The following is a 57,671-nucleotide window of genomic DNA, read 5'->3' as shown; positions in this document are numbered from 1 at the left end:
AAAACCACAACGCCTAAAATCAATATTTTTTTCATGTCTAGTATTTTTAATTTTGAAAGTTAATTTCAGCGTCTGGCAACGGTACTACATACTGCGCAGCTCCCATTGTTAAGTTTCCGCTTGTGGCTGAACCATTTGGAATTGTAACACTATTTTGTCTTTTGTAATAAAAAAACAATTGTCCTTCGCCTATAAATTCTTTCTTATATTCTTTTGTAACTTCAGTTGTTACGTTTACTGCAGCTCCTAAATTGGTTAAACCTCTATTAAAACGAAGGGTATTTAAAAAAGTAATTCCATCGGCTGGAACCGGAGCTGTTTCAGCTGCAATAAGATACATTTCTGAAAGTTTGAACATTGGAATCTGCAAACGGAAAAGACTTTTCTTTTCATCTACATCCTCATATTTAAAAAACGTTTTTTGAGTTTTTCCTCCCACAACAGGAACTTTCCAGCTTGGCAGACTTCTATAGTCATTATCATTGGATTCAAAAACAGCTGTTAATCTGCTTAATACTGGAGCATAGATTTGGCTGTCTTTTAAATTTGAATCGAACAAATCTCTTTGTTTTGTGTATAATGTGTAATCACTTAAAGCAAAGAAATTTTCAGAAGAAAAAGTTCGATCCGGATTAGCAGCATTTGTAGCTTCCAGAAATGGAGTCCATGGAAAAAATGTATTTGATTTAGTAAAATTAATCACTTCATTTGCCACTGCAGAAGCACCTGCTTTATCTCCAGAATATAATAACACACGGGCTTTTAAACACTTCACAGCCAGATAATTCATTCTATTTCCTCTATTCATTGAGTAATATGGATTTGCATCAAAATCTGATGTTGCTTTAAATCTCCCTGTGGTCAAAACCGGATCTTTATGTAATAATGCTAAAGCTGCATCTAAATCTGCTAATATTTTTGTCATTACTTCTTGTGCAGGAATCAAAGGCTGGTTGGTTGTAATTGCTTTATCGTAATATGGTATTGCTAATACAGAAGGACTTACTTTGTAAATTGGTCCGTATAAACGCAGCATATCAAAATGAAGCATAGCACGAATTCCTAAAGCTTCTCCTTTTAAAAGATCCGCTTTATCCTGCGACACAATACCTGGGTGTTCTTCTATGCTTTCTATAAATTTGTTTGTATATAAAATAGTTTTAAACGCTTCTTGCCAAATACTAGAGAACAAAGCTTTAGGGCTGCTTTCTGTATAAGCATAAGAGGCTATTTTATTTTTATTATGCGAACTTGGCATATTGTACTGCTGCCCTAAAATTTCAACAGCATCCATAGTAAGCTGTTGTCCGTAAAGATTATTATTTGCAAGACTCAAATAAAGTCCGTTATGCACATTCTGCATTCCGGCTTCATTTTCATAAATTTGAGATTCTAAAATTTTATCCTGAGGCACTACATCCAAAAAGTCACTACAGCTTACAGCCGAAAAAGCAATCAGGATGGTTAATGCTATTTTATTTAAATACTGATTCATAATTATGGTATTAAAATGATACATTTAGACTTAAAGAAAAAATTCTTGAAAAAGGATATTCGATACCTCGCTCTGCTTTTATAGTAGAAACTCTAAAAAAGTCATTTGCATAAGCATTGAATCCTAAACCAGCTAATCCGTTCTTACTAAGCCAAGTTCTACTGGTTACACGATATCCTAAGCGAAGAGATTCTCCTGAGATATAATCATCTTTTTGAATAAAACGAGAAGAGATTGGAGTTTCATTCTTTAAACCAATAGCTTTAAATTGCGCTATTTGTCCTGGAGTAGTCCATCTGTCTGTAAAAGCTCTGGCATCTTGATTGTCGAATATATTATCACTGTTAATATTTTCAACTTTATCATATAAAGCGGTATTGAATCGCTCTGCACCAAAACTGTAACGGATGAATACGCCTAAACTGAAATTTTTGTAGTTAACACTTGTAGATACTACTCCTGTTGCAATTTCTCTGGAATTTCCCATTACAACCTCATCTTTTTTATCTAAAATAAAAGTTGCCTCCCCGTTTTTCTTTAAGAATACTTCTTTTCCTGTAGCTGGATCAATTCCTAATGACGGAACTGCCCAAAGATCATTTGAACTTGCTCCATCGTAAAACCTTGTTAAACTGCTTGTTTTTTGAGCAGCTTCATTTAACGAAGCAAGAGCATTATTAAAACCTCCTAATTCGTTTTCATTTGTTGTAGCTGTTAATCCTACTCCCCAATAAATATTTTCTTTTAAATTATTTATAATGTTATAATTTGCTTTAAGTTCTAAACCGCGAGTTGTAATATGCCCAACATTTAAAGGATAGGCACTAACTCCTGTAGAAGCTACAAGGTCTATAGCAACAATTTGTGGTGTAGTCTTGCGTTGGTAAGCATTAAATGTAAATGTTAACCTGTTTCTGTACATTGCCAAATCTATTCCTAAAGACAAATCTTTTGTTTTTTGCGCTTCTAAATCGGTATTTGCTAATTGAGAAACATTTAGCCCCGCTCCAAAAATATTGGTATTAGGATCATATAAATAAATATCATGAGAAGCATATCCTACAAGATTCTGATTTCCGGTTTGTCCGTAGTTAGCACGAAGTTTTAAGACATTTACAATATCTTCATTCATCTTAAACTCGTTGTTGATATTCCATCCAAAACCAATACCATAATAAGGAGAATACTTTTTATTGGTTCCAAAATTGGTTGCTCCTGAGATAGTTTGTGTTAAATCAACCAAATATTTTCTATCGTAAGCATAGTTTAACTGATTGGTAAGGTCAATGCTTCGAACCATTTCATTGTAAGTATTTGGCTTGGAATCTTTCTTAAACCCAAAAGCAAAAGTTGGATTACCGGCAACTCCTAAAGGGAATCCTGTTAACGTAGAACCATAAAAACCATTTTTTGTTTCTAAAGCAGAAGCTCTTAAAGTATAATTAACGGAGTGAACATTATTAAAAACATTTGAATAGGTACCTCCTATATTTGCATTCCATTTATTAGTCAAGTAATCTATTCTCTTGTAACTTCCTTTTTCAGTTGGAATCTTATCTATAAATTGAGTGTTATCCGGTGAGATAAATTCTGTTGTTGTTTCGTCTAATCTTGAAACTGATAATGCTGCTGTCGTTCTGATATGCGGCGTAATATCATAATTGATAGCAAAGTTGTTTGTAAAATTAAACTCTGTCCCTTTATCATAACTATTTAAAAGCATATTATACATAGGGTTTTCTTCCTGATTTACATAGTAATTCACAAGAGGATTTCCTACTGGTATATTAGTTCCATCTAAATAACGTGTTGGAACTCCATTTTCATTATATTTTTCATAATATGGACTTGCTTTTGCCCAAGTAGCAAAAGAGCCATAAGGAGATTTTTGATTATTACCGCCAGATACAAAGAAGTTGTTATTGAAACTTATTTTTTTCTTTCTATAAGTTAAATTAGCATTATACCCCCAGGTATTATGCTCAGTACCTTTCATGGTTCCGCTAACAGTTTTATAATTTCCGGCAAGATTAAATCTAAATTCTTCAGATCCTCCACCTACACTTAAACTGTGTCCAGAAGTTATTCCCATCTGGATTGGTTCATTAAGCCAATAGGTATCTACACCGCGACGTACTGCAGCTAAACGCTTGTTATAAACATTCTGCCAGGCAATAGGCACATCATATGAACCATATCTAGTTGGAATATAAGCGCTAGAAAGTCTTTCGAATTCTAGTTTTTGCTCAGCATTCATTAAATTATAAACACTTAAATCAGCCAGCTCATAAGATGAATTGTACACGTAAGAAACCTGCAATTTACCAGCAATTGGTTTAATAGTTTCAATAACTACAACTCCATTTGCAGAGCGAGAACCGTATAATGCAGTAGAAGCGGCATCTTTAAGAAGAGTAATAGTAGCAATTCTGTTAATATCTAAATCGACAACCTGTTGCAATGTCGTTGGAAAACCATCCAGAATAAACAACGGCTGATTTGGGTCTTCTTTAAATTGATCATTTACCTGATTTACAGATAAACTTGTTTGCCCTCTCACCTCAATAACCGGCAAAACATTCGGATTAGATCCCGCAATATTATTATTTAATACAATAAAAGACGGGTCTAAAGTTTTTAGAGCCTGAACCACATTTTGTGTCGAAACCTGTCTTAACTCTTCTCCTCTATAAATAGAAACTGCTCCCGTAATAAGTTCTTTTTTTCGTACGGTAACACCAGTGTTTACTACAACACCATCAAGTGCTTTAGTTTCCTGCACCAGTACAACGTTGATTACTTTTCTTTTTTGTACCTGAATAACATTTGATCTGTGACCAATATAACTAAACAGAATTTGTCCGTCCTCAGGAGCTGTAACTGTATATTTTCCGTCAAAATCGGTTTGTGTTCCAGATCCTGCTTTTGCTCCTTTTACCTGAATGTTAACTCCAGAAAGCGGTTCATTTTTCTCGTTGGTAACAACACCTTTTATTTCAATTAGTTTTGACTGAAAGGCAAGTTCATGTTCTTTTGGTACTTTTCTAACTATAATGGTATTTCCATTTGAAAAACTAAAATCAAAATCTTTACTGGAAAAGGTGTTTTCTAAAAGGTCATTCACACGGATTTTTCCTTTTTTAAGATGTACTTTAGGCAATTTTTTAAATAAATCTTCCTGATAAATAAAAGTATAATCTGTCTGCTTTTTAATGATTTCAAAAACTTCATCTACAGACACTGTTTTATCAGCGGCAATTACAACTTTTGTGTTTTGTGAAAATAGATTTACGGGGGAAAAACCAAAAATTGTAGTACAAAATAAGAATACAAAAGTTCTCATAATGTTAATAATTAGCCCTTTTCTAAGATAGAAATAGGCACTGGTTAATTTAAATTTCATAAATTTACATGTTAATTGGTTGGTTGGTTATTAAAACTGATCAATGGATTGATACATAGAAAGGGATAAAGTGCTGTACGGTGAGAGGTCTGAACTTTAATCCCTTTTCTTTTTACTTGATAATAATCTTATCGTCTTTTTTCTCATAGGCATTAATAAAATTAATATTCTTAATCGTCGTTAATATGTCTTCTAGTTTTTGATTTTTATTCAAAACACCGTTAAATTTCACATTTCCAAGTGCAGGATCTGCAAATACAATATCTACATCGTACCATCGCGACAGTACTTTTGCAATCTCCTTAAGCGGCATTCCTTTAAAAACAAACAAGCCTTTTCTCCAGGAAATTTCATTATACACATCGACCTGAGCAATAGCAATATGATCGTTGTTGTTACTAATTGTTGATTGCTCGTTTGGCGTTAAAATTTCTTTATTGTTTGAATTGCTTACGGCAACCATACCTTTTACTAATGTGGTATAAATTGCGGTTTCGTCTTTGTAGGCTTTAATATTAAACTCGGTACCAATAACCTCAACATTTTGCATTTGGGTTTTTACTTTAAATTTGGAACCTTTGTGTTTTGTACTTGGTGAGACTTCAAAATAGGCTTCTCCATAAACCAGTTCTACTTGTCTGGTTTCTCCATCAACAAAAGCAACCGGATATCTTAATTGTGATTCTGAGTTTAACCAAACTTTTGTGCTGTCTGCCAGCTGTACAAAAAACTGTCCTCCTCTCGGAATCGTTAAAAAGTTATTTTTAATTCCTACAGGTCTATTTTCTTTTGAATTGTAAACCAGTTTTTCTCCGTTACTTGAAGCATTTCCTTTATTGTAAGCTTTACCTTTTTCTAATGTAATTACTGAACCGTCTTCTAACGTCAAAGTTGCTTTATCACTTCCTATCAAAATTTCTTTGTGAGCTACAACAGGAGTTTCAATTTTAAGCGGATTGGTTTTATTGACAATTATCGAAATGGAAATCAGCAATAACAATGACGCTGCCATGGCAATAAACTTAAATCGGGTTGTAGTATAAAATGGTTTAAGCGGAATTGTTTTTGTTTCGTTCGACTGAATTGCTTCTTGAAGACGCATTCTCATTTTGTGCTCCAATTCATCTTTAGAACCCAAAGAATCATCCCATTCTTTTGAAGTCTGGAAACTTTCGTAAAAACGCAGTAATTGTTTATTCTCCTCCCGATTAGTATCACCAGAAAGATATCTGTTTAATAACGTTAAGAATTCTTCTTTTTTCATTTTTTTTACTATTAATGCGGGAGTATATTAAGTAAGTATCTAAAAAGATATTTACCCCCTAGTCCAAATCGTATTTTTTTTTATTTTTTTTATCTTTTTAAGAAAAGTCTCGTTGTAAATAAGAAAATTCAACGGTTTAAACTTATAATTGGTAATCATTTCAGCTTTCTCCTAAAGATTTTTAGAAAGCCACAAAATCATTGCAACACTCAGAGTACTGCCCATTGACAAACGAATGGTATGAAGTGCTTTTGTTATATGATTTTCGACAGTTTTTGTAGAAATATTGAGGCGCTCAGCAATTTCTTTATGACTTAGCTGTTCTTCTCTGCTTAATTTATAAACCAATTGGCATTTTTCAGGAAGATTCTCAACTATAGAATTAATGTGATATACCAATTCGTCATGCATCAATTGGGTTTCTGGCGTGGTATATTGAAAACGCTTTTCTAAATCATCAAAAAGTTCGACATGAATTTTGTCTTTATTCCTTCTTATATGATTAAAAACCTGATATCGGGCACAGGCATACATATATCCTTTTAACGAAATATGAATTTCAAGTTTCTCACGATTGTGCCAGATATTCATAAATATATCTTGAATAATATCCTCGCACAATTCTCTATCCTTTAACACATTATAAGAAGACATAAACAAAGACTGCCAAAATTTATTGTACAGTTCAGTCAACGCAGTTTCATCCCCATTACGTAAGCGGTCTATTAAAATGACATCTTGATTTAGGTCTGGTTTTGACAATTGTTTATTAGTTTGAATAGGTAAGTTTCAGCAAACATAATAAAATATTTGAATATTTTTAATTTGTTATGAACCAAGAACTTTTGTTATGTTTTTAACATTTATTTTTGATTTAAACCAATTTTACATCTCTTCTAAAATAACTTAAAAATGCATGCCTCAAAATATAAATTTGTCAATCCTTTTGAAATAAAAAAAAGAATTTATTAAAAATTTTAGCAAAACATTAACAGATTTACCCTTAAAATAAAAATGTTAAATCTAATTTTCATGCAGCTAATTTCTTTAAAACTATAAAAACAAATTTGTTGTCATTTCTATTTTGTTTACAAAGCAAGAAAGTACAAAATACAGGATTAAAAAATAAATAGTACCTTATCCTACTTTTTCAAAACTGTATCTTCCCGCTATGACAACAGATATTTTAGAATTACACGATTGTATTGTTTTAATCGAGCACTCGAATACCACAAAAACAATAATTCAAAAATGCGAAATTGACGGCGATGCTATAGGTTTTGCCTTTTATGGATCTGGCAATGTCGAGTTGGAAATTAAACACAATAATCAGACAAAATATTTGGTAAACACAACAGGTTTGGCAATTTGCTTTTTTGGAAATCAAAAAGTAGAATTCTCTCATAAAATAGAACCTAATAAACCGCTGCAGTCTATTAGTATTTTTACTAAACTCAAAAATTTAAATTCCCTTCCGCAGGCAGAAAAAGAAATTTTCGAAAATCATTTACCACAGTTATTAAACCCTAAAGAACATTTTGTAAAAGGCCCATCGTTTTATATGACGCTCGAAATGCAATTGGCAGTACAAAAAATATTTAATACTTCGTATACTGGAAATACACGTTTGTTGTTTCTAAAAAGCCAGGTAAATGAACTTTTAGCTCATTTCTATGCGCTTTTAGCTTCTGAGAAAAAATCGGAATTGTCTGAAGTGGATAAAAACAAACTTTTTCAGGCTAAAGAAATAGTCACCACCCATTATTCAACACCGCCGTCAATTACTCAATTGTCACAAATGGTGGGACTCAATAGTAATAAATTGAAAAAGAATTTTAAAGAGCTTTTTGGAATTCCAGTTTTTAAATATGTTCAGGAAGAGCGATTAAATAAAGCGTATGAATTACTCCGAGAAAGCGAAAAAACTGTTCAAGAATCAGCATGGGAAGTAGGTTATGAAAGTTTAAGTTCGTTTTCGAATGCCTTTCAGAAAAAATTCGGAATGCGCCCAAATGATGTAAAACACCAATTCTTTTCAAACAAATCATAATTCTTTTACAACAAATGATTTGTTCTTAATCTAAGCAGCTTTGTATCAGTATTCATTTAAAAAGATATTGATATGAAAAAGAAAATTTTAGTTCTAGGTTCCAACGGAAAAACAGGACGCAGAGTTGCCGCAAGATTAGAAAATAATCCTGAAGTCGAAATTCGTTTAGGATCGCGAAACGAAAAAATTCCATTTGATTGGGAAAACTCACAAACATGGGAAAATGTCGTAAAAGATATTCACACCATTTATATTACTTTTCAACCCGATTTGGCTGTACCCTTTGCCGCAGAAGCGATCGAAAATTTTACCAAACTTGCCACAAAAAACGGTGTACAAAAAATAGTTTTACTTTCTGGAAGAGGCGAAAAAGAAGCTCAGGTTTGCGAAGAAATTGTAAAGAAAAATGCCCAATATTGGACGATTATCCGTGCAAGCTGGTTTAATCAAAATTTTAGCGAAAGCTTTTTCTTAGATCCAATTCTTTATGGAATTGTTGCTTTACCAAGAGCCGAAGCACTCGAACCTTTTACAGATGCCGATGATATTGCCGATGTAGTAACAACTGCGCTTTTGGATGACAGCCATAACGGAAAAACTTATGAACTAACTGGTCCAAGATTACTGACTTTTAAACAGGCTGTAAATGAAATTGCGGAAGCCAGCGGCAGAAATATAACCTTTCAAAGTTTATCGCTGGAAGAATATACGCAGATGTTACGAGAATATCAGGTTCCTGAAGATCATATTTGGCTCGTAAATTATCTCTTTGAGCAAGTGTTAGACGGAAGAAATTCTAATATCACTCAAGATATTGAAAATGTACTTGGCCGAAAAGCAAAAGACTTCAGCACTTATGCAAAAGAAACTGCCAAGACAGAAATCTGGAATCCAAAAGACTAAACTCATGCGTTTTTTTAGAGCCATTTTTTCGGGAATTTTAGTTTGGATCGCAGTAAGTCTTTCCTTTTATGTATTAGAAAAAGTTTATTTTCTAGAACAGTCTTTTTTATGGCAGTCGATACTTACCATAGTTTTTATTGTCTTTTTTGCCATTGGAGCTGCAAAGTTTTATTATCGGAAAGAATATAAAATGAGTGGTTTACAATTAGGAATTATAATGTCTGTCACAGCATTAATTCTAGATGTTTTTATAACAGTACCATACGTTGAAATTCCAAACGGCAGGAGTTACGAAAGCTTTTTTACAAGTCCTGTTTTGTGGATCTTAGCTTTTACAAATGCTTTTACAGTTTATATTTGGAAAAAAAGACAAGACCTAAAAAAAACTCCTGTTTAGTGGTAGACAGGAGTTTTCAGAATTAAATATAAATAGTAGTTTGTGGAAAATACTAACCTCTGGTAAGCCATCCTTTTTTACGAGCGGTAATTATTGAATATGGAGCGATCCAAAATAATCCGAAGGTATAAAAAACGCTGTATGAATAAGCCCAAAATGATTCTGCCAAAGAATATCTTTTTGCATAGAATAACATTGAAAAGCTAGACACAATCAATATTCCTAAAAGCGTTGCGCTGATAAACAATAAAGGATGCGTTGCTATAAAATAAAACATAAAGATCAAAAACGGATAAGTCATAATGATTCGCAATGATTGATCGGTACATAATAATCTGGCTCCAAATTTAGATTCTTTTCTAAAATCTTTAAAAACATATTTCAACATCATAATATTTTCACGAACATTACTTCTGCCCCATCTTATGAACATTTTATATAAACCGGTATAATCTTCTGGAACATTTGTAAGGACAATAGCATTTCGTTGAAACAATACATGCTTTCCTTGTTTTAAAATCATGTTTGTCATAGCACGGTCTTCGCCAATATCCGACGGTTGTCCCATAAAAGTTTGCTCAATCCATTCTGGCAGACATTCAAAAACTGCCGTACTGCGATATGCAGCCAAAGCTCCCGGTGTGCAAAGAACAGAACCCAGCATACTTTCGGCAGAACGCATAAACTCAAAACTCATTACAAAACTCACATTCAGCATTTTAGGCAAGATTGCTTTTTTATTATTCAAAACCTGAACATTCCCGGCAACTGCACCACATTTTTCATTGGTAACAAACGGACTTACTAAATTTCTTAAAGTATCTTTTTTAACGATAGAATCACTGTCGACAGTCACAAAAATCTCCCCTGTTCCTAAATTAAAACCACGGTAAAGTGCATGACGTTTTCCTTGATTTTTAGGCTGTTGAAAAATGGCTACACGATCACCTAATTTTACTTTTGCTTGTTGAATCCAATACCAAGTATCATCTTTGCTTCCATCGTCAATTGCCAAAAGCTGCAATTTATGCTCAGGAAAATCACTATTAGCTAAACTCATCAAAGTATCGTAAACCAATTTACCTTCGTTGTATGCAGGTACAATTACCGTACAAGTTGGCAATAACTCATCAGATACTGATTCTACTGGTTTGTATTTCAAGTACAGAAATAAATTATAAAGAAATATACCGCCTTTAAAGACAAATAGAAATACGGTGATTCCTAAAAATATAAGTCCGCCAGTCGAATTTATTCTTTCAAAATGAAGCTGATCAAAATCAGGTTGAAACTGAAATACGAAAAAAGCTCCAGTAAGCATTAATAAAAAAGTCCCCACAAGAACCATAAATCCAAAAGGACTTGCAGGACGTTCTATATGTTTTTTTGTTTTAGTATTGTTGCTTTTAAAAATTGAAGTGCTTATTTGTGCGTCTTTGCTTATATCGCTGCCAGCATAAAATTGCTTTGAAATAATTGATTCACTTTCCATGTCTTATTTGTTGTATTAATTCTGTTTATTGGCTTTTATTAAAATGATATTGATTTTGTGCATTTACTTAAATAAGCGCTAAAATTTATTTTTTATAAAAGATTGACATGTACCCAATTTACAAGCCGCGTGCCATAATGGCTTTTAGCTGAATTTTAAGATGTTACAAATTAGGATACAAAAATGAAGTGTGTATTTTTTTTACACATGTAAACACTTTACACAGTAATTGTGTACTGAAAGTACCGAAAATAAAGGGATTTTTTAATTATGAAGAGGTGTAATCTAAATGCTAAAACGAAAATTTTATTACAAAATTGCCTAGACTATTTAGTAAAAAAAAATAAAGCATCGTTATAAAAATAAAAACGGAAATATCTTAAAAGTCATTTCCGTTTTTATTCAAATTCAAAATAAATGATGTTATCTAGTATAAACCGTTATTTCACCAGTAGTTTTATCCTTCAATTTTAGTTCCTTATTAGTAAGGTTCATAATGTCGCTGGTTGTACTTAAATTACCAATAGTAATTGTTAAATCATTATGAGATCGTACATAAGTTCCGCTAGTTTCTGTTAAGCTGCATTCAGTACCTTCATAATCACCTATAACTGCTGTATTACTTAATCTAAGTTCTAAATAATCTCTAGTACATCCTGCTGCATTTTCTGGAGCATCAATTAATACTTCCTCTCCACCAACAATTTTTCCCGTTTTGCTTAAGTTATATTTTCCTTGTACCGGAATTATTGTTTCTCCTTCATTATCATCACTGCTGCAAGAGACAGCGAACATTCCAAAACTTAAGGCTAATGCGAATATTATTTTTCTATTTTTCATGTCGACTTTTCGTTTAAAGTTATAGTGACTAAATTAAAAGTATATACTTACAAAAAGTTTCACGATTATAAGAATGATTTGCATAAATCGCATTTTAGTTATGTTTTCAAAAACAAAAAAACAGACTGCAAAAAAAGAGTTAAATCTAATTTAATCATTTAATAATAATCACTTTACAATAAATTCACATTAATTTTATTAATTTGATTAAAACTAAATATCATGAAATTCTTTAATCTAAATTTTCTAGTTTCATTCAAAGAATGGCTTTTTTTAAGAGCGATGCAGTCCTCTTTCCTTCATTAATAAATAGACTTTAAATAAAGGAAAATCCGATTGAATGAATAAAGTTGAAAACTCATTTCTAAACAAAAACCAATTTGGTGAAGATTTCTTGTGGGGTGTTTCTACCGCCGCTTTCCAAATTGAAGGCGCACACGATGCTGATGGTAAAGGTTCTTCTATTTGGGACGTTTTTACTTCTCAAAAAGGAAAAATAAAAAACGATCATCATGCCATAACCGCTTGCGATTTCTATAATTCGTACCAAACAGATATTGATTTAATTCGCGAGTTAAACATTCCTAATTTTAGGTTTTCTATTTCGTGGCCCAGAATCATGCCCACTGGTGTTCATCCTGTAAATCAAGCTGGAATCGATTATTATAATAAAATTATAGATTCGCTGCTTGCATCTGGAATCGAACCTTGGATTACGCTTTATCACTGGGATTTACCACATTCTTTAGAAGTAAAAGGAGGCTGGACGAACCGAGAATCTGTTACTTGGTTTTCTGATTATGCGGCTGTTTGCGCTCATTATTTTGGAGATCGGGTAAAAAACTGGATGGTTATCAACGAACCCTCAGTGTTTACTGGAGCTGGATATTTTTTAGGTATTCACGCACCAGGAAAAAAAGGAATTTCCAATTACCTAAAAGCAATGCATCACGTAACACTCGCAACTGCTAAAGGTGCAAAAGTATTGCGAAATGCAATTCCTGACGCAAATATTGGAACTACTTTCTCCTGCACTCATATCGAACCTGCTACACAAAATGCTAAAGATATTGAAGCCGCGAAACGTGTAGATACTTTACTGAACAGAACTTTCATAGAGCCAATTTTAGGACTTGGTTATCCGCAGAAAGATCTTCCCGTGCTTAAAAAACTCAATAATTATATTCTGGAAGATGATTTAAACAATCTCGATTTTCATTTTGATTTTATTGGTCTTCAATGTTACACGCGCGAAGTTGTAAAATCCTCTTTATTGATTCCTTACATTGGCGCCGAATTAGTAAGCGCAGATAAACGAAATGTCATTTCAACCGAAATGGGTTGGGAAGTTTATCCGCCTGCATTGTATCATGTTCTAAAAAAGTTTAATGAATACAAAGGCATCAAAAAAATAATTATTACCGAAAATGGCGCTGCTTTTGCCGATACGGTCACTAACGGAAAAATTTTTGATATTAAACGAACGCATTATATTCAAGATCATTTAGAACAAATCTTAAAAGCAAAAGAAGAAGGCTTAAACGTCGAAGGCTACTTTGTCTGGAGTTTAACAGATAACTTCGAATGGGCTGAAGGTTACAATGCCCGCTTTGGATTAATTCATGTGGATTTTAATACTCAAAAACGAACCATTAAAAACTCAGGTTTATGGTTTAGAGATTTTTTGTCGTAAACCTACATAAATAGTTTAACCGCAAAGATCGCAAGTTTTTACATTCATCATTTTTAGAAAACACAAAGTTCGCAAAGCTTTACAATAATCCTTGCTTTGTGAACTTTGCGTAAAAAATAGCTCTCATTAACTCAATGTCATTACGTTCAGCGTTTTTTTGAGTACCAGCTATTATAGATTCTTTTATTCGTTTTGAAAGCTCCAGCGGAGCGAAATATTTATAGCTCAATTTATTTCCATGCACAAAAAGCTCCAGAGGAGCGACATATTCGTAAAAAACAATAAAGTCATATAAATCAATTTAATCTAAAATTTATATTGTCTTTTTAAGATTCCAACATGAAGCTTACCATCTGTTTTTAAGTGCGATACTACTCGAATATACTGTTCTTCGGGATATTTTATATCATAACTAAAAGTTGTATCTTTTGCTTTAATCTGAAGCAGATGTTTTCCTTCATCTGATATTGGCAGTTCTACTGTTTCGTAACCCGGAATTCCGCTTGCCGCTTTTAAGTTAATTTCCTGAATTTTCTCTTTATCCAAAAGTATTTCCAGCTTTACATTATCAAGTTTACTATTCGTAGGTTGTTCGAACGAAACAACATATTTTTTACAACCAAACATGCATAACACAATTAATACTATTAGAATTTTTTTCATAAAAGATGTTTTTAAATTGAGAGAGACTAGAAATTAAAATCTCTATTATTATTTTATAAATATAAATAATTTTATGACAATCGATCCGCTATAAAAACGAGTTTTACTTCTTTGAAAAAGAAAATTGCTAAAAGGGAAAAATCCAGAAAATTTATCGCTGAAAAAGCAAAAAAAATCACTTATTTTACTGGTTTTTATTAGGTTTACTGATTATTTTTTCTTATCTTTATAGTATAAATAACAGATCATATATGCCAAAAAACAAACCATTTACACGCCTTATTTGCCCTTTAAAAAATTATATTTTTACGCATTTTACTCTTCAAAATGCTTTTCGATTTCCTTTAGAAAATATGCTGCCTAATCTTTCTTCTGAACAAAGTTCAAACTTGCAGAAAATAGCTGAGCGATTGCTCCCTTTTCAATCTTAATTTTTTTTCTCGGATATATTTTCTGATTCATTTTTCTAGAAAATATAAACGTACAATTTAGAAAAGATTTCCCTTTTGGGAATGTTCTTTCGACGCCTCATTTTTATTATTCACCAAAATATTTTTTTATATGCCATTATTTTTGACTTCTACAAGTAAACACTTATCCTCATTTTTAATTTTTGTTTCAACTCTATATTATTTCTGCATTTTTTAATCGTTCGAAACCAACTTTTATCGGACTTTTTGCATCTATACTATTATAGATTTATTTGAACTTAAATACCATTTAATAATTTAAACTAGACTTTGTATACTTTTTTTCTGGGAATTCTCGGGAATCTCAGGAATACGCGGGAATTCTGGGAATCCCTTGCCAGTAAAGGCTTCAAAGCGCCTTTACTTTGCATCAAGAAATTAGTTCAAGTTTTGTCTGCAGACTAAAACAATATTAAAAACTAGTTCTAATTACAGCGTGAAAAACTGTAAGACCAAGTTTATTCGGGAAGTATAAACAACGTCTTACTGTTCTCCACACTTTACTTCCCAAAACCTATATGGTATTGCCTTAAAAAATTCTGGATCAACTCCAGACGGCCATACCTATGTCTAATTTCTAAAAATAAATCAAAATGAAAAAATTTATACTATTTATCGCTTTTGCGTTATTGTTCACTATATTTTCTTGTACTCCAGATGAGTACGAAACACAGCCAACTAAAAAAACAGAAAAAAAAGATGGCTTTGCTGCAGGACCCGGTGAAGATCTTCCTCCTGATGAGGCTGATGGTCCTGGTGATGGAGGAACAGGGACAACACCACCAAAACCTTAATAAAAATATATTTTTAGTATCTAATAAATTACTATTTTCGGGGAAAGTAAACTTATATGTTGCGGTCCCCGTTTTTTTATTTTATTATACTTCTTTTTCTTTTTTCCTGTCAGGAAAAAAAACCTCTTAATACTAATGTTGAAACTATAGAAAAAGAGGCTCTTAGCTTACGAAATAAAGCAATTGAAAATTACGGAAAACAAAACTTCAATACCTCCTTTTACGAGTTTAACAAATCCAAGCAACTTTATGAAACTTTAAAAGACAGTGCCAATATCGGGTATATACTCATTCAAATAGCAGGTATTCAACAGGTCAATGGAGATTATTATGGTAGCAAGGAAACCGTAACCGAGGCAATACCCTATCTAAAAAAACACCCGAAATATTTTGCTGACATAAATAACATATTAGGTATTGCCGACAAAGAACTTTCTCTTTATGGTGATGCCATTTTTTACTATAAAGAAGCAGTTATTAAATGTACAAATTCTATTGGAAAGCAAATGTCTTTAAATAATATTGCGGTTGTTTATACCCATCAAAAAAAATATGACAAAGCAATCAATCTTCTAGAATCTATTTTAAGAAAAAAACTATTAAAAGAGAAAGATCTAGTTACTAAAGAAGCCTTAATTATAGACAACCTTGGTTATGCCTACTTTAAAAAAGGCATGAATGAAAAAGGATTGCATTTAATGAGTCAAGCTCTACAAATAAGAGATGAAGCCAAGGATACTTACGGAAGTATTGAAAGTTATCTGCACCTTGCCGATTATTATGCTCAAAAAGACACTCAAAAATCAAATGAAAATGCTCTTGCTGCTTATAACGCCGCGACAAAACTAAATAGTGTCGATGAAAGATTAGAAGCGCTTCAAATTCTAATTTCTAATAATCACAGTACTCAAAACAGCAAATATGTACAAAAGTATTTTACATTAAATGACAGCATTATTAAAGTCCGGAATAACTTTAAAAACAAGTTTGCAAAAATTAAATACGATGCTAAAAAGGAAAAAGATGAAAATGCAACACTTCGTTTAGAAAAAGCAGAAAACCAATTAGCACTGCAAAAAGCCAACTATCTGAGAATTGGATTTGTAATTCTTTTTATTTTTCTAGTCCTATTAATAGCCATCTTAATACGCTATTATAAAAATAAAAATAAAGCGATAGAATTTAAGACTTCGTATAACACTGAAACTCGAATTGCTAAAAAAATCCACGATGAATTAGCAAACGATGTATTTCATGTGATTGCTTTTGCGGAATCTCAACCTTTATCTGCCGAAAGCACCAAAGAAAACCTGCTTCAAAAATTAGACGATATTTACGGACGTGTAAGAGGAATTTCTAAAGAAAATAACAAAATTGATACTGGAATAAATTTTACCAAAAGCATAAAAGAAATGCTTTCGATGTATAATACCAGCGCAACAAATATCATTGCTACTAACTTAGAAAATATAAACTGGGAAAGTATTGATGATGTAAAAAAGATCGCCATCAGCCGAGTTTTACAGGAATTAATGGTGAATATGAAAAAACACAGCAACGCAAGTCTGGTTGTAATAAAATTTGAAAATGATCCAAAATCAATTCTAATAAATTATACTGACAACGGTAAAGGCTGCGAAAAAACAAAGATTTCTAAAAACGGTCTCCAAAACGTAGAAAGCCGTATACTAGCCGTTAAAGGAACTATTAATTTTGAAACGGAACCTGACAAAGGGTTTAAAGTCAAAATATCGATACCTAAATAAAAACAGTTTTATAAAAAGCCTTTCAGAATTTCTTCCGAAAGGCTTTTATCTTCAAAAAACAACTATTATAACCTTTTAAGCTTATAATGTTTCGTTTAAAACCGCAACCGCTTCTTTCCAGTTGTTCACTCTTAAGTGATGCGTTTGGTTTATATTGTGAAATGCCGTAAACATAATAGGTTTACCCATGCAGTAATCTAAATTTTTGCTATGATCATCAATCAAATAATCTGTATTGATGATTCGTTTGCTGCCGCACAAAACAATGTTTTCCCATTTAATAAAAGGAAAATGTTCGCCAAGCCAAGCTACTTTTTCAGCAAGTGAAATTGGGAATTCGGTCGCTGCCGAAACTATAAAAATTTCAAAATTCTCCTGCAGCTTCTGCAAACTTTCAACAGCATCCGGCATTACAGGCAGACTTCTAAAAAAGTTACCTTTATTTAAAATTCCGTGTAAAAGCTCTCTTCCTTTAAAAGCTTCTTCTTCACTTAATCCCTGAATTCCTTCTTTCGAAAGGTTCATTCCGTATTCTTTATTAAATTGTTCAATCATTTGTGATTCTATATCGGCAAGTACGCCATCCATGTCAACGGCAATAGTTTTCTTTTTCATAGTTTTAATTTTGCGGTAAAATTATGCAAAAATTGCAAAACTTTGCAATTTTTAACTTATTTTTGCAATATAAATTTGCAGGAGATGAAAAAAGAAGAACGTCAAAAAGTAATTTTAGAATACTTATCAAAAGAGCATCGAGTTACTTTACAGGAACTTAGCGAGTATTTAAATGTATCCGAAGACACAATTAGACGAGACGTAAAAGAGCTTTCTGATCAAGGTTTATTAAAAGCAGTTCGAGGCGGTGCAGTTGCGCCGTCACCAATTCCGCTTCACTTTAGAAATAGAGAAAAACACGATCTTGAGAATAAAAAAATTATTGCAGAAAAAGCCCTTCCTTTATTAAAAGACGGACAGGTTGTATTTATAGATGGAGGAACAACTTCGTTGGCTTTAGTGGCTAGTTTTCCTTATGATTTAAAGTTAACAGTTATAACAAATAGTTTTCCTGTTGCGGCTTTGATAGAAGATTTACCCAACATTGATTTGATTTTTGCTGGAGGAAAAATGTGCAAAACTTCTTTTGCAACTTCGAGTATTGAAACTATTGATTTCTTTAGGAATTTTAGAGCAGACGTCTTCATTTTAGGAATCTGCAGTATTCATCATGAACGAGGTATTACAGGAATTTTATACGATGATTCTATGCTGAAAAAAAATATGATTCAGAATTCCAACTTTGTTATCGCCTTGAGTTCTATTGAAAAAGTAGGAACTGCAGAATCGTATTTTGTGTGTCCAATTAAAGATATTAATGTTTTAGTAACCAATGTTTCACCAGAAGAAGAATCTTTGAAAGCATACAAAAATGCAGGAGTTACAATTGTTTAAAACAAAAAAGCCTTTCAGAATTTTACTTCCGAAAGGCTTTTCTCTTTTTATGACCATAACGAAACTTCAAACTGCATGCTGCCACACAAAATGATTCGTGCGGTAGCGGGGCAAGCGTCCCGCTTGTATACATCATAATTAATTAAATTCTGTTACATAAACTTTGCGTTCATGAGCGAGATACTCGCGCTAAGAGCAGATATTATTGAGCAATTTAATTTTAAAACGTTTTACGCTTCCAATCTTTCGTTGGCTCCATACCAAGAGAACCACTATCTGCTGACCAATGTAAATATTGGTTTCGTAATGTTCTTAAATCTTTTTGCTCTTGCAGTTCCCGTTGATAGGCTTCAAATCTGCTATCTCCATCTTTTACTCCTTTATACTTTTCATGAATATTTCCATACCATTTAAAAGTATAAGGTTGTGCATTTTCAAAAACATATTTATGTAAGCGCTTTTTTACTCGAACTAGTAATGGATTACTTGAAATATTATACTTATCAATAACCAATTTCGTATTATCAAAAGGAACATTCTGCTCTATTGCAGCTTCTGCCATAAAATGTAACGGAATATAACTGTATGAGTTTTTTAAATTTCTAGTGCCTTTAAGTTCGTGTTTAGGACCAAAAAAAGAAATTTCTAATTGGTCTTTTAAATACCAAGCACTATCTACTAGTTTATCTGAAAGTTTCTCTAATTTTTCTTTAAAATTTTTCTCAATCGCTTTTACTACTTCGATACCATCATTATAACTTCCTCCAACATCTGAGTGTACACCAGGGAATTCTCTTGTTTTTCCAACGTTAGTTGTAGTAAGTGAAAAATTATTTCGATGTTCATCTGCAGCAGTAAAATGCATGACTGCTTCTGCTTTACCTAAGTTATTTAATGGTAATTGTGTAGTATCATTATCAAAATTTGGTTTTCCATCAATCAAAGTTGAGAAAGAAGATACCGTATCAAAAAGGCCTAGAAAACGAACTTTTATCAGATCTACCTTAATACCTTTTTGTGCCAAATAATACCCCATAGCACCTCCTTTATTTTTTCGATTAGCAGATAATGGATACGCTTTTTGGCTAATTTCATCTAAAAAAACTCTAGCGGCAGCTGCACCACGACTGAAACCAAAAACATCTAAATAAAGAATATCTACTTCTGAAATACTATTCCTTTTTAAATTATTGACTATTTCTTTACAACCTTCTTCTACTTTATCTAATATTCCAGTACCACTAAAAACAAATCCCGTACCTAAACCAGCCCCTAATACAGAATCAGCTTTTTCGGTTTCCGTACCAATACCGTCAATATATGTGGTTAAATTCAAAGGATAAGCATCACTCAACCTTGCCACATTTGACCAAGCATTATAATAACTACTGCTTTCTTTGTCTCTTCCATTTTTTCGATAAGCATCTGCAGAAATCGTTTCTTTTGGAGTCAATTTTTCGCCTCTTGCCCTTTTATCATAATATTCTTTAGCTTTGGTGTTATTTTTATTATTGTTTGTACCGTCAAAAAAAACACCAATGATTACTTCATTAGTTTTCAATTCTTTTTTAGGTGGTGTGTAATCTCCAAATACTATACTCATCTTAATTTAGTTTACCAGAATCTTGACAATTTTGATTTAAATTATATTTTTTCCCTTCTTGTTCTACATAAAAATCAACTACCCATTTATCGTCCTCTTGTTTTGTAGGATCGATTTTTATTACCATTTCTGCAGATTTATTTTTATCAAGATGCTCTTTATACAACATTCGAATCTCGTTTTTATCAAAATCTACAGGAATTTCATCCTGCCCCATAGGTTTAAGATATTTTGCCCAATATTCTTTATCGTTAGTAAAAGCAATTCTAGAAACAAATCGCCGTTCTTTTTTGCCGCTAGTAATTGACCAGTAAATTTGAAAAGCATAAGGAATAGCTCTATATTTCATATCTATTGGTTTATCATAAGGATCTTCTTTTTCTCCATTACACATTTTAACATACATTGAAGTAATCTTACAACCTTCTGGCAAGATTACTTTTGGTTTCCAAAGGTATTTTTCCCTATAGGCTTCATAAGCTTCTGATTGCGGACAACCGTATTGCTTGATTTGTTCCCGAACGTCTTCAGATATAACAAAATTGTTTTCCAATCTATGTTGACTATAACCTTTTCGAAACATATACATTTCGCTTTCGATAATAAGTTTAGGATCTACAACCGTTTCATGAGCCTGAAATCGTGCTACTTCCACCTGACTACCAGCCCCCGCTACCCATACTACAACCATTCCTTTTGGTCCGAGACCAATATTTATATAATCATAAGGCTCCTTTACATTTTCTAAACCTGGTCTGGCTGGAAATCCTTCATCAAAAAGCTCTTTTATTTTTTCTGTAGGGAGTTTCCAGTCGCCTTTGTAGAATTTATTGTCTACATAGGACAACCATGTCATATCAAGCCTGTCCGGCACAGGTGCTTTTATATAATCAATGCTTCCCAAGCCTCCCCAACCAGAATTACTAAATCCTCCCATTTGACTAAAGAAATAGCCTCCTGCCGCTCCTGTATAAACTTCTACGGGATATTCTCTTGGTGCACAAATATCTGCTGCCCACTCATATTTTTTTTCTATATATGAACTCATTGTTATTGTTACTACAGTTATTACTAGTATTATGATAAAACATAATAAAATGTTATATTTTTTGATATTATTTTTTCTCACCACTGATTGTTGTTTTATCATTATTTTTCTTCTCCGTGAGCTATAATTTTTTTTCCACTAGCTAAATTTAAATTTCCTTTTGTCGCTTCAAAATTTAATTTATTGGCATTTTTTTCAAGTTTTCCTCCAACAATTAATTGATAAGCATCGGTAACTTTTATTTGAATATTCTTTGCTTGTTTTGTAATCGCCATAAATTTTCAATTAAAAAAGATTAGAGTTTTCAGTACTATTAATTAAAACTTGTTTCCCGCTTTGTATTGTCATATTTTCTTTATGACTGTAAAGACTGGCTTCAGCTGCGATTTCGTTAGAAATATCAGAAGTTCGTTGAAAGTCCTTTTCAGCAATTTCTGTTCGATTATCTGATTTTTCCATAATATTCCCGTTTGCACTTACATACATATCATTTTGGGCTTCTTGAGAAATATTACTTCCTGCGTCAATCTCAATATTTTCTTTGGCATCTGCTTTTATATCTCTTCCCGCTTTCATAATAATATCTTCCCCTGCTTCAAGTTCTATATTTTTTGGAGCTTTAAACCTAATGTTTCCGTCGCCATGAATCACGGCAATTGTTTCGCCTTTTTGGCTTTCTATTGTTATGTCGCCCGTAGCATCATCAGTAATAATTCTGTTTCCGCTTCGACTATGCATTACTGCCTTTATATCATTATTAGGCGTACTGTAACCGCTTTTTTCTTTTCTGCTGGTCATGGTTCCTGTTACAATTGGCAGTTCGGCATTGCCACCTTGAAAATCTACAAAAACAGTATCGCCTATTTCGGGTATAATGTGAGAACCTCTGGCATCGCCTCCATAATATTGCACTAATGGTATATAGGGAGTTGTTTCGCCTTTTGCTTGCTGCCATGGCATTTGTACTTTTATCCCGCTGAGTCCTTCTGGATCTGCGTTTGCCGTTACCACTGCGGTCTGGCTTTTGCACTTTGCAATTAAATCAGGATTTGTTTTGGGTGAGAATGTAGAGCCTGCAAGATTTACGGCTGTAAAATGGTTATGATATCCACCCCCGTCATCACAAATATGCGTTAGTTTGGTCACTCGGTAACTGCTTTCGAGTTGTTTGTCTAAACCTTGTATCGACACATCGTTTCCTATTGTAATGCCGGGAACTTCACTAGATGCTTTTACCTGCATCAAACCGCTCATTACAAATCGCATTTTATTTTTCGTATATTTTTCTACAGAACTTCTTCCGTTTGCTCCTGCCGAATTTTGATTGAGCTGCAAGACCGTCTCTTTGGTAAAAACCTGATTGGATTTGTTGACGAAGTTTTGATGAAATCCTTCAGCTTCTTTTCTGTAAACAAGCGTATTATCTGTGTAATATTCTCCAGCTCTGTTGTCATTTTCTATTGTTTTAAACTGTGTGGGCAGCACTTTCATCTCATAACTAAAATCATGCAGGTTAATTCCATAAATTAATTTAGGCTGTAATCGTCCGCCTGCATCGCCAAAAGTTATTTTTCGTCCGTTACTGTAAAACCATTCTCCGTTTTGCATAGCCAGACGATTCAGAAAATCAAAATCGCTTTCGTTATACTGCACAGTATAAGCCAGATTGTTTTCATATAAAGGAATAACTTCCATATCTATATCGTAACCTGTTTTTACTTTATTGACAATATCTGCCATTGACATATTGGTAAACGAATTACACTCTTTTGCGCCATCTAAAAGTATCGTTGTACTGTTTCCTTTTATCAACATGATTTTTTCCATGTCTTTGTTTCTGGATTTTTGTATTCTTACATTGGTTACAACTCCATAAAACTGCATGATATAATGGTTAGGATTTGTATCAATCATAAGATCATCCAGACCAGTAAGCGGCTTTATTTCTATGCTTATCTTTTCGCCATATAATCGCTGCGAAGCCGGCATGACACTTTTAAATTCTTCTACCAGCAGATCCTGTCTTACTGCGATCGAAAAGCTGTGATGATCGTGTATTTTTTGAATAATTTTTAATTTACTGAAATTGGTAATGGTGGTTTCACCAATTTTTATAGTCGTTACTGTTTGAAGAGCCATGTTGATTGTGTTTTAAGAATTTTTCCAATTGTTTTCAAATAAGGTATTCCCAACTTTTATTTCATTGGATGTAATTAAAATTTCTGTGGTCATAGGAACGGTTCCTTCGCTTCTAAAACGCTTCTGGAAAGAAATACAATAGGCTTTTTTAAAACTTACATTTTTCATGGTGCTCATAGCATCACGACGATAAAAAATAACTTTACCATCTTTAGTGCTGGTGTGTGAAACCATCAAATCTGAAAATAAATCGGTGTGTGTGCTCTCGACAACAATTCTAACTTGACCGCCTTTTACTTTGTTGGCTGGTTTGCCATTATTATCTACACTTTGATTGAAAGTGACATCAAATTCTAAAACATTAAACACTTCATTGTTTAATTCTAATTTGGCTAAAAAACTCATATTTATAGGTGTTGATTATTTTACAGGTTTTGTAGATTTACCTTAATCAAATATGAGAAGTGGTATTTAAGTAAATAAAATATTACGTATTTATAAAGTAAATATATTAAATAGTTTAAAATAAATAAGAAAAATATTAAATTTAATAATAAGAAGAAATTTAAAAGGCATAAAAAAAAACCGAAAACTAATAATAGCTCCCGAGGTTTAGGCTCACTTTTTCAGACCTGAGAATTGTAAACAGAAGACATTATTCGTACAAAATAAATTATTTAAAATAAAAAAGCCTTTCAGAACGTCACTTCCGAAAGGCTTTTTCTCTACAAATTAACAGGCAATATTATTTCCATCCGCCGCCCAAGTCTCTGTAAACATGAACTGCAGCATTTAATTGTTCTTTTTTAGTATCTACCAATTCTAGTTTAGCTTCTAATGCATCACGCTGTGTCATCAAAACTTCGAAATAATCTACTCTTGCCGACTTAAACAAATCGTTTGAAACGTCTATTGAAGTATTTAAAGCGTCTACTTGTTTTGATTTAAGATCGTAACCTTTTTGAAGATTCTGAATTTTAGACAATTGATTTGAAACTTCTAAGTAAGCATTTAAGACCGTTCTATCATAATTGTATAACGCTTGAAGCTGTCTTGCATTTGCACTCGCAAATTCGGCTTTAATTGCATTTCTATTAATCAAAGGCGCAACAAGATCACCTGCCAATGAATATAAAAGCGATTCTGGCATGGTAAACAAATAAGAAGGCTTAAACGCATTTACTCCAATTGCCGCAGTAATATCCAAAGAAGGATAAAACTCAGCACGAGCTACTTTTACATCTAATTTTGAGGCAACTAATTCTAATTCTGCTTGCTTCACATCTGGACGATTTGCTAACAATTGCGATGGAATTCCAGAACTTACAGCACCCGGCAATAAACTTAAGAAATTAGTATTGCTTGTTCTTTTAATTTCTTGTGGATATCTACCCAGTAAAAAGTTGATTTTGTTTTCAGATTCTTTTATTTGCTGTAAAATATCAAACTCCATACTTTGTGAAGTTAAAACCTCAGCTTCAAATTTCTTAACTCCTAACTCAGTTGCTCTTGCCGCCTGTTTTTGAATTTTTACAATTTCTAAAGCATTTGTCTGCAATTTGATCGTTTGTTTTACAATATCCAACTGATTGTCTAAGGCCATTAATTCATAATAAGAATCGGCAACTTCAGCGATGAGGTTTGTAATTACAAAGTTTTTACCTTCAACGGTAGCTAGATATCTGTTTAAAGCTGCTTTTTTAGAATTACGTAGTTTTTTCCAAATATCTACTTCCCAGTTGGCATACGCCGAAATGGTAAAATCTCCAAGCGGATCCGGCATTTCTTTTCCTGGTTTAATTTCTGTCGAAGCATCACCGGCACCTTGACTGGTATATCTACCGACTTTTTCTACTCCAGCTCCAGCGCGAACACCAACTGTTGGCAATAAAAGTCCTTTCTTTACTCGAATATCATTCTTTGCGATTTCGATTTCCTGTAAAGTAATATTTAACTCTTGATTGTTCTTTAGTGCAACATCAATTAAATCTACAAGATTCTGATCTTTAAAGTAATCTTTCCAAGCTAAAGCCGCTGTATTATTATTTGCATCTTGAGTTGAAGCTGTTGTTCCAAATAACTCAGGAACTGGCGTGCTTGTAGTTATTGCTGCCTCAGGCGCAGGGGCTTTACACCCTGCAACCGTAAGACAAATACTTAATGCAATACCGTATTGATATGATTTGAATTTATACATGATTGTTATCAATTTCTTCTGTTAATGGATTTTCTTCTTCATGTTTTACCAATTTGTGTTTCTCGGCAATTTTGGCAAAAATGAAATACAAGCCCGGAATTACAAATACACCGCAAATGGTTCCTATAAGCATACCACCAGCGGCGGCAGTACCAATTGTTCTGTTACCAATTCTACCTGGACCTGTTGCTAATGTAAGCGGCAATAATCCCGCAATAAATGCAAATGAGGTCATCAAAATTGGGCGGAACCTTGCTTTTGCACCTTCCATTGCAGCATCTAAAACTGATTTACCTGCTGCGTGTCTTTGTATAGCAAACTCTACAATCAATACAGCATTTTTACCTAATAAACCAATAAGCATTACCATGGCAACTTGCGCATAAATATTATTCTCTAATCCTGTTAGTTTTAATAAAAGGAATGCTCCAAAAATACCTGCAGGCAATGAGAAAATCACTGATAACGGCAGAATAAAACTCTCATATTGGGCTGCTAAAACTAAATAAACGAATCCTAAACAAATTAAGAATACCCAAATAGCTTGATTTCCTTGAGCAACCTCATCAGCAGAGATACCTGCCCAGTCAATATCATATCCTCTTGGCAGTTTTTCGGCCGCTATTTTTTGAATTACTTTAATCGCTGTACCAGAACTATAACCTGCAGCCGGAGAACCACTAATCTGAGTTGAGGTATACATATTATGACGTGTAATTTCCGAAAGTCCATACACTTTTTCTAATTTCATAAAAGCAGAAAATGGCACCATTTCATCACGATTATTTTTTACGTACAATTTTAAGATATCATCTGGCTGTGCACGATATTCTGGCGAAGCCTGAACAATAACTTTATAGTTAATACCAAATTTGATAAAACTGATTTCATAGTTACTTCCCACAAGTGTTGACAAGGTATTCATGGCGTTTTCGATAGAAACACCTTTTTGCTGCGCCAAGTCATTATCGACTTTCATCATGTATTGAGGAAAACTAGAACTGTAAAAACTAAAGACGTTAGATAATTCTGGCTGCTTATTCAATTCAGCAACAAAATCATTGTTTACCTGTTCCATTTTTTTGTAATCTACAGAACCTGTTTTATCTAACAAACGAAGCTCAAATCCTCCGGCAGCACCATATCCTGGTACAGCAGGCGGTTGGAAAAATTCGATATTAGCTCCCGCAATATCTTTACATTTTTCCTCCATGTCATGCATAATTTCAACAACAGATTCTTTTCTGTCACTCCAGTCTTTCAAGTTAACCAAACACGTTCCTGAATTGGCTCCTGTACCTTCAGACAAAATCTCATAACCTGCTAATGACGAAACTGATTTTACGCCGTCGATATCTTCGGCAATTTTTTGAACTCTCTCTGCAATATTATTAGTTCTTTCTAAAGAGGAACCAGGCGGTGTCTGAATTACGGCATAAAACATTCCCTGATCTTCATTAGGAATAAATCCTGAAGGAACGGTGCTGCTTATAATCCATGTTCCGGCACAGAAAACAAGAAGTGCAACTATAGTAACCACTCTTCTGTTGACAATTTTACCTAATAGCTTTTGATATTTGCCTTGTGCTAAATTGAATTTTTCGTTGAAAGCATCAATAAATCTATTTGCTGGTGTTTTCTTTTTAGGCTGTCCGTGATTATTTTTTAACATCATTGCACAAAGCGCTGGCGTCAATGTCAAAGCCACAATACCCGAAAGAATAATCGCAGTTGCCATAGTTACAGAGAATTGTCTGTAAAATATTCCAACAGGACCAGACATAAATGCAACTGGAATAAATACCGCAGCCATAAGGAAAGTAATAGCGATAATTGCTCCTGCAATCTCGTGCATTGCTTTTTTAGTCGCTTTAAATGCCGAAAGATGTTCCTCTTCCATCTTGGCGTGAACGGCCTCAATAACCACAATCGCATCATCGACGACGACTCCAATTGCTAATACTAAAGCAAATAATGTGATTAAGTTCAATGAAATATCAAAGAATGTCATGAACACAAAAGTTCCAATTAACGATACAGGTACCGCAATTGCTGGAATAACTGTTGAACGCCAGTCTCCTAAGAAAAGGAAAACGACTAAACCTACCAGAATAAACGCTTCAACCAAAGTATGAATTACTTTTTCGATAGAGGCATCTAAGAATTTAGAAACGTCATACGAAATTTCATAATCCATTCCTTTTGGAAATCTTGTTTTAATTTTTTCCAGCTTAGCTTTAACTTCTTCAATAACTTGATTGGCATTACTTCCAAAAGATTGTTTTAATACAATAGCAGCAGATGGTTTTCCGTTCAAGTTCGAATAAATATCGTACATCGAACTTCCAAATTCGACTTTGGCAACATCTTTTAATCTTAAAAGCTCTCCATTTGGATTTGCTTTTACTACAATGTTCTCATATTGTTCCTTAGTTGTAAAACGCCCGGAATATTTCAATACGTACTCAAATGCCTGAGAACGTTTACCTGAACTTTCTCCCGTTTTTCCAGGAGAAGCCTCCAAACTCTGACTTGATAATGCTTCCATTATCTCATCTGCAGAAATTTTATAGGCTAACATACGATCTGGTTTCAACCAGATACGCATTGCATATTCACGTGTTCCTAAGATATCTCCGGCACCAATACCATTTACCCTTTTTAATTCTGAAAGCACATTAATATCGGCATAGTTGTACAAGAACTTCATGTCGGTATTTTTATCTGTACTGTAAAGATTCACGTACATCAACATACTTGGTACTTCACGAGTAATTTTAATACCTTCTCTAATTACTAAAGGAGGTAGTTTATTGGTAACTGAAGCTACACGGTTTTGAACGTTAATCGCCGCCTGATTTGGGTCTGTACCTAAATTAAATACCACCTTAATCGTAGCTTCACCATCATTTCCGGCATCTGAAGCCATATATTTCATTCCTGGAACTCCATTTAGAGCTCTTTCCAGAGGAATAACAACCGCTTTGACCATTAATTCACCATTAGATCCAGGATAATCTGCAGTAACATTCACCATTGGAGGTGAAATTGTAGGGAACTGAGTAATTGGTAAATTCAATACCGACAAAACCCCTAAAAAGACAATTATCAGCGATATTACTATCGACAGTACTGGTCTTTGAATAAACTTATTAAACATTGTATATCTTTTTTAATGATTAAACCTATTCTGCTTTTGTACGCAAATGATTTATTACTTCTTTAGGCGATTGGAATTCATACTTGATTTTGTCATTTTCTTTTACTTTTTGAACTCCTTCAAGCAAGATTTTATCATTTTCAGTTAGACCAGTTCTTACTACATACAAATCAGGAACTTCACCCGTAATAGTAATCTCTCTTGATGTCACTTTGTTATTCTTATCTACAACAAAGACATATTTTTTATCCTGAATTTCGTAAGTAGCTTTTTGAGGAATTACAATGGCATTTTTAAGAGGCAGGAACATTTGAACTTGACCTGTTTCACCATTTCTAAGTAATTTTTCGGAATTTGGGAATCTTGCTCTAAAAGCGATATTTCCAGTTTCATTGTTAAATTCACTTTCAATTACCTCAACATTTCCTTTATATTTAAATGTTTCACCATTTGCCAAAACTAAATTTACTTTATTATCAGCACGGTCTTTAACATTAGTTTGATACTGAAGGTATTCTGGTTCCGTAACATTGAAATAAGCAAACATTTGACTGTTGTCTGAAAGGCTTGTCAATAATTCGCCTTCGTCAATAAGACTTCCTAATTTTAAAGGAATTCTATCTATAGTTCCATCAAACGGAGCTCTGATTTCTGTAAATGACAAATGAAGTTTTGCCAGTGAAACTTCGGCTTTTGCTGATTGCAGTTTAGCCTGTGCGACACTTAACTCGTTTTTAGAAACGATATTTTTATCTGCTAAAAGTTTAGCATTCTGTAATTCAATTTCAGTTGATTTTTGTTCTGCCTGTGCTTTAAGCAATTCTGCCTGATACATATTTGGCATAATTCTAAACAACAATTGCCCTTTTTTTACAAATTGTCCTTCATCAACATAAATGTTTTGTAAAAACCCTTTTTCCTGAGCGCGGATTTCGATATTTCGAACAGATTTAATCTGCGAAACATATTCTTTAGTAAACGAAGTGTCGATTCTAACGGGATTTGTAACCGTGAATTTTTCTGCTTCTTCTTTCTCTTCTTTTTTAGATGTACAGCTAGTTAAGCACACTAAGGCCATAAAGCCTGTGAACAAGATAATTCTTTTCATGATTTAGTTTGGAAATTAAGCGATTGAATGCTTGGAATAAAAATTCCTTTTGGATGATTAAATGCATCAGCCAGCCTTAGTCAGAACTTAACTTTCATATAAGAAGAAGTAAAAAATAAATATACATCAACGAGATATGCAGATCACGACTAGGTAACCGATGTATACTTTAAAATCAAATTCTTAATACTCGTTGAGTAATATAAATAGGATTTGAATGCCCAAAGAGAGGCGTAGAAATTTTTAAACGATTGGAATCATTCGCAGCAGACTGATCTGAAAGTGCCAGATACAAAGTGTCTACCAAACTGTACGAAACAGCAAAAAACTTGTTCGTAAGTAAATTGGTATCATCATTTCCCAGAAGATCTTCTTCAAGATCAATATCTGCATCTTCAATAATTGAAGTTCCACGATCTTGACTTGTAAATTTAACTCTGTGTTTCTGTTGAAGATGATGATGAGAAAAAGTATTAGCATTAAGATATTGACCTCCGCCCAGCAGAAGCAAATTCATGAATACTAGAAATACTATTAACTTTCTCATTTGGGTGCGAAAGTAATAAAAGTATTAAAACAAAAAAAGAATTTTTAACAAGGTTTAACAGTTATATAAGACGAAAACGTTTTCATTCTTTTAATATTCAAGAATTTTATTAAAAAACTTACTTTAACTAATAAACAAAAATTTAGTTAGTTACAAATCAGTCACTTATAAAAATACATTAAAATATAATTTCCATTATAGTAAATTCTTGTCCGGCTTTCATAAAAGTTTTAAAAGTATCTTTCATTCCAAATTTCTCATAAAATGATTTTTTATTACTTCTGGCATTGCACCAAACTTTCTTAATATTCTTCTCTTTTGCAAACTGCAGAATATATTTTAAAAGTTGAGAAGCACTTCCTCTTCCTTGATATTCTTCTAAAGTTGCTAATTTTCGAAACTGCATTTCTTCTTCAATTATAAAACAGGAAACTATACAAACCAATTTATTATTTGTAAAAACTCCAAAATGAAATCCTGAATTATCTTCTTCAAGTTGTACAAATTCAAAGGGCTGATCCGGCCACATTACATTATGTCTAATATTCCAAGTTTCTGCAGCTGTAATTTCTTTAATTTCCATTGTTTGATTATTTGAGAAACAAATTTACATGAATTTTCAATTTCTATTCTTTCATCTAGAATAATACGTACTATTCTAATAATCAATAGAACTCATAAAAAAAAAAAAGAAAAAACTTCTAGTATAATTAATTAATATCTACTTTTATAGTATCTAAAAACAAATAAAAACCAGTTATGAAAAAATTCATTTTAGCATTATTTTTATGCGTTAGTATGAACAGTTTTGCACAATTGATACAATTTGGACCTCAGGTTTCTTACAACATCACTTCTCCTATTTCAAGTGATTACAGCTCAAAAAGCTCAGGAACTGCAATGGGCGTTGCGGGATTTGCAAGAGTAAATTTACTGCTTTTTTATGGTCAGGGAGAACTAGGATACACACAATCTAAATTCAGCCTTTCGCAAACCGGAGTCAGCAGTACTGACTATGAACTATCTGGAACAGATGCCACTCTTATTGCGGGTTTTAAAGTAGTTCCATTAGGAAAATTAGGAAATATTCGCATTTTTGCAGGTTACAACTGGAAAAATTATTCGAGCATTAAAACAAACAACAATCTCAATTTAATTGCAATCGAAAAAAACAACAGTAGTATTCTTGGCGGCGTTGGTGTTGATTTATGGAAACTTACTTTAGATTATCGCTATCTGGCAGGTATATCAGATCTTGATCCTTCTGGTGCAAGTTTAAAAACTGGTATTTCAAACTTTTCATTAGGGTTTAAATTTTTATAAAACAAAAAAGAGNNCTCTTTTTTGTTTTATAAAATATTGACTTATATTTTTGAAAAATACTTTTCTAAATTATTGTCGATAATTTTTTCAAAACCATTTTCAGTCTGTTTTCCAATATTTACAACATACAGTACTTTAGATTTTGCATCAACAGAACAGCTCCAAATTGTGCCATCTGACAAAATAATTGCTGAGAACAAAGCATCAGATTTGTCTTTATTATAATAAACCAAGTTCTCTTTTTTAAGAAGCTTTTTTACTTTTGATTTACGATCTTGTTCAAAAAATAAAATTTCATTCTGATTTATTTCTACCAGCTCATCTACCGTTTTATTTTTAAAACTATTTTGAGCTTCAATAGTCCAACTTGGTTTATCACCTGTCATGATCCAAGTTCCATATGCCTTCTCTAAAATATTACTTCTAAGAATTTCTTTTAAAGTATCAATTCTTTTTAAAGACTCTTGCCCTATTTCATTTTCAGGCTTAAGTTTAGAAGCTATTGAAAACTGATCTAATGCATTTGGGTAATCTGAATTTTTCAAATAAGAAAGTGCCAGTTCATACTTGTTTTTTTGGAATTTACATTTCGCATCATTTTGTGCTGCATTTTTCACCGAAATAAGCAGAACAATTAAGAGTAACAATTTTTTCATTAATTTGGGGAAGTAAGTTATTTTTTATTTTTCTTGCAAACCTAATAATTAATTTTTATTTTAATCAATTAATTACTTTTTTAACAATATAAAGACTTACAATAAAACATTTTTTTTGTTATTGATATTTATAACCTCTAAAAAAATGAATTTGAAAATATTTTTCCAAAATTACCCAGAAAACGAACTTAGAATTTCCATTGCTTTTACGGTATCTTTTTTATCAATAAAAATATGATCATGATAATAGGCAGCAACAACATTACAGCTTATTTCATGTTCTGAAAGAGCATTAGAAAATGCTGCTGTTAATCCAATTGCTTCTAGCGAGGAATGAACAGAGAGTGTTATCCACGACATTACTACAGAATATTCTAAATTTAATTTTTCGGCATTTTCTTTTTTTAGAATCAGCGTAAAAGCCTTTTTTTCCTTAAAAAACATTTCAATCTCATTTAGATTTATATTCTCAACTTTTTCAATTTTACAAAAAACATAATCACCCAAGTTGTGTTCCGGTTTCATGTTTTTAAGCAGTTTCTGTAAATCTTTTTCTCCTGACATTTTAGTTTAGTTTTAAAGATTAATTATTTTAATAGTCGATCTATTTTTTTATTTGTTTCTGGAAAATCTTTATCCAAAACAAGTACTTTTTTATAAGTAAGAGCCTATAATTCTATGCGTTAAAATTAATTACTCCTAACAGATTATTCTAAATTAATAAAAAAAAAGTCGTCTTAAATTTAAAAAAGACGACTTGTTTTTATTAATTAGCAGGCCAGCTATTATTTATTGGCGTTGCATCCATAAAAATGCCACCGTCTAGAGTAACTTTTTTAATTTGCTTTTTAGTATTAATCGTTATCCTCGCTGTTTTTTGATTTTTCTCCCAAACCGCAGGAGTTTGATGAAACGTTTCTGCTGTGTTATCTTCATAAATCACATTCACATCAAACGGAATCGCAAAACCTCCTGAATTTGTTATTGTAACAACATTTTTTGAAACTTCTTTTATCGAAATATCAATATAATTGTTTGTAAAAAACCAGTTATTGAAAAACCAATTCAAATTTTTTCCTGAACCAGTATTCATCGAATAGAAATAGTCCCACGGAATTGGATGTTTTCCATTCCAAGTATCCATATAATGATGAAGCGACTTTTTAAATAAATCATCTCCAAGCAAATCCTTTAAAGCTAAATAAGATAGAGATGCTTTTCCGTACGAATTATTTCCATATCCTGCACCTGAAACTTGTGTAGACATTGAAATTATTGGCTGATCTTCTTCTGTCGATAAATCGGTAATGTATTTTTTTACTCTAAACCCTTTATAAAATTTATCCGCCTCTTCTTTTCCATGTTCGGCAATTTTAATTAAATATTCAAAAGTTGTAGCCCAGCCTTCATCCATAAAAGCATAACGCGTTTCGTTGATTCCCATAAAAAACGGAAAATAAGTATGCGCTACTTCATGGTCTTGAACCAATTGTGCTAATAAGGGATCGCCCATATGCGAATCGTTACACATCATTGGGTACTCCATATCTGCAAAACCTTGAAAAGCTGTCATTTTAGAATACGGATATGGAATTCCCGGCCAATTATTTGAAAACCAATCTAAAGCAAACTGATTATTTTTAACCGAATTTACAAAATCAGTTCCTGTAATATTGTAAGCAGCTTGAACACTTGCACGGCGATTTGTTTTTTTATCAACCAAAACACTGCTGGCATCCCATAAATAGTGATCACTTAAACCAAAACAAACATCAGTAATATTGTTTGCTTCAAATTTCCAGATATTCCAATCGTTTTGTTTCGTTACGATTCCGCTTTTCATTTCCTGCTCATTTGCTATGTGCAGAATTTCATCTGTCACATATGATTTTTTCAAGCGTGCCGCAAACTCTGGCTGTAAAACTTCATCAGGATTTAAGAAATCTCCAGTCGCATAAACCACATAATTTTTAGGCGCTTTTACCGAATAGGTGTAATCATTAAAGTCATTGTAAAATTCCTGACGATCTGTATGAGGTATTCTGTCCCAGCCATTATAATCATCAAAAACCGAAACTCGAGGATAGCTGTAAGCTGCAAAAAATGTAGTTTCATCAATTTGTCCTTCTCTTCCGCTTTCTTTTGATAAAGGATAATTCCAATCGATAGTAATGGTAACTTTAGATTTTGGTGCGATTGCTTTTTTTAGTTTTACATTCCCCACAGTTCCCCAATTTCTGGCATCTTCTTTATAAACTTCATTATCCACTTTTAAAGAAGTAATTGTTAATCCGCTGCTAAGAAAGTCATCGCTTACATCACCTCCTCGCGGTGAAGTTGGTTTATGCAGATTATTTACAAATCGAATAACAAGATTATCTAATGATTTATCACTATTATTCTCGTAAACAATAGTTTCTGTTCCGCTTACTACTTTTGTTTTAGCATCTACAGTAATATCCATTGTATATTTTCCGTGATTCTGCCAATAGTTTTTTCCAGGTTTTCCGTCCATAGAACGAGTTCCTTTTTCGTAAGCCTCTTTTATATTTCTAGGCATATAAAGTTCTTGTGCAAAGCCTGTTTGCATCAAAAACAAAAAAGCAATAAATGCAAAATGCAATAATCTTTTATTCATAAACTGGTTTTTGATTTGATAATTTAAATTGATTTATATAAGACCCATTTTTCAAAACAATGTTACAAAACTTTATAAAATTACAATTAAAAAACACATAGCACCAAAGCTATTTAGTTCTTATAGAATCTATTAAAAATAAAAACCGCCCAATTCTAGAAAGAACAGGACGGTATCTACAATTAATATATAACCTTGATGCTACAAAATATAATCGGTATTTATAAAATTTGATTCTTTGCTGTTTAGCAATTCCTGCAGAATTTCATTGTTATAAGCGATATCTTTTGAAGCGACAAACGTACGAATAGAGAAAGAACGTAAAGCATCTGGAATACTTAAAGTACCCACAGCAGAATCTTTACGACCTGTAAAAGGGAATGCGTCTGGTCCTCTTTGACAAGAACTGTTGAGGTTTACTCTGCAAACTAAGTTTACTAAAGCATCAATAAGCGGCGCAAGAGTTTTAATATCTTTTCCGAACAAACTTACCTGCTGTCCGTAATTTGATTCAGCCATATCTTCTAAAGGTTCTTTAATATCTTTAAAAGAAATAATTGGAACTACTGGACCAAACTGTTCTTCATGGTACACACGCATTTTGCTGTTTACTGGATATAAAACAGCTGGAAAAATAAAATTATCTGCGTGTTTTCCTCCTTTTTCATTCAAGATCTCAGCTCCTTTATGAACAGCATCGTCGATTAATCCTTGAATGTAATGTGGTTTATCTGTTTCTGGAAGCGGTGTTAAAGCCACTCCTTTTTCCCATGGATTTCCAAATTGTAGAGCATCAACTTTTTCAGAGAATCTTTTATTAAATTCTTCTCTAATTGATTCATGAACATATAAAACTTTTAATGCCGTACATCTTTGTCCGTTAAAAGATAAAGTTCCAGTAATACATTCTTGAATTGCCAAATCTAAATCGGCGTCAGGTAAAATAATAGCAGGATTTTTAGCTTCTAAACCTAAAATCAAACGCAGTCTGTTTTTATTTGGATGCTGATCCTGCAAAGCAATTGCTGATTTACTATTTCCAATTAATGCTAAAACATCAATTTTACCCGATTTCATAATTGGAGAAGCTACTTCACGGCCGCGACCATAAACGATATTGATAACGCCTTTTGGAAAACTGCTTCTGAAAGCTTCTAACAATGGCGAAATACATAAAACACCGTGTTTAGCCGGCTTAAAGATCACAGTATTCCCCATAATTAAAGCTGGAATCAACAAGGAGAAAGTTTCGTTTAAAGGATAGTTGTAAGGTCCAAGACACAACACAACGCCAAGAGGTCCGCGGCGAATCATTGCATTTACACCTTGTACTTTTTCAAAATGCGAACTGCGTCCGTTTAATTCTTTATAACTTGCTATAGTATCGTAAATATATTCAACCGTTCTGTCAAACTCTTTTTGAGAATCTCCCAATGATTTTCCAATTTCCCACATCAAGTACTTCACGACTTCTTCGCGGGTTTCTTTCATTTGTTTAACGAAATTCTCCATACACTTAATACGGTCAGCCACTTTCATTGTTGGCCATAAACCTTGCCCTTTATCATAAGCCGCATTTGCAGCTTCAACTACTTCTGCAGCTTCAGCTTCTCCCATAAATGGTATAGAACCCAATAAAGTAGGCGTATACTTTTCTGTAGAAGAAATCGTCGAAAACACAGGTGTGGTTTGTCCTGCCCAATGTTTTAATTCTCCATTTACAAGGTAAGTATCTTGATTTATCAGGGATTTAATTTCAAATTCTTCGGGTATTAAACTCATAATTTGGTTGTTTATTATTTGGTTATTAATAGCATTATAATGAAAAAAGAGGCTTTAATTGCCTCTTCTTCTCTTTTATGGTTGTACGGTTTCGCCTTCCCAATCCAGTATACCACCAAGCAGATTATAGGCATTTTCGATACCCAATTCGTTCATAATCTGACAAGCTTTGGCACTTCTAGCTCCAGAACGACAATACACATAGTAATTTTTGTTTTTATCTAATTCTTCAATTTCATAAATAAAACCCTGACCTTTATTGATATCAATGTTTAAAGCATTTTCAATATAGCCATCATTAAATTCGTCCTCAGTTCTTACGTCCAGTATAACTGCATTCTCGTCAGCAGCCAGCTGATTAACCCAATCTTCTTGTGATAAATTCATAATAAATGTGTTTTTGTAAAATTACGACGTTTCTACTCATGAAAAACGTACCAAATGCGATTTCGATTATTATTCTCAGAAAACGTTTTAGAGAAATTATTATAATCAGTGAAAGGCAAATTTACTCACTATTTTTAAAAATATAACCTATAAAATCGATAGAAAATAGGATTTTTTCATTTAAGCAAAATACCTGTTAATTATAATTTTACCACAATTAATGCCAGCAGAATCCATTATCTTTGTAAAAAATTATAATTTTTAATTCGATTTTGACAATAATACCAGCCTAAAATTTCATAAATTCTCACAAATAAATTAGTGTTAATTTGTGAAATTCACGGCAAAAAAACGATACAATGCAACATTCATTAAAAAATACCTTTCCTAATTTCTCCAGTGAACTTATTGCTACTATTGAAGAAAACGGAAGTCTTCAAGATTTTGAAGCCGGAACAATTTTGATGCGAACCGGACAGTACATTAAAAACACGGTTTTGATTACTAAAGGAAAAATAAAAATTTATCGCGAAGGCGAAGATGGAGGTGAATTTTTAATGTATTATCTTCAACCTGGACAAGCCTGCGCGATCTCTATGATTTGCACAGCTAAAAGCGAAAAAAGCCAGATTATGGCCAAAGTAGTCGAAGACGTTTCTGTCATGATGATTCCGCTGCAAATGATGGACAAATGGATGATGGAACACAGATCTTGGTACGAATTTGTAATCGAAACTTATAGAAGCCGCTTTGAGGAAGTACTAGAAGTTGTCGACAATATTGCTTTCCGTTCTATGGATGAACGTTTAGAATTTTACTTAAAAAGACATTCTGATGCCTGCGGCTGTTCACAAGTTAATCTTTCACATCAGGAAATAGCAACAGAATTAAATACATCCCGAGAGGTTGTTTCCAGATTACTAAAAAAAATGGAGCAGCGAGGTTTAGTCAAACTCAACCGAAATCAAATTGAACTTTTGAAATAAGTTTGCCTCGAATTTCACCAATTTTCACGAATTACACTGTCACATTGAGCGAAGTCGAAATGCTATGCGGATTCTCTCCTGAATCTTCGGGATGCTCAAACTGACAATAGTTTCAACAAATCAAATTCGTAAAAATTGGTGTAATTCGCGGCAAAAAACAAAAACATTCTTCTGTGATAAATGTTACCGTAGAATTCTAATTTCTGAAGCAACTTTGCATAAAAATAAATACAATGGAATATTTAGGCTATTTTGCTTCAATCATTATCGGAATTTCTCTTGGCTTAATTGGCGGCGGCGGTTCTATCTTGACTATTCCTATTTTGGTGTATTTGTTTAAAGTAAATCCAGAACAAGCAACTTCGTACTCTTTATTTATTGTTGGCTTAACGGCTTTATTCGGCAGTTACAGTCATTATAAAATGGGAAATCTAAAACTCAAATCGGCATTATATTTTGCAATACCTTCTGTAATTTCAATACTGATTATTCGTGAAGTTATTTTTCCTAAAATTGCTTCTACTCTATTTTCAATTGCCTCTTATTCCGTTTCAAAAGATTTTCTGATTATGATTGTCTTTTCGGTTTTGATGATAACAGCCGCGATTTCGATGATTCGAAAACCGCAGCCCGAAATAAAAACTGCCGAAACCAATTATCTGCAATTAAGTTTCATTGGCTTTTTGGTCGGAATCGTCACAGGATTTCTTGGAGCCGGCGGCGGATTTTTAATCATTCCTGCACTTTTATTCTTTGCTAATTTACCAATGAAACAGGCCGTAGGAACTTCATTATTGATTATTACCATTAATTCCTCAATAGGTTTTGGAGGCGATTTATACATTGGAACTCCTATTGATTATACTTTTTTGTTAGGTGTTTCAGCAATGGCACTTTTAGGGATGTTTATCGGAAGTCAGCTTTCTAAAAAAATAGACGGAACAAAATTAAAACCGCTTTTTGGCTGGTTTGTTCTCGTAATGGGGTTTTATATTATTACAAAAGAAGTTTTATTTTAATATGAATTTCTTTCATGCAGATTTTTAAAGATTTTCCAATTTAGTTTACTTGTGGAGATCTTTGCCAAAGTCTTGAATTTTGACAAAGATCAAATTAAAAAATCCGTTTATTTTAAACAATAAACGGATTTCTTTTTAGGGTACTATATTCGTGATCGTATTTATCTTTAATTTAATACGGCTGTCAAAATTAACAGATTAAACCTTGTTGTTTATTTATCTGTTCGCCACCAATGATAATAATTGTGTAGGCCGTCGTATTCAAATCCGCAACGTGGATACAACTGATTGCCTATATCATTTGTTTTTTCTGTTTCCAACATCAAACCGCAGGCATTTGTTTCTTCACACCATTGTTTACTTCGATCAATTAATGCAACAGATAATCCTTTACCACGATAATCAGGATGTACAAAAAGATCACTAAGCAGCCATTGCTTTTGCAATTTTGTGTAATGAAATAATTTATAAAGCTGTACAAAGCCTACAGCTTTTCCGTTTGTGATCACTAGAAAAATGTCTGATTCATTATTTAACAATCGCTCTTTAAGAAATGCTTTTCCTTTTTCGACATCAGATTCCTGACGATAAAAAACACGATAAAGATTAAAAAGTTCTGCTGCTTCGTTGAGGTCTTCAAGACTTGCTTTTTTGATTTTGTAATCCATTATTATAAAATGTTTTAATTAAAAAAAGCGAAAATATCTTAAAGATCAAACAACTTTATAGTCCAGTTTATTTAAAACATGGTCATCCAGCATTTAATTGAATCTCTTTTATCTTTTTGAACAAAATAACTTCATGTTTAAAATCAATTATTCTTTTCAATTTAAATAGTTTTTAGCGCTTTTTTTCTAAAGCCTGTCGTATATGAATAAAAAAAACCTCCAGTTAAAACTGAAGGCTATACATATAATTAATTAGTAAAAATTCGTGAATTCGTGGCTACAAAAACATCTTAATGCTCTCCATATCCAATATCATCCATTTTTCCGCTAAAAACCTTATACTGAATAATAAAATAAATGATAACTAAAAACAGCGCTATAAAAAACCAGCTCAATCCAACATTCAATCCATATTCGTGAGCTGCAGTATTGTAAATTGTCAGCGAAGGATTTACATTATTTGTTGAAGGTAAAACATTCGGGAAAATGGAAACTGCTGTTGAAGCAAATCCTCCCAGCAAAAACAAGGTTGAAAACAGAAATCCGTGACCATCTTTTTTAAACGAGCGCACTTTAAACAATCCTAAAATTCCAACAAAAGTCAAAAGCGGAAAAAACCAAAGAATAGGATTTTCTATGAAATTATGAAACGGTTTAGGTTCTATAAAATGCCAAATTTGCAAAGAAATACAAACTAAAATCAAGAGTACAATATTCAACTTAAATACCACATTTTTAAGCTGCGGATTCAAAGCTGAATTTGTTTTATAAATAATCCAGTTCGCACCGTGAATAGTTAGCGCCACGACACTCACAATACCTAGAAAAAGTGTAAACCAATCTATAATTCCTAATTCACTTGCCTGCGGACTAAACGTTGGATTCCATAAAGGCAGAAAGAAAAAATGTGCTTCTTGTGTAGAAACACCGTTTTGCACCATTCCGAGATTTACGCCACGAACAATATTTCCTAAAGCAATCCCGAAGAAAAGCGCCAAAAGTAAACTTGCAATCCCGAAAGCTTTATCCCAAATTGTTTCCCACATTGGATGATGAATCTGCCCGCGCATTTCAAGTCCGATTGCACGAAAAATCAAAAGCCACAAAATCATAATCAAAGGCAGATAAAATCCGCTGAAAGAAGAAGCATATAAAGTTGGAAAAGCAAAAAACAAAACACCTCCTGCCGCAATCAGCCAAACTTCATTGGCATCCCAAAACGGACCAATAGCACTTGTAATTGCTTTTTTATCTTTTTCTGTTTTTGCAAAAAATAAATGAATAATTCCTGCTCCAAAATCATAACCGTCTAAAACCAGATAAACAGCCAAAATTCCCATTAAAACTACGTACCAAAAAAATTCCATACTTATATATTTTCAGTTATGCCTTCTTGATGAGGGCCTTTATTGATAATTTTTCCAATCAAAAGCAGAAACAACATTCCAAGTAAAAGATACAAACCAATAAAACCAAGTAATGTAAACAAAGTATTACCAGATGAAACCGTTGGTGAAGCACCTGCTGCAGTTCGCATTAAATTGTAAACAAGCCAAGGCTGCCTTCCTAATTCGGCTGTATACCAACCTGTTGTATTGGCAATATACGGAAATGGCATCATGAACATTAACGACCACAAAATCCATTTGGTTTCAAACAATTTCCCTCTGATTAATTGAAAAAGTGAAATCATCATTAAACCAATAAACACCGTTCCAAGTCCCACCATAATATGATATGCATAATATAATCCAGAAATATTAGTTGGATGTAAATCTTCTTCAAACTGATCCAAACCTTTTATTTCCTGCTCCCAGTTTCCATAAGTAAGGAAACTTAAAATATTAGGAACCGCGATTTTGTTATCCAATTTTTTATCTTTTACATCGGGCTGACCTATTAAAACAATTTCAGAACCTTTTTTCTCGGTATGAAAAATCCCTTCCATTGCAGCAAAAGTTACAGGTTGATACTTTACAACATTTTTTGCCAGTAAATCTCCAGTTGGCATTGCAACGATTATACTCGAAATCAATCCGAAGATAACTCCCGTTTTCAAGAACAATTTCCCAAAAGAAACATTCTTCTTACTCAAAATATAAAAAGCTCCAATTCCAGCAACAACAAAAGAACTTGTTACCATAGAAGCTGCTTGATTGTGGAGATAAGAAGGCCAAAGCCACGGATTTAAAAACAAAGCTTGAAAATTATTAAGTACAAATTTTCCGTTTTCAAGAATTTCATAACCTACAGGATTCTGCATCCATGAATGTGTCGCAATAATTAAAAATCCGCTGGCCCAAGAACCAATGCAAATTAATAATCCAGTTACAAAATGCCATTTATGCCCAAGAAGTTTTTCGCCAAATAAAAATATACCTAGAAAAGAAGATTCTAAAAAGAATGAAAACATTCCTTCCATGGCAAGCGTCTGACCAATAATTCCTCCCGTTAATTCGGAGAATTTTGCCCAATTGGTTCCAAACTGAAACTCCATTGGAATTCCTGTTACAACGCCCATTGCAAAATTGAGGGCGAAGATTTTCATCCAAAAATGGGTGGCGTGATTGTATTGTTCGTTTTTAGTTTTTAAATATTTCCATTTGAAGTATACAATGATCAAAGAAAGTCCCATTGTAAGCTGCGGAAAAAGATAATGAAAAGTAATGGTGAAGGCAAATTGCATTCGGTCATAAAAGAGCATTTCTTCCATAAGTGGTAATTTGTTTATGAAGTTCCACAAATTTAACCATTACAACCCGAACAAAGCCTCTTAAAAAAAAGTTTATCTCCCAATATTCGTTAAACTTTTCAACAATTTAAAAGTATGAATTACACTTATGATTTATTACAATCTAACCAAAGTTTGTCATTTCGACCGAAGGGAGAAATCACACGCGATAATCAACAAAGATTGGGTTTACATTGTAGAGTTACTAGTGTGATTTCTCCCTTCGGTCGAAATGACAAGATTGTGTAAAGCATTTTATTCTTTTTTCAAAATTCCTTTTTCAACACTTTCATTAATTAAACCTTCTGCATAATTCCATAAGGATGTTGAACCATTTTTAATTACACTTTTTTTCTCGTAAACCTTATCATAATTCACGTCAAACTCTTTCCATGTTCCGCCGTTATTAGATGTGTTCTGCAATAAAGGCTCTAATCTGTCCATTGATCTTGCGAATTTCGCTTCGTTGGTTTCTCCGGCTTCAAACTCTTCCCAAATAGAAATCAATTCTTCAGCCTGACTTTTTGGAAGTAAACCAAAAATGCGATTCGCCGCCAATCGTTCCTCATCCGTATTATCATGACTTTTTACCGTATCATATATAAAAACATCACCTGCATCAATTTCTACAATATCATGTATCAAAACCATTTTTACCACTTTTAAAACATCAATTGGTTCATTTGAGTGTCCTGCCAAAACAATCGCCATTAAAGCTAAATGCCAGCTGTGTTCAGCATCATTTTCGCATCGATCGCTGTTGAATAGTTTTGTCTTGCGCTGAATGTATTTTACTTTATCAATTTCTTTTATAAAAGCAATTTGATCTAATAAGGCTGATGTGTTCATATCAATAATTTTCGTAATTCCGTAAAATTACAAAATGCTTTCCTTAATTAAATTGACTTTCACGGCATTTAATACTCAAATTTAATTTTAACTTTTTTCTCTAAAATCAAATTTCTGTAACATTAGTCACCCATTTTAAGAAAAAACTAGGTTACCTTTGTCTTCCCTATATTTTTAGAATTTATATCATGAAAATAGAACAAATTTACACCGGATGCCTTGCACAAGGTGCTTATTATATTACTTCAAACGGCGAAGCTGCGATTATTGACCCGTTACGAGAAATTCAGCCTTATTTGGATCGTCTTGAACGCGATCAAGTAAAATTGAAATACATTTTCGAAACGCATTTTCACGCCGATTTTGTTTCAGGACATATTGATTTAAGCAAAGAAACAAAAGTACCAATTGTTTATGGACCAAACGCTGCCTGCGAATTTGACTGCATTTCTGCAAAAGACGGTCAGGAATTTAAAGTTGGAAAAGTAACCATAAAAGTACTCCACACTCCGGGACATACTATGGAAAGTGCTACTTTTTTACTAATTGATGAAAACGGAAAAGATCACGCTATTTTTTCTGGCGACACTTTGTTTATAGGTGATGTTGGACGCCCTGATTTAGCTCAAAAAGCGGCAGGAATGACTCAAGATCAGCTAGCAGGAATTTTGTATCATTCGTTGAGAGATAAAATAATGACTCTTGCAGATGATGTAATTGTTTATCCAGCGCATGGTGCCGGAAGTGCCTGCGGAAAAAACATGAGCAAAGAAACCGTTTCGACTATAGGAAACCAAAAAGCAACCAATTATGCTTTGCGCGCCAATATGACCGAAGAAGAGTTTATTAAAGAAGTTACTGATGGTTTATTGCCTCCTCCTGCTTATTTCAGCATGAATGTAGCGATGAACAAAGGTGGTTACGAAAGCTTTGAAACAGTTTTACATAACGGAATGAAAGCAATTAAAGTGGAGGAATTTGAGGCTGTTGCCGAAGAAACTGGGGCTTTAATTTTAGATACTCGCAAAAGCGGTGATTTTGCAAAAGGATTTATTCCACAGTCTATTAATATTGGAATCAATGGCGATTTTGCGCCGTGGGTTGGAACTTTAATTGGCGATGTAAAACAACCTATTATATTGATAACCGAAATAGGTCTTGAAGAAGAAACGGTTACACGTCTAAGCCGCGTAGGTTTCGATTCGATTATCGGACATTTAGAAGGCGGTTTTGAAGCTTGGCAGAAAGCTGGTTTTGAAATTGATACTGTAAACAGAATCTCAGCAGAACAATTTTCAAAAGAATTCAACATTAAAGAAGATAAAGTTATTGATGTTCGAAAGGAAACTGAATATGAAGCTGAACATATTGACGATGCTTACAGCAAACCTCTTGCCTACATAAATGACTGGGTAAAAGACATTAACCCAAATGAACATTTTTATCTGCATTGTGCCGGCGGTTACCGCAGTATGATTGCAGCTTCTATATTGCAAGCACGTGGATTTAGAAATTTTTCTGAAATTGACGGCGGTTTTGGAGCCATCTCAAAAACAGAAGTTCCAAAGTCAGATTTTGTTTGTCAGAGTAAAATATTAAAATAAATTTGAGGTACAGAGAGGAAAAGGTTCAAAGGAACGAAGTTATTTCTTTTGAATCTGAACCTTTGAACCTCTGCCCCTATGAACCTTTGAACCTTAAAAATATGTTAGAAATTTTAAAAGAACCTTGGCCTTGGTACGTTTCAGGCCCGTTAATTGGTTTAACCGTTCCTATTTTATTGATTATCGGAAATAAATCTTTCGGGATTAGTTCTTCGCTTCGTCATATTTGTGCTGCTTGTATTCCAGCAAATATTTCGTTTTTTAAATACGATTGGAAAAAAGAAAGCTGGAATTTATTCTTCGTTTTCGGAATTTTTCTTGGCGGAGTTATTGCAGCTAATTTCCTTTCAAATCCTAATCCTGTTCAAATTACTCCTGAACTTTCAGAACAATTAGCGACTTACGGAATCACAGATCATTCTGGTTTAGTTCCTGCACAATTATTTTCTTGGGAAAGTTTATTAACCCTTCGCGGATTTATAATGATTGTTGTAGGCGGATTTTTAGTTGGTTTTGGAACGCGTTATGCCGGCGGATGCACAAGCGGACACGCCATTATGGGAATTTCAAATTTACAATGGCCTTCATTAGTAGCAACAATCTGTTTTATGATTGGCGGTTTTGTAATGTCACTTTTGATTTTACCATATATTCTTTCACTTTAAAATTTCAAAAATGAACAATTTAGAAAATAAAAATACAGACACAGAAGGAATCAACGGAAGTCAAATAAAAGATTCAGGATTCGCAAATCTGAAATATCTTATTGTTGGAATTCTTTTTGGAATTGTATTCGTAAAAGCAGAAATTATCAGCTGGTTCCGTATTCAGGAAATGTTTCACTTGCAATCTTTCTTCATGTATGGTGTAATTGGAAGTGCTGTTGTTGTTGGCGTAATATCTGTTTTTATCATTAAAACATTCAATATTAAAACCCTTCAAGGCGAGAAAATCGAAATTCAGCCAAAGACTTTCAGTAAAGGACAAATCTATGGCGGATTATTATTTGGTTTTGGATGGGCAATTACTGGAGCTTGTCCTGGGCCGCTTTTCGCTCAAATTGGTACTGGTGCAACTGTAATTGCAGTAACCTTATTAAGCGCCATTGCTGGAACTTGGTTTTATGGTTTGATTAAAGACAAACTTCCACATTAAATAAAATTCTTTCTACATAGTATAAACCCGACAGATTTCTAAAACCTGTCGGGTTTACTTTTTTTCAGAACTTAGGTTCGCAGCTTCTTTAAAGACAAATTTTCTTATTAAGAGTATTTCTTCATTTTTGTTTCATTAAGTTTTATTAAGTTTACTATACAAGATTTAATCTTACAAAAAACACCAATAAATCGATACTATATGAAACGCTCAGAACAATTGTCGAAATTAAAAAATACCCAACAATGGGATGTAATTATAATTGGTGGTGGAGCAAGCGGTCTTGGTACTGCTCTTGATGCAGCAAGCAGAGGTTACAAAACAATCTTACTTGAAGCGGTCGATTTTGCAAAAGGAACTTCAAGCAGAAGCACCAAATTAGTTCACGGCGGAGTTCGTTATTTAGAGCAGGGAAATATCCATTTGGTTATAGAAGCTCTAAAAGAAAGAGGATTACTAGCAAAAAATGCTGGACATTTAGTTAAAAATCAATCTTTTGTAATCCCAAATTACAATTGGTGGGGCGGACTTTTTTATACTACTGGATTGACTATTTATGATTTATTGGCGGGACGCTTAAGCTTAGGCCGATCAAAATATATTTCGAAGAAAAAAACAATCGAAATGCTGCCAACCGTAGAAGAAAAAGGTTTGGTAAATGGTGTTATTTACCATGACGGACAATTTGATGATTCTCGTTTGGCTATAAACATTGCTCAAACTGCAATAGAAAAAGGAGCTTGTCTTTTAAATTATTCCAAAGTTGTAAACTTATTAAAAGATGATAAAAACCAAATTATTGGTGTTGAAGCAATAGATCATGAAACTGGGGATCATTACGAAATAAAAGGTGCTGCAATTATTAATGCAACCGGCGTTTTTACAAATGCCATTATGAAACTGAACGATACGATTTACAAGAAATATATTGTTCCTAGTCAGGGAATTCATCTTGTATTTGACAAATCGTTTTTGCCAAGCGATCACGCTTTAATGATTCCTAAAACAAGTGACGGACGAGTTTTATTTGCAGTACCCTGGCACAATAGAATTGTAGTGGGGACAACTGATACCTTAATTAGAAAACACAGTCTGGAACCTATTGCTCTTGAAAGCGAAATTGAATTTGTATTGGAAAATGCGCAGCGTTTTCTAGCCAAAAAACCAACAAGAGCTGACGTTTTATCTGTTTTTGCAGGCCTCAGACCTTTAGCTGCTCCTGAAGAGGAAGGAAAAAGTACCAAAGAAGTTTCTCGAAGTCATAAAATCATTGTTTCTGAAACCGGTTTAATAACAATTACCGGCGGCAAATGGACAACATACAGAAAAATTGCGGAAGACATTATAAATAAAGCAATCAAAAAAGGCAAATTACCCAATAAACCTTGTGTTACAGAACATCTTTCTATTCATGGAAATAAACCTACTACGACTTTAGAAAGAATGAATCATTTGTACATCTATGGTTCAGATGTTCCTGAAATACTAGAATTACAAAAAAACGAACCCGAGTTAAAAGAAAAACTCCATCCGGATCATGAATTTACAATGGCAGAAGTCGTTTGGGCGATTCGAAATGAAATGGCAAGAACCGTTGATGATATTTTAGCAAGACGTGTACGCTTATTATTCTTAGATGCCAGAGCAGCAATTGAGTCTTCAGAAAAAGTGGCAAGAGTATTAGCAAAAGAACTCGGACACGATGAAGCTTGGATACACAAAGAGATTTCAAATTTTAAAGGAATTTCGAAAGGTTTTCTTTTAAAAGAATTTCAATAGACTTTTACTAACTTAAGAAAATATAAGTCATGCAAAATAAACTAATTCTGGCGCTTGATCAAGGAACAACTTCTTCTAGAGCTATAGTCTTTAATCATGGAGGAGAAATTGTAAGTATTTCGCAAAAAACGTTTAAGCAAATTTTTCCAAAACCCGGATGGGTTGAACATAACCCAAACGAAATTTGGTCTTCTCAAATTAGTGTAGCCGCAGAAGTAATTGCTAAAGTAGGAATTTCGGGCAGAGAAATAGCTGCAATTGGCATCACCAATCAGCGAGAAACTACTATTGTTTGGGACAGGGAAACCAGTGAACCTGTTTACAATGCTATTGTTTGGCAAGATCGCAGAACTGCAAAATATTGTGACAAACTAAAAGCACAAGGACATGCCGAAATGATTCAGACAAAAACCGGATTGCTTCTGGACGCCTATTTTTCTGGAACTAAAGTAAAATGGATTTTAGATAACGTTCCTGGAGCACGAAAAAAAGCGGAAGAAGGAAAACTTTGTTTTGGAACTGTAGACACTTGGCTTATATGGAAATTAACCCGAAGTAAATTATTTATGACGGATGTTTCTAATGCCAGTAGAACTTTACTATTCAATATACACACCTTAGAATGGGACGATGAGTTATTAGAACTTTTTGATATTCCAAGGGCCATGCTGCCTGAAGTAAAAGAAAGCAGTACCATTTATGGCGAGACCTCTACTACTCTATTTTCAACAAAAATTCCTATTGCCGGCGTTGCAGGAGATCAACAAGCTGCACTTTTTGGTCAGTTGTGTACAACTTCAGGAATGATAAAGAATACTTATGGAACAGGTTGTTTTGTGTTAATGAATACGGGGACAAAGCCTATTCGTTCCACAAACCATTTATTGACTACTGTAGCCTGGAAAATTAACGGCAAAACAACCTATGCTTTAGAAGGAAGTGTTTTTGTTGGAGGTGCAGCTGTGCAATGGTTAAGAGATGGTGCAAAAATGATTAACACATCAGAAGAAATAGAAACTCTGGCAGCCAGTGTTCCTGATAACGGAGGTGTTTATTTTGTCCCAGCACTAACTGGTTTAGGAGCTCCTCATTGGGATCAATATGCTAGAGGTGCAATTTTTGGAATAACCAGAGGAACTACCAGTGCACATATTGCCCGAGCTACTTTAGAAGGAATTGCTTATCAAGTTAATGATTTACTAAAAGCTATGGAAGCAGATTATGGAGGAAAAGGAAAAGAATTAAGAGTCGATGGCGGTGCAGCAACCAATAATTTACTAATGCAATTTCAGTCAGACATTTATGGAAAAACCGTTACAAGACCAAAAACACTCGAAACTACAGCTTTGGGTGCCGCATATTTAGCTGGACTTGCTGTAGGATACTGGTCAAGCTTAGACGATCTAAAAGAACAATGGTCAATCGATCGCGTATTTTCTCCACAAATGCCAAAACCAGAAGTGAATAAATTGGTAAAAAACTGGAATAAGGCCATTGGACGCGCATCAGACTGGATTGAAGAATAAAATTAAAAAACAAAAATATGACTCCTTTTACAGCAGAAATTTTAGGCACGATGTTAATGATTTTACTAGGAAACGGCGTTGTTGCAAACGTTGTACTTAAAGACACTAAAGGAAATAATTCGGGCTGGATTGTTATCACCACCGCTTGGGCATTTGCTGTTTTTGTAGGCGTAACTGTTGCCGGACCAATTAGCGGCGCGCATTTAAATCCTATTGTTACTCTCGGTTTGGCTCTTATTGGCAAATTTAATTGGAATTTAGTTCCTTCTTATGTTCTGGCTCAAATGATTGGTGCAATGTCAGGAGCCTTTTTAGTCTGGTTATCTCATAAAGATCATTTTGCAGTAACAGAAGATGAAGGAACAAAACTCGCCTGTTTCTCGACAGCACCAGCGATCAAAAATAATGTATCCAACTTAATCAGTGAAATAATTGCCACTTTCGTTTTAATTTTTACAATCTTTTATATTGCGGGACCAAGTTTAAAAATTGCAGCCGATTCTAATGCCACAATTGGTTTAGGAACAATTGGAGCACTTCCTGTGGCAATATTGGTATGGGTAATTGGTTTATCTCTTGGAGGAACCACGGGTTACGCTATAAACCCGGCAAGAGATTTAGGCCCAAGAATTATGCACACTATATTACCTATAAAAGGAAGTAGTAATTGGGGATACGCCTGGATTCCAATTGTAGGACCAATAATTGGATCTAGTTTAGCAGCTGCTTTATACCTGCTTCTAAATTAATCATTCCTTTTAATTTAAACTCCTTCACACTTTGATATTCAAAACCGAAAGGCTTAATTCCAAGGCTTCGGGACTGTTGGGTTTACTTTACGTCACAACTTAAAAACTCTAAAAAATTAATCTTACCTCTTCCCTTTAATTTTAAACAATCGTTAAATATCAATAGAGCAATATTATAAATTAAAATTTTACTTTATTTTTATACTAATTATATCGAGTTTATGGACTTGCTATTTCGTTTTAATTCAATTAACAAAAAATTAACACAACATTTGTATATACAACTATTAAAAGTTATACATTTGTATATACAAATTATACACTTACGACTATGACAATTGAAGAGGTTATTAAGAGTACAGTTAAGATGGATAATGCGAAAAAAGTTATTCTGAATATCATGTACACACAGAATGTGATTCAGGATCATTTCAACGAGTTGATAAAACCGTATGATTTATCTGGAGAGCAATATAATGTGTTACGTATACTAAGAGGACAAAAAGGAAATCCTGCTAATATGTGTGTCATACAAGAACGCATGCTGGCAAAAACAAGTAACACAACACGATTAGTTGACAAATTATTGCTAAAGGAATTTGTTACTCGAAATGTCTGTCCGAACAATAGGCGAAAAATTGAAGTTTCAATTACGCAGAAAGGATTAGACGTTTTAAAAGAATTAGATCCGAAAGTAGATGAGCATGAACGCGCGTTTGCCGAGAATATAAATCCTGAAGAATTAGAATTATTAAATCAATTATTAGAAAAATACAGAACTCAACAAAATTAATATTATGAGCACATTATTAGACAATTTGAACTGGAGATATGCAACAAAAAAGTTTGATGCTACCAAAAAAATAGCTCCAGCAGATTTAAATACATTAAAAGAAGCTGTTAGATTAGCTGCTTCTTCATACGGATTACAACCTTTTAAAGTTGTTCTTGTAGAAAATCCAGAAATTAGAGAAAAATTAAAAGCTGCGGCTTGGGGACAAACTCAAATCACAGATGCTTCTCATTTATTTGTTTTTGCAAATGACTTAAATGCAGGACCAGAATCTGTAGCTGCTTACATTAAAAACATCAGCGAAACAAGAGGTCTTCCAACTGAAGCTTTAGGCGGATTTGCAGATATGATGAACGGAGTTATCTCGAACTTATCGCAAGAGGCTAAAAATATCTGGACTTCAAAACAAACTTATATCGCCTTAGGAACTTTATTGGCTGCTGCTGCCGAATTAAAAATCGACGCAACACCAATGGAAGGTTTTAATCCAGCGCAATTCAATGAAATTTTAGGTTTTGATAAACTAGGTTTAAATGCTGCTGTTATTGCAACTGTAGGTTACAGACATGATGAGGACGAAGCTCAACATTACAAAAAAGTTAGAAAATCTCAAGAAGAGTTATTTATCACTATATAATTATTATTAATCCAAAATCAATTTTAACAACATGAAAAATTTAAAAACAATTGCAATAGCATTATTCGTAGCAGCGGCTAGTATTTCAGTAAATGCTCAAACTAAAAAAATCGATGTAAAAGCATCTACTATCAAATGGGTAGGTAAAAAAGTAACTGGAGAGCACTCTGGAACAGTAAACTTTAAAGAAGGAGCTGTAGTTTTCAAAGGAAAAAAATTAACTGGAGGAAGCTTTACAGTTGATATGACTTCATTAACTGCAACTGACTTAACTGGAGAATACCAAGGAAAATTAAACGGTCACTTGAAAGCTGACGATTTCTTTGGAACTGATAAATTCCCAACTGCAAAATTAGTTTTCAAAACTATCGGAGCTAAAGCAACTGATGTTTATACTGTAACAGCAGACTTAACTATTAAAGGAATTACTAAACCAGTAACTTTTGATATCACTGTAAAAGGAAACACTGCAACAACTGCATTTAAAGTTGACAGAACTAAATACGATATCAAATACAACTCTGGTAACTTCTTCGAAAACTTAGGAGACAAAACTATCAATGATGATTTCGAATTAGCTGTAGCTTTAAAATTCTAATTTAAGTCTTACTAATTCATCTATAAGAAAAACCCTAACAGATTGATTCTGTTAGGGTTTTTTATTTTTAACTTTTCAAAAACATAACGTTCTTAATACTAGAATAACGCTTTCATAATAACTACAGCCGTTTTAATTAACATTCGGCTTCTACTTTTGAGCATCTTAAAAATCAAAAACTAGAAATCAAAATCGTAGTTATGAAAACAAAAATACATATTGTACTTTTTACGCTTCTAAACGCTTTTCTTCTTCAAGCGCAACAACAGCCAAAAGGAATTATTGGCAGCTCAAACTGGATGAACAACTGGACTAACTTTAAGCCGGCGAATACAGAATATAATGAAGCCACCAATATTATTGCAGGAAATATTGACAAGGACACTAAATTAGTAAAACGCAATACTTATCAATTAGTTGGAGTTGTTTATGTTACAAATAATGCCACTTTAACAATCGAACCTGGAACCGTTATTCGAGGAGATGATAAAACCTGCGGTACACTTGTAGTAACAAATGGAGCCAAAATTATGGCCGAAGGTCTTGAAACGGATCCTATCGTTTTTACATCAAACAAAGAAATTTCAGAAAGACGTCCAGGCGATTGGGGCGGAATTATCATTCTAGGCAAAGCACCAATAAATACGCTTGGCGGTGTTCACATTCTTCCTTTCAATTTAGAACCTATGTTAAATCACTACGGGGGTTCTGATGCCGAGGACAACTCTGGAATTTTAAAATATGTGCGTATCGAATATTCTGGTCGTAAATTAAGTGCTTTAAAAGAACTAAACGGACTTTCATTGGCTGGAGTTGGGCGAAAAACTACTTTAAGCAATATACAAATCAGCTATTCAAATGATGATTCTTTTGAATGTTATGGAGGTGATTTGAATCTAAACAATCTTATTTCTTATCGAACTACTGATGATGATTTTGATTTTACTCAAGGTGCACAAATCAACATCAATAACAGTATCGCAATTCGTCATCCGTTTTCATCAGACATTTCAGGATCAAGATGTTTTGAAGTCGATTCGTATGATAAGGTTGAAAATACCGATATGACAAAAAAGATGACAAAGATAAACGCAAACAATATTACCTTAGTCAATCTTGAAGAAAACAATCAAGGTTTAGTAAGAGAATCTGTTTATGTGAGAGAAAATACGTTTTTCAATTTAAACAACAGTATTGTTTCTGGCTTCTCTCCTTTTGTTTTATTAGAAGGAAATATTGGAAACGGCGAAGTAAATTTGTCTAAACTAACGTTTAAAAATCTAATTGTAAACAATTGCACGGGTGGAATTACAAGCGAATCTTCTGCCAGTAATTCGATAATTCAAAACTATTATAATACTGCTCAATCTAACATAGAATACACAAAATCTAAAAATACAGAGCTTTTTATGCTTCCAAATATTAAAAGTAATCCAGATTTTAGAGCAAACGTAAACAACACGCTGGCTATTGGAAATTAAGGCATTAAACAGCATTTGTATTTTAAAATTTAACAAATTTCTAAATTTAGAAAAGTTTTTTTTGAATTTTTATGTATTCTAATCCAAATTACATTTATATCTTTGTCACATCAAAATAAGAAAATGAAAACAATAATGAACAATACTTGGTGGTGGAAGAATTTACGTCAAACGTCGTGAACGAAGCTTCCTATGGTACTGTAAAACTATAAATATAAAAGGCTTGTCATCACGACAAGCCTTTTTTTTTGATAAAAACTCAAGCAAAAAACGAAATTAAAAACTATAAAACAACATACTTTGAAACCATTTATACTCAATACACATTATAAACAAATTCTGGCTGACACGATTACGCCGGTAAGTATTTATTTTAAAATAAGAGACAAATTCCCAAATAGTTTATTACTTGAAAGTAGTGATTATCACGGAAATGACAACAGTTTCTCTTACATCTGCTGCAACCCAATTGCAACAATTAAAATTGAAAACGAAATCATTTCAAAAACTTTTCCTGACGGGACAACAGAACAAATCTCTATTGATGCGACAACTAATATTCCAGAGGTAATTCAGGAGTTTTCAAGTCAATTTAAATCAGAAAAAAATGATTTCAAATTTATCAATAACGGTCTTTTTGGATATATTTCTTATGATGCTGTTCGTTATTTTGAGAAAGTTTCGATTGCAAAAAAAGACGATGCGACTGTAATTCCAGATGTTTTTTATGCCGTTTATCAAAATATAATTGCCATCAATCACTTTAAAAATGAAGCTTATATATTCTGCCACAGTGTTGATGGAAGAAATAACATTTCAGAAATTGAGCAATTACTTCAGTCCAGAAATATTGCTTCTTATAAATTTACTAAAGAAGGTGAAGGTTTCTCAAACTTAACCGATGAAGAGTTTAAACATAATGTCGCTTTAGCTAAAAAACATTGTTTCCGCGGAGACGTTTTTCAATTGGTTTTATCGCGTCGTTTCACACAAGGTTTTAAAGGCGATGAATTTAATGTTTATAGAGCTTTAAGAAGTATTAATCCATCTCCTTATTTATTCTTTTTTGATTATGGAGATTTCAAAATATTTGGTTCTTCACCAGAAGCACAAATTATTGTAAAAAATAGAAAAGCTGAAATTCATCCAATTGCAGGAACTTTTAAAAGAACTGGAAATGACGAGCGCGATGCACTTTTAGCCAAAGAGCTTTCTGAAGATAAAAAAGAAAACAGCGAACACGTAATGTTAGTTGACTTGGCAAGAAACGATTTAAGCCGCAATGGTCATGATGTAAATGTAGAGAAGTACAGAGAAGTTCAGTTTTTCTCGCACGTAATTCACTTGGTTTCAAAAGTTACTGGACATTTACATGACAAAGCTACTACAATGCAGGTTGTTGCAGATACTTTTCCAGCAGGAACTTTAAGCGGAGCACCAAAACACAGAGCGATGCAATTAATTGAAGATTACGAAAAAACCAACCGTAATTTTTATGGAGGCGCAATTGGCTTCATGGATTTTGAAGGCAATTTTAATCATGCAATTATGATTAGAACGTTCCTTAGCAAAAACCATCAATTGCATTGTCAGGCTGGCGCTGGAATTGTAGCGAGTTCTGACGAAGAAAGCGAAATGCAGGAAGTTTACAACAAACTAAGAGCTTTAAACACCGCTTTGGAAATGGCAGAAAAAATTTAGTTACAAATACTTAAAACTAAAAAAAACAAACCTAAAAACCATAAACAAAAAACTATGAAAAAATTAATTCTATTTGCTGTTGCAGTTTTATTATTTACATCTTGTGAAACGAAAAAAGAATCAAATGCGATTCCGATAGCAGGAACTTGGCGTCTTATATCAGCAGAAACAACTGAAAAAGATTCTACGTTTTCTACTTTCAATTCAAAAACAAAAATGATTAAAATTATAAATGACACTCATTTTGCATTTTTCAATCATGATTTAAATAATGGAAAAGACAGTACTGCACTATTTTTCGGCGGCGGCGGAAAGTACACCTTAAAAGATAGTACTTATACTGAAAACTTGGAATTTTTTAATAATAGAGAATGGGAAAACAACAAATTTGAATTTACAGTAAAAATCAAAAATGACACGTTGATTCAAAAAGGAATTGAAAAAGTAGAAAAATTAGGCGTTGATCGAATTATAGTCGAAAAATACGTTCGAGAAAAATAAGAAAATTTAGTTTCAGGTTTTCTTTGTTTCAAGTTTCAAGATAGTGAAACTTAGATCCTAAGAACCTTAGCAACTTAGAACCTCAAAAAAAATGAAAAAAATATTAGTTATAGACAATTACGATAGTTTCACTTATAATTTAGTGCACTATTTGGAAGATTTAAACTGCGAAGTAACCGTTTACAGAAATGATGAATTCGAAATTGACGAAATCGCATCTTTTGATAAAATTTTACTTTCGCCAGGACCTGGAATTCCAGATGAAGCAGGTTTATTAAAAGCTGTAATTGAAAAATACGCGCCTACAAAAAGCATTCTTGGCGTTTGCTTAGGGCAGCAAGCAATTGGAGAAGTTTTTGGCGGAACACTTTCAAACCTTGATAAAGTATATCATGGTGTTGCTACAAATGTAAAAACAGTAGTTTCAGACGAGATTTTATTTGAAGGCTTAGGAAATGAGTTTGAAGTTGGAAGATACCATTCATGGGTTGTTGACAGCAATCTGCCAGAAGTTCTTGAAGCTACTTCTATTGACGAAAATGGACAAATTATGTCGTTACGTCACAAAAAATTTGATGTAAGAGGCGTTCAGTTTCACCCAGAAAGTGTGCTGACACCAAAAGGTAAAAGGATTTTAGAGAATTGGATAAATAGTTAATTTTTTGTTTCATGTTTAAAGTTTCAAGTTAATGAAAGGTGAAATCTAAAACTTGAAACCAATAAAAACAAAAACTTAGCATCTCAGAACCTTAGCAACTTAGAATCTTTAAAAAAAATGAAAACTATATTAAACAAATTAATCAATCACGAAGTGCTTACTAAAGAAGAAGCAAAAAACGTATTGATTAACATTTCAAGCGGTCAGTACAATCCAAGTCAGATTTCGGCATTTTTGACCGTATTTATGATGCGAAGCATAACAATCGATGAACTTTCGGGTTTTCGTGAAGCTTTATTAGACTTGTGTATTCGCGTTGATTTATCAACATACAACACCATCGATTTATGTGGAACGGGCGGCGATGGAAAAGACACTTTTAATATTTCGACTTTAGCTTCATTTGTTTCGGCAGGAGCTGGAATTAAAGTTGCCAAACATGGAAATTATGGTGTTTCATCAATTTCAGGATCAAGCAACGTCATGGAAAAAATGGGAATTAAATTTAGCAACGATCCTTCATTTTTAGAAAAATGTATCGATAAAGCTGGAATTTGTGTTTTGCATGCTCCCCTATTTCACCCAGCAATGAAAAATGTTGGACCAATTAGAAAAGAATTGGCCGTAAAAACATTCTTTAATATGTTAGGACCAATGGTAAATCCGTCATTCCCGCAAAATCAATTGGTTGGTGTTTTCAATTTAGAATTAGCTAGAATGTATGCCTATTTATATCAAAATACCAATGTGAATTTCACGATTTTACATTCGCTTGACGGCTACGACGAAATTTCTTTAACTGGCCCAACAAAAATTATAACAAGTCATATGGAAGGAATGTTGAATCCACAAGATTTTAACGTTCGTCTTTTATCACAAACCGAAATCGAGGGCGGAAAAACCATCGAAGAATCAGCAGAAATTTTCACGAATATTATTTCAGGAAAAGGAAACGAAGCACAAAATAAT

At 33.3% G+C, this 57,671-nt stretch carries 52 protein-coding genes (2 of these 52 running past the window's edge); 24 read left to right on the top strand and 28 right to left on the bottom strand.

All coding sequences use genetic code 11. The features are described 5' to 3' along the window. The 5 genes from B0A75_RS04290 to B0A75_RS04270 all read right to left on the bottom strand — a co-directional run. Positions 1-35 carry the beginning of a DUF4843 domain-containing protein gene (locus tag B0A75_RS04290; protein WP_089053048.1) on the bottom strand. Its footprint begins 736 nt before the window's first position, so only the first 35 of its 771 coding nucleotides appear in the window; its start codon is at positions 33-35; its stop codon lies off the left edge, out of view. Positions 36-46: 11 nt separating this feature from the next. Beyond that, positions 47-1,495, bottom strand: coding sequence for a RagB/SusD family nutrient uptake outer membrane protein (locus tag B0A75_RS04285; RefSeq protein ID WP_165765087.1), 1,449 nt, complete (start codon positions 1,493-1,495; stop codon positions 47-49). 10 nt (positions 1,496-1,505) lie between these two features. Continuing rightward, positions 1,506-4,898, bottom strand: a complete 3,393-nt coding sequence (locus B0A75_RS04280) for a SusC/RagA family TonB-linked outer membrane protein (RefSeq protein ID WP_089053046.1) — start codon at positions 4,896-4,898, stop codon at positions 1,506-1,508. A 112-nt stretch (positions 4,899-5,010) separates the two neighbouring features. Continuing rightward, complete coding sequence (locus tag B0A75_RS04275; RefSeq protein WP_089053045.1) at positions 5,011-6,162, bottom strand: FecR family protein; 1,152 nt, start codon at positions 6,160-6,162, stop codon at positions 5,011-5,013. 171 nt (positions 6,163-6,333) lie between these two features. After that, positions 6,334-6,924, bottom strand: coding sequence for an RNA polymerase sigma-70 factor (locus tag B0A75_RS04270; RefSeq protein WP_165765086.1), 591 nt, complete (start codon positions 6,922-6,924; stop codon positions 6,334-6,336). A gap of 409 nt (positions 6,925-7,333) precedes the next feature. Between B0A75_RS04270 and B0A75_RS04265 the strand changes: the two genes are divergently transcribed. The 3 genes from B0A75_RS04265 (at position 7,334) to B0A75_RS04255 (ending at position 9,512) form a co-directional block, all read left to right on the top strand. Continuing rightward, positions 7,334-8,212, top strand: coding sequence for a helix-turn-helix domain-containing protein (locus B0A75_RS04265; RefSeq protein ID WP_089053043.1), 879 nt, complete (start codon positions 7,334-7,336; stop codon positions 8,210-8,212). Positions 8,213-8,284: 72 nt separating this feature from the next. Beyond that, positions 8,285-9,115 (top strand): Rossmann-fold NAD(P)-binding domain-containing protein, encoded by an 831-nt coding sequence (locus B0A75_RS04260; RefSeq protein ID WP_089053042.1) that lies wholly within the window; start codon positions 8,285-8,287, stop codon positions 9,113-9,115. Between the two features lie 4 nt (positions 9,116-9,119). After that, positions 9,120-9,512, top strand: a complete 393-nt coding sequence (locus B0A75_RS04255) for a DUF5367 family protein (protein ID WP_089053041.1) — start codon at positions 9,120-9,122, stop codon at positions 9,510-9,512. A 52-nt stretch (positions 9,513-9,564) separates the two neighbouring features. Here B0A75_RS04255 and B0A75_RS04250 read toward each other — a convergent pair whose 3' ends face one another. Beyond that, positions 9,565-11,004 (bottom strand): glycosyltransferase, encoded by a 1,440-nt coding sequence (locus B0A75_RS04250; RefSeq protein WP_089053040.1) that lies wholly within the window; start codon positions 11,002-11,004, stop codon positions 9,565-9,567. A gap of 423 nt (positions 11,005-11,427) precedes the next feature. Beyond that, positions 11,428-11,844 carry a lipocalin family protein gene (locus tag B0A75_RS04245; protein WP_089053039.1) on the bottom strand — a complete coding sequence of 139 codons (417 nt, stop codon included), beginning with the start codon at positions 11,842-11,844 and terminating at the stop codon, positions 11,428-11,430. A gap of 340 nt (positions 11,845-12,184) precedes the next feature. Here B0A75_RS04245 and B0A75_RS04240 point away from each other — a divergent pair, with 340 nt between their 5' ends. Further along, positions 12,185-13,537: a GH1 family beta-glucosidase gene (locus B0A75_RS04240; RefSeq protein ID WP_089053038.1), complete on the top strand. Its 1,353-nt coding sequence runs from the start codon at positions 12,185-12,187 to the stop codon at positions 13,535-13,537. A gap of 306 nt (positions 13,538-13,843) precedes the next feature. Here B0A75_RS04240 and B0A75_RS04235 read toward each other — a convergent pair whose 3' ends face one another. Next, positions 13,844-14,200: a hypothetical protein gene (locus B0A75_RS04235; RefSeq protein WP_123872312.1), complete on the bottom strand. Its 357-nt coding sequence runs from the start codon at positions 14,198-14,200 to the stop codon at positions 13,844-13,846. A 1,063-nt stretch (positions 14,201-15,263) separates the two neighbouring features. Between B0A75_RS04235 and B0A75_RS04225 the strand changes: the two genes are divergently transcribed. Further along, entirely contained in the window at positions 15,264-15,464 is a 201-nt protein-coding gene (locus B0A75_RS04225; protein WP_089053035.1) for a hypothetical protein, read from the top strand. Positions 15,465-15,520: 56 nt separating this feature from the next. After that, entirely contained in the window at positions 15,521-17,230 is a 1,710-nt protein-coding gene (locus tag B0A75_RS04220; RefSeq protein WP_089053034.1) for a tetratricopeptide repeat-containing sensor histidine kinase, read from the top strand. An 81-nt stretch (positions 17,231-17,311) separates the two neighbouring features. Here B0A75_RS04220 and B0A75_RS04215 read toward each other — a convergent pair whose 3' ends face one another. Beyond that, positions 17,312-17,845, bottom strand: coding sequence for a 5' nucleotidase, NT5C type (locus tag B0A75_RS04215; protein ID WP_089053033.1), 534 nt, complete (start codon positions 17,843-17,845; stop codon positions 17,312-17,314). An 84-nt stretch (positions 17,846-17,929) separates the two neighbouring features. Here B0A75_RS04215 and B0A75_RS04210 point away from each other — a divergent pair, with 84 nt between their 5' ends. Continuing rightward, the gene (locus B0A75_RS04210) at positions 17,930-18,679 is read left to right on the top strand and encodes a DeoR/GlpR family DNA-binding transcription regulator (protein ID WP_089053032.1); all 750 of its coding nucleotides are present in this window, start codon (positions 17,930-17,932) and stop codon (positions 18,677-18,679) included. Positions 18,680-18,899: 220 nt separating this feature from the next. Here B0A75_RS04210 and B0A75_RS04205 read toward each other — a convergent pair whose 3' ends face one another. From B0A75_RS04205 to B0A75_RS04165, 10 genes are all read right to left on the bottom strand, one after another. Further along, positions 18,900-20,282: a T6SS phospholipase effector Tle1-like catalytic domain-containing protein gene (locus B0A75_RS04205; RefSeq protein ID WP_089053031.1), complete on the bottom strand. Its 1,383-nt coding sequence runs from the start codon at positions 20,280-20,282 to the stop codon at positions 18,900-18,902. Position 20,283: 1 nt separating this feature from the next. Next, positions 20,284-21,330: a DUF2931 family protein gene (locus B0A75_RS04200; RefSeq protein WP_165765085.1), complete on the bottom strand. Its 1,047-nt coding sequence runs from the start codon at positions 21,328-21,330 to the stop codon at positions 20,284-20,286. Between the two features lie 101 nt (positions 21,331-21,431). Beyond that, positions 21,432-21,605: a hypothetical protein gene (locus tag B0A75_RS20460; RefSeq protein ID WP_165765084.1), complete on the bottom strand. Its 174-nt coding sequence runs from the start codon at positions 21,603-21,605 to the stop codon at positions 21,432-21,434. A gap of 10 nt (positions 21,606-21,615) precedes the next feature. Further along, positions 21,616-23,469, bottom strand: coding sequence for a phage baseplate assembly protein V (locus B0A75_RS04195; protein ID WP_089053029.1), 1,854 nt, complete (start codon positions 23,467-23,469; stop codon positions 21,616-21,618). Between the two features lie 12 nt (positions 23,470-23,481). Continuing rightward, positions 23,482-23,874 (bottom strand): type VI secretion system tube protein TssD, encoded by a 393-nt coding sequence (gene tssD, locus B0A75_RS04190; RefSeq protein WP_089053028.1) that lies wholly within the window; start codon positions 23,872-23,874, stop codon positions 23,482-23,484. Positions 23,875-24,214: 340 nt separating this feature from the next. After that, a complete protein-coding gene (locus tag B0A75_RS04185; RefSeq protein ID WP_089053027.1) occupies positions 24,215-25,666 on the bottom strand; it encodes a TolC family protein in 1,452 nt (483 codons plus the stop codon). Further along, the gene (locus B0A75_RS04180; protein ID WP_089053026.1) at positions 25,659-28,826 is read right to left on the bottom strand and encodes an efflux RND transporter permease subunit; all 3,168 of its coding nucleotides are present in this window, start codon (positions 28,824-28,826) and stop codon (positions 25,659-25,661) included. The genes B0A75_RS04185 and B0A75_RS04180 overlap by 8 nt, the downstream gene beginning before the upstream one ends. A gap of 25 nt (positions 28,827-28,851) precedes the next feature. Then, positions 28,852-29,934 carry an efflux RND transporter periplasmic adaptor subunit gene (locus B0A75_RS04175; protein ID WP_089053025.1) on the bottom strand — a complete coding sequence of 361 codons (1,083 nt, stop codon included), beginning with the start codon at positions 29,932-29,934 and terminating at the stop codon, positions 28,852-28,854. Between the two features lie 175 nt (positions 29,935-30,109). Then, positions 30,110-30,481 carry a hypothetical protein gene (locus tag B0A75_RS04170; protein WP_089053024.1) on the bottom strand — a complete coding sequence of 124 codons (372 nt, stop codon included), beginning with the start codon at positions 30,479-30,481 and terminating at the stop codon, positions 30,110-30,112. 178 nt (positions 30,482-30,659) lie between these two features. After that, complete coding sequence (locus tag B0A75_RS04165; protein WP_089053023.1) at positions 30,660-31,064, bottom strand: GNAT family N-acetyltransferase; 405 nt, start codon at positions 31,062-31,064, stop codon at positions 30,660-30,662. Positions 31,065-31,240: 176 nt separating this feature from the next. Between B0A75_RS04165 and B0A75_RS04160 the strand changes: the two genes are divergently transcribed. Then, a complete protein-coding gene (locus B0A75_RS04160) occupies positions 31,241-31,804 on the top strand; it encodes an outer membrane beta-barrel protein (protein WP_089053022.1) in 564 nt (187 codons plus the stop codon). Positions 31,805-31,845: 41 nt separating this feature from the next. Here B0A75_RS04160 and B0A75_RS04155 read toward each other — a convergent pair whose 3' ends face one another. The 5 genes from B0A75_RS04155 to B0A75_RS04135 form a co-directional block, all read right to left on the bottom strand. Next, complete coding sequence (locus B0A75_RS04155) at positions 31,846-32,460, bottom strand: hypothetical protein (protein ID WP_089053021.1); 615 nt, start codon at positions 32,458-32,460, stop codon at positions 31,846-31,848. Positions 32,461-32,631: 171 nt separating this feature from the next. Beyond that, positions 32,632-33,024: an ACT domain-containing protein gene (locus B0A75_RS04150; RefSeq protein ID WP_089053020.1), complete on the bottom strand. Its 393-nt coding sequence runs from the start codon at positions 33,022-33,024 to the stop codon at positions 32,632-32,634. A gap of 202 nt (positions 33,025-33,226) precedes the next feature. Next, entirely contained in the window at positions 33,227-35,098 is a 1,872-nt protein-coding gene (locus tag B0A75_RS04145; protein ID WP_089053019.1) for a M1 family metallopeptidase, read from the bottom strand. Between the two features lie 201 nt (positions 35,099-35,299). Beyond that, a complete protein-coding gene (locus tag B0A75_RS04140) occupies positions 35,300-36,880 on the bottom strand; it encodes an NADP-dependent glyceraldehyde-3-phosphate dehydrogenase (protein ID WP_089053018.1) in 1,581 nt (526 codons plus the stop codon). Between the two features lie 75 nt (positions 36,881-36,955). Next, positions 36,956-37,267, bottom strand: coding sequence for a rhodanese-like domain-containing protein (locus B0A75_RS04135; RefSeq protein ID WP_071634709.1), 312 nt, complete (start codon positions 37,265-37,267; stop codon positions 36,956-36,958). Positions 37,268-37,626: 359 nt separating this feature from the next. Between B0A75_RS04135 and B0A75_RS04130 the strand changes: the two genes are divergently transcribed. Together B0A75_RS04130 and B0A75_RS04125 are read left to right on the top strand one after the other, a co-directional pair. After that, on the top strand, positions 37,627-38,253 hold the full coding sequence (locus B0A75_RS04130; protein ID WP_089053017.1) for a Crp/Fnr family transcriptional regulator: 627 nt from the start codon (positions 37,627-37,629) through the stop codon (positions 38,251-38,253). Between the two features lie 233 nt (positions 38,254-38,486). After that, positions 38,487-39,272, top strand: a complete 786-nt coding sequence (locus tag B0A75_RS04125; RefSeq protein ID WP_089053016.1) for a sulfite exporter TauE/SafE family protein — start codon at positions 38,487-38,489, stop codon at positions 39,270-39,272. 212 nt (positions 39,273-39,484) lie between these two features. On the opposite strand, the gene B0A75_RS04120 is transcribed toward B0A75_RS04125, so the two are convergent. The 4 genes from B0A75_RS04120 to B0A75_RS04105 form a co-directional block, all read right to left on the bottom strand. Beyond that, entirely contained in the window at positions 39,485-39,940 is a 456-nt protein-coding gene (locus B0A75_RS04120) for a GNAT family N-acetyltransferase (protein WP_089053015.1), read from the bottom strand. Positions 39,941-40,230: 290 nt separating this feature from the next. After that, the gene (gene cydB / locus B0A75_RS04115; RefSeq protein ID WP_089053014.1) at positions 40,231-41,307 is read right to left on the bottom strand and encodes a cytochrome d ubiquinol oxidase subunit II; all 1,077 of its coding nucleotides are present in this window, start codon (positions 41,305-41,307) and stop codon (positions 40,231-40,233) included. A 2-nt stretch (positions 41,308-41,309) separates the two neighbouring features. Next, the gene (locus B0A75_RS04110) at positions 41,310-42,653 is read right to left on the bottom strand and encodes a cytochrome ubiquinol oxidase subunit I (protein ID WP_089053013.1); all 1,344 of its coding nucleotides are present in this window, start codon (positions 42,651-42,653) and stop codon (positions 41,310-41,312) included. Positions 42,654-42,926: 273 nt separating this feature from the next. Next, positions 42,927-43,520 (bottom strand): HD domain-containing protein, encoded by a 594-nt coding sequence (locus tag B0A75_RS04105; RefSeq protein WP_089053012.1) that lies wholly within the window; start codon positions 43,518-43,520, stop codon positions 42,927-42,929. A 188-nt stretch (positions 43,521-43,708) separates the two neighbouring features. On the opposite strand from B0A75_RS04105, the gene B0A75_RS04100 reads away from it, so the two are divergent. The 14 genes from B0A75_RS04100 to trpD form a co-directional block, all read left to right on the top strand. Beyond that, complete coding sequence (locus B0A75_RS04100) at positions 43,709-45,124, top strand: MBL fold metallo-hydrolase (protein WP_089053011.1); 1,416 nt, start codon at positions 43,709-43,711, stop codon at positions 45,122-45,124. Between the two features lie 101 nt (positions 45,125-45,225). Then, positions 45,226-45,789, top strand: coding sequence for a YeeE/YedE family protein (locus tag B0A75_RS04095; RefSeq protein WP_089053010.1), 564 nt, complete (start codon positions 45,226-45,228; stop codon positions 45,787-45,789). A 10-nt stretch (positions 45,790-45,799) separates the two neighbouring features. Then, on the top strand, positions 45,800-46,279 hold the full coding sequence (locus B0A75_RS04090; protein WP_089053009.1) for a DUF6691 family protein: 480 nt from the start codon (positions 45,800-45,802) through the stop codon (positions 46,277-46,279). A 201-nt stretch (positions 46,280-46,480) separates the two neighbouring features. Next, positions 46,481-48,058, top strand: a complete 1,578-nt coding sequence (locus B0A75_RS04085; RefSeq protein WP_089053008.1) for a glycerol-3-phosphate dehydrogenase/oxidase — start codon at positions 46,481-46,483, stop codon at positions 48,056-48,058. A gap of 29 nt (positions 48,059-48,087) precedes the next feature. After that, positions 48,088-49,584 (top strand): glycerol kinase GlpK, encoded by a 1,497-nt coding sequence (gene glpK, locus B0A75_RS04080; RefSeq protein ID WP_089053007.1) that lies wholly within the window; start codon positions 48,088-48,090, stop codon positions 49,582-49,584. A 17-nt stretch (positions 49,585-49,601) separates the two neighbouring features. After that, positions 49,602-50,333 (top strand): MIP/aquaporin family protein, encoded by a 732-nt coding sequence (locus tag B0A75_RS04075; RefSeq protein ID WP_089053006.1) that lies wholly within the window; start codon positions 49,602-49,604, stop codon positions 50,331-50,333. A gap of 331 nt (positions 50,334-50,664) precedes the next feature. Further along, complete coding sequence (locus tag B0A75_RS04070; RefSeq protein WP_089053005.1) at positions 50,665-51,126, top strand: MarR family winged helix-turn-helix transcriptional regulator; 462 nt, start codon at positions 50,665-50,667, stop codon at positions 51,124-51,126. Positions 51,127-51,130: 4 nt separating this feature from the next. Then, a complete protein-coding gene (locus B0A75_RS04065; RefSeq protein ID WP_089053004.1) occupies positions 51,131-51,763 on the top strand; it encodes an NAD(P)H-dependent oxidoreductase in 633 nt (210 codons plus the stop codon). A gap of 31 nt (positions 51,764-51,794) precedes the next feature. Beyond that, a complete protein-coding gene (locus tag B0A75_RS04060) occupies positions 51,795-52,361 on the top strand; it encodes a YceI family protein (RefSeq protein WP_089053003.1) in 567 nt (188 codons plus the stop codon). Between the two features lie 200 nt (positions 52,362-52,561). Continuing rightward, positions 52,562-53,842, top strand: a complete 1,281-nt coding sequence (locus B0A75_RS04055) for a hypothetical protein (RefSeq protein ID WP_089053002.1) — start codon at positions 52,562-52,564, stop codon at positions 53,840-53,842. A 300-nt stretch (positions 53,843-54,142) separates the two neighbouring features. Then, complete coding sequence (locus B0A75_RS04050; protein ID WP_089053001.1) at positions 54,143-55,543, top strand: anthranilate synthase component I family protein; 1,401 nt, start codon at positions 54,143-54,145, stop codon at positions 55,541-55,543. Between the two features lie 54 nt (positions 55,544-55,597). After that, the gene (locus B0A75_RS04045; RefSeq protein ID WP_089053000.1) at positions 55,598-56,044 is read left to right on the top strand and encodes a hypothetical protein; all 447 of its coding nucleotides are present in this window, start codon (positions 55,598-55,600) and stop codon (positions 56,042-56,044) included. A 91-nt stretch (positions 56,045-56,135) separates the two neighbouring features. Beyond that, on the top strand, positions 56,136-56,702 hold the full coding sequence (locus B0A75_RS04040; RefSeq protein ID WP_089052999.1) for an anthranilate synthase component II: 567 nt from the start codon (positions 56,136-56,138) through the stop codon (positions 56,700-56,702). Between the two features lie 117 nt (positions 56,703-56,819). Next, positions 56,820-57,671 carry the 5' portion of an anthranilate phosphoribosyltransferase gene (gene trpD / locus B0A75_RS04035; RefSeq protein WP_089052998.1) on the top strand. 141 nt of this gene lie beyond the right edge of the window, so 852 of the gene's 993 nt are visible here — the first part of the coding sequence; its start codon is at positions 56,820-56,822; its stop codon lies off the right edge, out of view.

The sequence above is a fragment of the Flavobacterium oncorhynchi genome (assembly GCF_002217355.1).
In the GTDB taxonomy this organism is placed as follows: domain Bacteria; phylum Bacteroidota; class Bacteroidia; order Flavobacteriales; family Flavobacteriaceae; genus Flavobacterium; species Flavobacterium oncorhynchi.
This window is presented reverse-complemented; position numbering and strand designations above follow the sequence as displayed.

Bases quoted from the DNA above. Each gene is read 5' to 3' on its own strand.
- B0A75_RS04180 (WP_089053026.1), bottom strand. From the start codon at position 28,826: ATGTTTAATAAGTTTATTCAAAGACCAGTACTGTCGATAGTAATATCG.
- B0A75_RS04280 (WP_089053046.1), bottom strand. From the start codon at position 4,898: ATGAAATTTAAATTAACCAGTGCCTATTTCTATCTTAGAAAAGGGCTA.
- B0A75_RS04155 (WP_089053021.1), bottom strand. From the start codon at position 32,460: ATGAAAAAATTGTTACTCTTAATTGTTCTGCTTATTTCGGTGAAAAAT.
- B0A75_RS04045 (WP_089053000.1), top strand. From the start codon at position 55,598: ATGAAAAAATTAATTCTATTTGCTGTTGCAGTTTTATTATTTACATCT.
- B0A75_RS04090 (WP_089053009.1), top strand. From the start codon at position 45,800: ATGAACAATTTAGAAAATAAAAATACAGACACAGAAGGAATCAACGGA.
- B0A75_RS04095 (WP_089053010.1), top strand. From the start codon at position 45,226: ATGTTAGAAATTTTAAAAGAACCTTGGCCTTGGTACGTTTCAGGCCCG.
- tssD (WP_089053028.1), bottom strand. From the start codon at position 23,874: ATGAGTTTTTTAGCCAAATTAGAATTAAACAATGAAGTGTTTAATGTT.
- B0A75_RS04130 (WP_089053017.1), top strand. From the start codon at position 37,627: ATGCAACATTCATTAAAAAATACCTTTCCTAATTTCTCCAGTGAACTT.
- B0A75_RS04150 (WP_089053020.1), bottom strand. From the start codon at position 33,024: ATGTCAGGAGAAAAAGATTTACAGAAACTGCTTAAAAACATGAAACCG.
- B0A75_RS04235 (WP_123872312.1), bottom strand. From the start codon at position 14,200: ATGAAAAAAATTCTAATAGTATTAATTGTGTTATGCATGTTTGGTTGT.
- B0A75_RS04100 (WP_089053011.1), top strand. From the start codon at position 43,709: ATGAAAATAGAACAAATTTACACCGGATGCCTTGCACAAGGTGCTTAT.
- B0A75_RS04040 (WP_089052999.1), top strand. From the start codon at position 56,136: ATGAAAAAAATATTAGTTATAGACAATTACGATAGTTTCACTTATAAT.
- B0A75_RS04185 (WP_089053027.1), bottom strand. From the start codon at position 25,666: ATGTATAAATTCAAATCATATCAATACGGTATTGCATTAAGTATTTGT.
- B0A75_RS04060 (WP_089053003.1), top strand. From the start codon at position 51,795: ATGAAAAATTTAAAAACAATTGCAATAGCATTATTCGTAGCAGCGGCT.
- B0A75_RS04260 (WP_089053042.1), top strand. From the start codon at position 8,285: ATGAAAAAGAAAATTTTAGTTCTAGGTTCCAACGGAAAAACAGGACGC.
- B0A75_RS04265 (WP_089053043.1), top strand. From the start codon at position 7,334: ATGACAACAGATATTTTAGAATTACACGATTGTATTGTTTTAATCGAG.
- B0A75_RS04075 (WP_089053006.1), top strand. From the start codon at position 49,602: ATGACTCCTTTTACAGCAGAAATTTTAGGCACGATGTTAATGATTTTA.
- B0A75_RS04140 (WP_089053018.1), bottom strand. From the start codon at position 36,880: ATGAGTTTAATACCCGAAGAATTTGAAATTAAATCCCTGATAAATCAA.
- B0A75_RS04165 (WP_089053023.1), bottom strand. From the start codon at position 31,064: ATGGAAATTAAAGAAATTACAGCTGCAGAAACTTGGAATATTAGACAT.
- B0A75_RS04110 (WP_089053013.1), bottom strand. From the start codon at position 42,653: ATGGAAGAAATGCTCTTTTATGACCGAATGCAATTTGCCTTCACCATT.
- B0A75_RS04145 (WP_089053019.1), bottom strand. From the start codon at position 35,098: ATGAATAAAAGATTATTGCATTTTGCATTTATTGCTTTTTTGTTTTTG.
- B0A75_RS04055 (WP_089053002.1), top strand. From the start codon at position 52,562: ATGAAAACAAAAATACATATTGTACTTTTTACGCTTCTAAACGCTTTT.
- B0A75_RS04240 (WP_089053038.1), top strand. From the start codon at position 12,185: ATGAATAAAGTTGAAAACTCATTTCTAAACAAAAACCAATTTGGTGAA.
- B0A75_RS04250 (WP_089053040.1), bottom strand. From the start codon at position 11,004: ATGGAAAGTGAATCAATTATTTCAAAGCAATTTTATGCTGGCAGCGAT.
- B0A75_RS04245 (WP_089053039.1), bottom strand. From the start codon at position 11,844: ATGAAAAATAGAAAAATAATATTCGCATTAGCCTTAAGTTTTGGAATG.
- B0A75_RS20460 (WP_165765084.1), bottom strand. From the start codon at position 21,605: ATGGCGATTACAAAACAAGCAAAGAATATTCAAATAAAAGTTACCGAT.
- B0A75_RS04175 (WP_089053025.1), bottom strand. From the start codon at position 29,934: ATGAAAAGAATTATCTTGTTCACAGGCTTTATGGCCTTAGTGTGCTTA.
- B0A75_RS04195 (WP_089053029.1), bottom strand. From the start codon at position 23,469: ATGGCTCTTCAAACAGTAACGACTATAAAAATTGGTGAAACCACCATT.
- B0A75_RS04065 (WP_089053004.1), top strand. From the start codon at position 51,131: ATGAGCACATTATTAGACAATTTGAACTGGAGATATGCAACAAAAAAG.
- B0A75_RS04275 (WP_089053045.1), bottom strand. From the start codon at position 6,162: ATGAAAAAAGAAGAATTCTTAACGTTATTAAACAGATATCTTTCTGGT.
- B0A75_RS04120 (WP_089053015.1), bottom strand. From the start codon at position 39,940: ATGGATTACAAAATCAAAAAAGCAAGTCTTGAAGACCTCAACGAAGCA.
- B0A75_RS04205 (WP_089053031.1), bottom strand. From the start codon at position 20,282: ATGAGTATAGTATTTGGAGATTACACACCACCTAAAAAAGAATTGAAA.
- glpK (WP_089053007.1), top strand. From the start codon at position 48,088: ATGCAAAATAAACTAATTCTGGCGCTTGATCAAGGAACAACTTCTTCT.
- B0A75_RS04210 (WP_089053032.1), top strand. From the start codon at position 17,930: ATGAAAAAAGAAGAACGTCAAAAAGTAATTTTAGAATACTTATCAAAA.
- B0A75_RS04220 (WP_089053034.1), top strand. From the start codon at position 15,521: ATGTTGCGGTCCCCGTTTTTTTATTTTATTATACTTCTTTTTCTTTTT.
- B0A75_RS04225 (WP_089053035.1), top strand. From the start codon at position 15,264: ATGAAAAAATTTATACTATTTATCGCTTTTGCGTTATTGTTCACTATA.
- B0A75_RS04125 (WP_089053016.1), top strand. From the start codon at position 38,487: ATGGAATATTTAGGCTATTTTGCTTCAATCATTATCGGAATTTCTCTT.
- B0A75_RS04105 (WP_089053012.1), bottom strand. From the start codon at position 43,520: ATGAACACATCAGCCTTATTAGATCAAATTGCTTTTATAAAAGAAATT.
- B0A75_RS04215 (WP_089053033.1), bottom strand. From the start codon at position 17,845: ATGAAAAAGAAAACTATTGCCGTTGACATGGATGGCGTACTTGCCGAT.
- cydB (WP_089053014.1), bottom strand. From the start codon at position 41,307: ATGGAATTTTTTTGGTACGTAGTTTTAATGGGAATTTTGGCTGTTTAT.
- B0A75_RS04170 (WP_089053024.1), bottom strand. From the start codon at position 30,481: ATGAGAAAGTTAATAGTATTTCTAGTATTCATGAATTTGCTTCTGCTG.
- B0A75_RS04200 (WP_165765085.1), bottom strand. From the start codon at position 21,330: ATGAGTTCATATATAGAAAAAAAATATGAGTGGGCAGCAGATATTTGT.
- B0A75_RS04285 (WP_165765087.1), bottom strand. From the start codon at position 1,495: ATGAATCAGTATTTAAATAAAATAGCATTAACCATCCTGATTGCTTTT.
- B0A75_RS04255 (WP_089053041.1), top strand. From the start codon at position 9,120: ATGCGTTTTTTTAGAGCCATTTTTTCGGGAATTTTAGTTTGGATCGCA.
- B0A75_RS04135 (WP_071634709.1), bottom strand. From the start codon at position 37,267: ATGAATTTATCACAAGAAGATTGGGTTAATCAGCTGGCTGCTGACGAG.
- B0A75_RS04085 (WP_089053008.1), top strand. From the start codon at position 46,481: ATGAAACGCTCAGAACAATTGTCGAAATTAAAAAATACCCAACAATGG.
- B0A75_RS04160 (WP_089053022.1), top strand. From the start codon at position 31,241: ATGAAAAAATTCATTTTAGCATTATTTTTATGCGTTAGTATGAACAGT.
- B0A75_RS04070 (WP_089053005.1), top strand. From the start codon at position 50,665: ATGACAATTGAAGAGGTTATTAAGAGTACAGTTAAGATGGATAATGCG.